The organism is Martelella radicis (genome assembly GCF_014196625.1).
Lineage (GTDB): Bacteria > Pseudomonadota > Alphaproteobacteria > Rhizobiales > Rhizobiaceae > Martelella > Martelella radicis.
Genome location: NZ_JACIDZ010000002.1, coordinates 229,644 through 284,464 on the forward strand (window position 1 = coordinate 229,644; position 54,821 = coordinate 284,464).

The 54,821-nt window shown below is 61.7% G+C and carries 58 protein-coding genes and 1 tRNA gene (2 of these 59 cut by a window edge); 30 read left to right on the top strand and 29 right to left on the bottom strand.

Annotated features, from left to right (window positions below; all coding sequences use genetic code 11):
- Window positions 1–274, bottom strand: the 5' portion of a protein-coding gene (locus GGR30_RS04585; protein WP_183483021.1) for a LytTR family DNA-binding domain-containing protein. 545 nt of this gene lie to the left of the window's left edge; 274 of the gene's 819 nt are visible here — the first part of the coding sequence; its start codon is at window positions 272–274; its stop codon lies off the left edge, out of view.
- A gap of 77 nt (window positions 275–351) precedes the next feature.
- On the opposite strand from GGR30_RS04585, the gene GGR30_RS04590 reads away from it, so the two are divergent.
- The 4 genes from GGR30_RS04590 (at window position 352) to phaR (ending at window position 2,425) form a co-directional block, all read left to right on the top strand.
- A complete protein-coding gene (locus tag GGR30_RS04590; RefSeq protein ID WP_183483023.1) occupies window positions 352–876 on the top strand; it encodes a hypothetical protein in 525 nt (174 codons plus the stop codon).
- Between the two features lie 262 nt (window positions 877–1,138).
- Window positions 1,139–1,294, top strand: a complete 156-nt coding sequence (locus GGR30_RS04595) for a DUF3309 family protein (protein WP_183483025.1) — start codon at window positions 1,139–1,141, stop codon at window positions 1,292–1,294.
- 16 nt (window positions 1,295–1,310) lie between these two features.
- Window positions 1,311–1,499, top strand: a complete 189-nt coding sequence (locus tag GGR30_RS04600; protein ID WP_183483027.1) for a hypothetical protein — start codon at window positions 1,311–1,313, stop codon at window positions 1,497–1,499.
- A gap of 368 nt (window positions 1,500–1,867) precedes the next feature.
- A complete protein-coding gene (phaR, locus tag GGR30_RS04605; RefSeq protein ID WP_183483029.1) occupies window positions 1,868–2,425 on the top strand; it encodes a polyhydroxyalkanoate synthesis repressor PhaR in 558 nt (185 codons plus the stop codon).
- An 87-nt stretch (window positions 2,426–2,512) separates the two neighbouring features.
- Here the strand turns inward: phaR and GGR30_RS04610 are convergent, their stop codons facing one another.
- The 7 genes from GGR30_RS04610 to GGR30_RS04640 form a co-directional block, all read right to left on the bottom strand.
- A complete protein-coding gene (locus tag GGR30_RS04610) occupies window positions 2,513–3,883 on the bottom strand; it encodes a GH1 family beta-glucosidase (protein WP_183483031.1) in 1,371 nt (456 codons plus the stop codon).
- Window positions 3,884–4,176: 293 nt separating this feature from the next.
- Window positions 4,177–5,361, bottom strand: a complete 1,185-nt coding sequence (locus GGR30_RS04615) for a Gfo/Idh/MocA family protein (RefSeq protein WP_183483033.1) — start codon at window positions 5,359–5,361, stop codon at window positions 4,177–4,179.
- Between the two features lie 161 nt (window positions 5,362–5,522).
- Window positions 5,523–6,575 carry a sugar phosphate isomerase/epimerase family protein gene (locus GGR30_RS04620; protein WP_183483035.1) on the bottom strand — a complete coding sequence of 351 codons (1,053 nt, stop codon included), beginning with the start codon at window positions 6,573–6,575 and terminating at the stop codon, window positions 5,523–5,525.
- A 262-nt stretch (window positions 6,576–6,837) separates the two neighbouring features.
- A complete protein-coding gene (locus GGR30_RS04625) occupies window positions 6,838–7,767 on the bottom strand; it encodes a substrate-binding domain-containing protein (RefSeq protein ID WP_246413601.1) in 930 nt (309 codons plus the stop codon).
- Window positions 7,768–7,863: 96 nt separating this feature from the next.
- Window positions 7,864–8,865 (bottom strand): ABC transporter permease, encoded by a 1,002-nt coding sequence (locus tag GGR30_RS04630; RefSeq protein WP_183483040.1) that lies wholly within the window; start codon window positions 8,863–8,865, stop codon window positions 7,864–7,866.
- Complete coding sequence (locus GGR30_RS04635) at window positions 8,862–10,403, bottom strand: sugar ABC transporter ATP-binding protein (RefSeq protein ID WP_183483441.1); 1,542 nt, start codon at window positions 10,401–10,403, stop codon at window positions 8,862–8,864. The genes GGR30_RS04630 and GGR30_RS04635 overlap by 4 nt, the downstream gene beginning before the upstream one ends.
- Window positions 10,404–10,632: 229 nt before the next feature.
- A complete protein-coding gene (locus tag GGR30_RS04640) occupies window positions 10,633–13,599 on the bottom strand; it encodes a diguanylate cyclase (RefSeq protein WP_246413571.1) in 2,967 nt (988 codons plus the stop codon).
- A 353-nt stretch (window positions 13,600–13,952) separates the two neighbouring features.
- Here GGR30_RS04640 and rocF point away from each other — a divergent pair, with 353 nt between their 5' ends.
- Window positions 13,953–14,876, top strand: coding sequence for an arginase (gene rocF, locus GGR30_RS04645; RefSeq protein WP_183483042.1), 924 nt, complete (start codon window positions 13,953–13,955; stop codon window positions 14,874–14,876).
- On the opposite strand, the gene mbfA is transcribed toward rocF, so the two are convergent.
- The 5 genes from mbfA to GGR30_RS04670 all read right to left on the bottom strand — a co-directional run bounded on the left by mbfA (window position 14,877) and on the right by GGR30_RS04670 (window position 19,242).
- Window positions 14,877–15,860, bottom strand: coding sequence for an iron exporter MbfA (mbfA, locus tag GGR30_RS04650; RefSeq protein WP_183483044.1), 984 nt, complete (start codon window positions 15,858–15,860; stop codon window positions 14,877–14,879).
- Between the two features lie 119 nt (window positions 15,861–15,979).
- Entirely contained in the window at window positions 15,980–16,744 is a 765-nt protein-coding gene (locus tag GGR30_RS04655) for a siderophore-interacting protein (protein WP_183483047.1), read from the bottom strand.
- A 123-nt stretch (window positions 16,745–16,867) separates the two neighbouring features.
- Entirely contained in the window at window positions 16,868–17,575 is a 708-nt protein-coding gene (locus GGR30_RS04660; RefSeq protein ID WP_183483048.1) for an NAD-dependent deacylase, read from the bottom strand.
- Window positions 17,576–17,716: 141 nt separating this feature from the next.
- On the bottom strand, window positions 17,717–18,310 hold the full coding sequence (locus GGR30_RS04665; protein ID WP_183483446.1) for a transglutaminase-like cysteine peptidase: 594 nt from the start codon (window positions 18,308–18,310) through the stop codon (window positions 17,717–17,719).
- Between the two features lie 131 nt (window positions 18,311–18,441).
- On the bottom strand, window positions 18,442–19,242 hold the full coding sequence (locus tag GGR30_RS04670; protein WP_183483050.1) for an alpha/beta hydrolase: 801 nt from the start codon (window positions 19,240–19,242) through the stop codon (window positions 18,442–18,444).
- Between the two features lie 190 nt (window positions 19,243–19,432).
- Here GGR30_RS04670 and infC point away from each other — a divergent pair, with 190 nt between their 5' ends.
- The 8 genes from infC (at window position 19,433) to ubiG (ending at window position 26,147) form a co-directional block, all read left to right on the top strand.
- Window positions 19,433–19,969, top strand: a complete 537-nt coding sequence (gene infC, locus GGR30_RS04675; RefSeq protein ID WP_343066472.1) for a translation initiation factor IF-3 — start codon at window positions 19,433–19,435, stop codon at window positions 19,967–19,969.
- Between the two features lie 249 nt (window positions 19,970–20,218).
- Window positions 20,219–20,419 carry a 50S ribosomal protein L35 gene (gene rpmI, locus GGR30_RS04680; RefSeq protein WP_024709981.1) on the top strand — a complete coding sequence of 67 codons (201 nt, stop codon included), beginning with the start codon at window positions 20,219–20,221 and terminating at the stop codon, window positions 20,417–20,419.
- Window positions 20,420–20,469: 50 nt separating this feature from the next.
- Complete coding sequence (gene rplT / locus GGR30_RS04685) at window positions 20,470–20,874, top strand: 50S ribosomal protein L20 (RefSeq protein WP_024709980.1); 405 nt, start codon at window positions 20,470–20,472, stop codon at window positions 20,872–20,874.
- A 149-nt stretch (window positions 20,875–21,023) separates the two neighbouring features.
- On the top strand, window positions 21,024–22,106 hold the full coding sequence (gene pheS / locus GGR30_RS04690; RefSeq protein ID WP_183483052.1) for a phenylalanine--tRNA ligase subunit alpha: 1,083 nt from the start codon (window positions 21,024–21,026) through the stop codon (window positions 22,104–22,106).
- A 7-nt stretch (window positions 22,107–22,113) separates the two neighbouring features.
- Window positions 22,114–22,347, top strand: a complete 234-nt coding sequence (locus tag GGR30_RS04695; RefSeq protein ID WP_183483054.1) for a DUF4160 domain-containing protein — start codon at window positions 22,114–22,116, stop codon at window positions 22,345–22,347.
- Window positions 22,331–22,609, top strand: coding sequence for a DUF2442 domain-containing protein (locus GGR30_RS04700; RefSeq protein WP_183483056.1), 279 nt, complete (start codon window positions 22,331–22,333; stop codon window positions 22,607–22,609). Before GGR30_RS04695 ends, GGR30_RS04700 begins: the two co-directional genes overlap by 17 nt.
- Before the next feature lie 49 nt (window positions 22,610–22,658).
- Window positions 22,659–25,088 carry a phenylalanine--tRNA ligase subunit beta gene (gene pheT / locus GGR30_RS04705; protein ID WP_183483058.1) on the top strand — a complete coding sequence of 810 codons (2,430 nt, stop codon included), beginning with the start codon at window positions 22,659–22,661 and terminating at the stop codon, window positions 25,086–25,088.
- A gap of 309 nt (window positions 25,089–25,397) precedes the next feature.
- The gene (ubiG, locus tag GGR30_RS04710; protein ID WP_183483060.1) at window positions 25,398–26,147 is read left to right on the top strand and encodes a bifunctional 2-polyprenyl-6-hydroxyphenol methylase/3-demethylubiquinol 3-O-methyltransferase UbiG; all 750 of its coding nucleotides are present in this window, start codon (window positions 25,398–25,400) and stop codon (window positions 26,145–26,147) included.
- A gap of 6 nt (window positions 26,148–26,153) precedes the next feature.
- On the opposite strand, the gene GGR30_RS04715 is transcribed toward ubiG, so the two are convergent.
- Entirely contained in the window at window positions 26,154–26,693 is a 540-nt protein-coding gene (locus GGR30_RS04715; RefSeq protein WP_183483062.1) for an SH3 domain-containing protein, read from the bottom strand.
- A 173-nt stretch (window positions 26,694–26,866) separates the two neighbouring features.
- Here GGR30_RS04715 and GGR30_RS04720 point away from each other — a divergent pair, with 173 nt between their 5' ends.
- Window positions 26,867–27,874: a 2-hydroxyacid dehydrogenase gene (locus GGR30_RS04720; RefSeq protein ID WP_183483065.1), complete on the top strand. Its 1,008-nt coding sequence runs from the start codon at window positions 26,867–26,869 to the stop codon at window positions 27,872–27,874.
- 11 nt (window positions 27,875–27,885) lie between these two features.
- Window positions 27,886–28,170 (top strand): excalibur calcium-binding domain-containing protein, encoded by a 285-nt coding sequence (locus GGR30_RS23330; RefSeq protein WP_246413572.1) that lies wholly within the window; start codon window positions 27,886–27,888, stop codon window positions 28,168–28,170.
- A 5-nt stretch (window positions 28,171–28,175) separates the two neighbouring features.
- On the opposite strand, the gene GGR30_RS04730 is transcribed toward GGR30_RS23330, so the two are convergent.
- Together GGR30_RS04730 and GGR30_RS04735 are read right to left on the bottom strand one after the other, a co-directional pair.
- The gene (locus GGR30_RS04730; protein WP_183483067.1) at window positions 28,176–29,006 is read right to left on the bottom strand and encodes a glycerophosphodiester phosphodiesterase; all 831 of its coding nucleotides are present in this window, start codon (window positions 29,004–29,006) and stop codon (window positions 28,176–28,178) included.
- A 2-nt stretch (window positions 29,007–29,008) separates the two neighbouring features.
- Complete coding sequence (locus tag GGR30_RS04735) at window positions 29,009–29,917, bottom strand: polyprenyl synthetase family protein (RefSeq protein ID WP_183483069.1); 909 nt, start codon at window positions 29,915–29,917, stop codon at window positions 29,009–29,011.
- 122 nt (window positions 29,918–30,039) lie between these two features.
- Between GGR30_RS04735 and GGR30_RS04740 the strand changes: the two genes are divergently transcribed.
- The 3 genes from GGR30_RS04740 to rpmF all read left to right on the top strand — a co-directional run bounded on the left by GGR30_RS04740 (window position 30,040) and on the right by rpmF (window position 31,833).
- Window positions 30,040–30,762 (top strand): biosynthetic peptidoglycan transglycosylase, encoded by a 723-nt coding sequence (locus tag GGR30_RS04740; protein WP_183483071.1) that lies wholly within the window; start codon window positions 30,040–30,042, stop codon window positions 30,760–30,762.
- A gap of 80 nt (window positions 30,763–30,842) precedes the next feature.
- Window positions 30,843–31,490 (top strand): glutathione S-transferase family protein, encoded by a 648-nt coding sequence (locus tag GGR30_RS04745; protein ID WP_183483073.1) that lies wholly within the window; start codon window positions 30,843–30,845, stop codon window positions 31,488–31,490.
- A gap of 160 nt (window positions 31,491–31,650) precedes the next feature.
- Window positions 31,651–31,833 (top strand): 50S ribosomal protein L32, encoded by a 183-nt coding sequence (gene rpmF / locus GGR30_RS04750; protein WP_024709968.1) that lies wholly within the window; start codon window positions 31,651–31,653, stop codon window positions 31,831–31,833.
- A gap of 74 nt (window positions 31,834–31,907) precedes the next feature.
- On the opposite strand, the gene GGR30_RS04755 is transcribed toward rpmF, so the two are convergent.
- From GGR30_RS04755 to GGR30_RS04765, 3 genes are all read right to left on the bottom strand, one after another.
- Window positions 31,908–32,519, bottom strand: a complete 612-nt coding sequence (locus GGR30_RS04755; protein WP_183483075.1) for a type II toxin-antitoxin system VapC family toxin — start codon at window positions 32,517–32,519, stop codon at window positions 31,908–31,910.
- Window positions 32,497–33,336, bottom strand: a complete 840-nt coding sequence (locus GGR30_RS04760) for a hypothetical protein (RefSeq protein WP_183483077.1) — start codon at window positions 33,334–33,336, stop codon at window positions 32,497–32,499. Before GGR30_RS04760 ends, GGR30_RS04755 begins: the two co-directional genes overlap by 23 nt.
- Before the next feature lie 205 nt (window positions 33,337–33,541).
- Window positions 33,542–35,986 carry a glycoside hydrolase family 94 protein gene (locus tag GGR30_RS04765; protein ID WP_183483079.1) on the bottom strand — a complete coding sequence of 815 codons (2,445 nt, stop codon included), beginning with the start codon at window positions 35,984–35,986 and terminating at the stop codon, window positions 33,542–33,544.
- A gap of 512 nt (window positions 35,987–36,498) precedes the next feature.
- On the opposite strand from GGR30_RS04765, the gene GGR30_RS04770 reads away from it, so the two are divergent.
- From GGR30_RS04770 to GGR30_RS04780, 3 genes are read left to right on the top strand one after another with little or no spacing between them, the layout of a single operon-like run.
- The gene (locus GGR30_RS04770) at window positions 36,499–37,515 is read left to right on the top strand and encodes a TRAP transporter substrate-binding protein (RefSeq protein WP_183483081.1); all 1,017 of its coding nucleotides are present in this window, start codon (window positions 36,499–36,501) and stop codon (window positions 37,513–37,515) included.
- Entirely contained in the window at window positions 37,512–38,027 is a 516-nt protein-coding gene (locus GGR30_RS04775) for a TRAP transporter small permease (protein ID WP_183483082.1), read from the top strand. The genes GGR30_RS04770 and GGR30_RS04775 overlap by 4 nt, the downstream gene beginning before the upstream one ends.
- Window positions 38,024–39,313 (top strand): TRAP transporter large permease, encoded by a 1,290-nt coding sequence (locus tag GGR30_RS04780; RefSeq protein WP_183483083.1) that lies wholly within the window; start codon window positions 38,024–38,026, stop codon window positions 39,311–39,313. Before GGR30_RS04775 ends, GGR30_RS04780 begins: the two co-directional genes overlap by 4 nt.
- Window positions 39,314–39,463: 150 nt before the next feature.
- Here GGR30_RS04780 and socB read toward each other — a convergent pair whose 3' ends face one another.
- From socB to folE, 4 genes are all read right to left on the bottom strand, one after another.
- Complete coding sequence (gene socB, locus GGR30_RS04785) at window positions 39,464–40,186, bottom strand: type VI toxin-antitoxin system SocB family DNA replication inhibitor toxin (RefSeq protein WP_183483085.1); 723 nt, start codon at window positions 40,184–40,186, stop codon at window positions 39,464–39,466.
- Window positions 40,164–40,715: a type VI toxin-antitoxin system SocA family antitoxin gene (socA, locus tag GGR30_RS04790; RefSeq protein ID WP_183483087.1), complete on the bottom strand. Its 552-nt coding sequence runs from the start codon at window positions 40,713–40,715 to the stop codon at window positions 40,164–40,166. Before socA ends, socB begins: the two co-directional genes overlap by 23 nt.
- A 40-nt stretch (window positions 40,716–40,755) precedes the next feature.
- A tRNA-Thr gene (locus tag GGR30_RS04795) sits at window positions 40,756–40,831 on the bottom strand.
- 248 nt (window positions 40,832–41,079) lie between these two features.
- Window positions 41,080–41,691 (bottom strand): GTP cyclohydrolase I FolE, encoded by a 612-nt coding sequence (folE, locus tag GGR30_RS04800; RefSeq protein ID WP_246413574.1) that lies wholly within the window; start codon window positions 41,689–41,691, stop codon window positions 41,080–41,082.
- Window positions 41,692–41,895: 204 nt separating this feature from the next.
- On the opposite strand from folE, the gene GGR30_RS04805 reads away from it, so the two are divergent.
- Window positions 41,896–42,522: a hypothetical protein gene (locus GGR30_RS04805; protein WP_183483089.1), complete on the top strand. Its 627-nt coding sequence runs from the start codon at window positions 41,896–41,898 to the stop codon at window positions 42,520–42,522.
- Here GGR30_RS04805 and GGR30_RS04810 read toward each other — a convergent pair.
- The gene (locus GGR30_RS04810; protein ID WP_183483091.1) at window positions 42,503–43,399 is read right to left on the bottom strand and encodes a DMT family transporter; all 897 of its coding nucleotides are present in this window, start codon (window positions 43,397–43,399) and stop codon (window positions 42,503–42,505) included. The genes GGR30_RS04805 and GGR30_RS04810 overlap by 20 nt on opposite strands.
- 191 nt (window positions 43,400–43,590) lie before the next feature.
- Here GGR30_RS04810 and GGR30_RS04815 point away from each other — a divergent pair, with 191 nt between their 5' ends.
- Window positions 43,591–43,986 (top strand): VOC family protein, encoded by a 396-nt coding sequence (locus tag GGR30_RS04815; RefSeq protein ID WP_183483093.1) that lies wholly within the window; start codon window positions 43,591–43,593, stop codon window positions 43,984–43,986.
- On the opposite strand, the gene GGR30_RS04820 is transcribed toward GGR30_RS04815, so the two are convergent.
- Both GGR30_RS04820 and GGR30_RS04825 read right to left on the bottom strand, forming a co-directional pair.
- Complete coding sequence (locus GGR30_RS04820) at window positions 43,980–44,513, bottom strand: AAA family ATPase (RefSeq protein WP_183483451.1); 534 nt, start codon at window positions 44,511–44,513, stop codon at window positions 43,980–43,982. The genes GGR30_RS04815 and GGR30_RS04820 overlap by 7 nt on opposite strands.
- Window positions 44,514–44,520: 7 nt before the next feature.
- The gene (locus GGR30_RS04825) at window positions 44,521–44,883 is read right to left on the bottom strand and encodes an MliC family protein (RefSeq protein ID WP_183483095.1); all 363 of its coding nucleotides are present in this window, start codon (window positions 44,881–44,883) and stop codon (window positions 44,521–44,523) included.
- Window positions 44,884–45,278: 395 nt separating this feature from the next.
- On the opposite strand from GGR30_RS04825, the gene GGR30_RS04830 reads away from it, so the two are divergent.
- Together GGR30_RS04830 and GGR30_RS04835 are read left to right on the top strand one after the other, a co-directional pair.
- Window positions 45,279–46,232, top strand: a complete 954-nt coding sequence (locus GGR30_RS04830; RefSeq protein WP_183483097.1) for a bifunctional enoyl-CoA hydratase/phosphate acetyltransferase — start codon at window positions 45,279–45,281, stop codon at window positions 46,230–46,232.
- Window positions 46,233–46,369: 137 nt separating this feature from the next.
- The gene (locus tag GGR30_RS04835; RefSeq protein WP_183483099.1) at window positions 46,370–47,662 is read left to right on the top strand and encodes an Hsp70 family protein; all 1,293 of its coding nucleotides are present in this window, start codon (window positions 46,370–46,372) and stop codon (window positions 47,660–47,662) included.
- Between the two features lie 84 nt (window positions 47,663–47,746).
- On the opposite strand, the gene secB is transcribed toward GGR30_RS04835, so the two are convergent.
- Window positions 47,747–48,229, bottom strand: coding sequence for a protein-export chaperone SecB (gene secB, locus GGR30_RS04840; protein WP_183483101.1), 483 nt, complete (start codon window positions 48,227–48,229; stop codon window positions 47,747–47,749).
- Between the two features lie 126 nt (window positions 48,230–48,355).
- Window positions 48,356–48,916 (bottom strand): FxsA family protein, encoded by a 561-nt coding sequence (locus GGR30_RS04845; RefSeq protein WP_183483103.1) that lies wholly within the window; start codon window positions 48,914–48,916, stop codon window positions 48,356–48,358.
- A gap of 141 nt (window positions 48,917–49,057) precedes the next feature.
- Between GGR30_RS04845 and GGR30_RS04850 the strand changes: the two genes are divergently transcribed.
- From GGR30_RS04850 to gyrB, 5 genes are all read left to right on the top strand, one after another.
- A complete protein-coding gene (locus GGR30_RS04850; protein WP_183483105.1) occupies window positions 49,058–49,759 on the top strand; it encodes a Tim44/TimA family putative adaptor protein in 702 nt (233 codons plus the stop codon).
- A gap of 67 nt (window positions 49,760–49,826) precedes the next feature.
- Window positions 49,827–50,420, top strand: coding sequence for a Smr/MutS family protein (locus GGR30_RS04855; RefSeq protein WP_183483107.1), 594 nt, complete (start codon window positions 49,827–49,829; stop codon window positions 50,418–50,420).
- Window positions 50,392–50,754 carry a helix-turn-helix domain-containing protein gene (locus GGR30_RS04860; protein ID WP_183483109.1) on the top strand — a complete coding sequence of 121 codons (363 nt, stop codon included), beginning with the start codon at window positions 50,392–50,394 and terminating at the stop codon, window positions 50,752–50,754. Before GGR30_RS04855 ends, GGR30_RS04860 begins: the two co-directional genes overlap by 29 nt.
- 218 nt (window positions 50,755–50,972) lie before the next feature.
- Window positions 50,973–51,179 (top strand): hypothetical protein, encoded by a 207-nt coding sequence (locus tag GGR30_RS04865; protein WP_183483111.1) that lies wholly within the window; start codon window positions 50,973–50,975, stop codon window positions 51,177–51,179.
- A 277-nt stretch (window positions 51,180–51,456) separates the two neighbouring features.
- Complete coding sequence (gyrB, locus tag GGR30_RS04870; protein WP_183483113.1) at window positions 51,457–53,892, top strand: DNA topoisomerase (ATP-hydrolyzing) subunit B; 2,436 nt, start codon at window positions 51,457–51,459, stop codon at window positions 53,890–53,892.
- Between the two features lie 402 nt (window positions 53,893–54,294).
- Here the strand turns inward: gyrB and GGR30_RS04875 are convergent, their stop codons facing one another.
- A protein-coding gene (locus tag GGR30_RS04875; protein ID WP_183483115.1) for a thiourocanate hydratase crosses the window boundary here: on the bottom strand, window positions 54,295–54,821 show its final stretch. 1,138 nt of this gene lie beyond the right edge of the window; only the last 527 of its 1,665 coding nucleotides appear in the window; its start codon lies beyond the right edge, outside the window; the stop codon is at window positions 54,295–54,297.

A 54,821-nucleotide genomic window follows, 5' to 3' on the forward strand; every position in this document is an offset into this window, starting at 1 on the left:
GACGCGGCAGTTTGCGGGCACGCAAATGAAATCCTGTGAAAAGGGCAGCGGTGTGAGCCGCACTATAGGCAGGAAGGATTGTCGCCGCCCAGTAGCAAATCCTGGGAACGATGGCAAAGTCCCGCGACGTTCCGAACGGCCCCGACCATCCGAGCACAAGAACGGCGATCGCCAGCACTGCGTAGGTGCGCCAGTTGGCGAAATCCCTGCGCAATTCACGAAGCGTGTAATGCGCGGCAGTGTCTTCCGCGAAGTTTTCCCGCTCTTCATTCATATCCGCTTTGACGATGGCCCGACCGCGATAGAAGCCAATCAGGTTAACTCGCCTAAAGGTTGAAAGGAAGATCGATCATGGAAATACTGCACAGCGCGCTCGCAGCAACGCCGTTTTATGTCTGGGTTCTGTTCGTAATTCTGGTCCTCGCCGCGTCCACCCGACTTGACCGCCGGGAGAGACACATTCGCGCCCTTCTCATCGTTCCGCTGGCCTTCCTGGCCATCGCCATCCAGCGCGCGGTCACGCTTGATACTTCTGCTGGCGCGGCGGCAATGGCGGCGGGCGCGGCTGCGGGATTTACGCTTGTCCTCGCTCTCAGGCCGGAACGTAAGGTCGTGGCGATCGACAATAACCGCGTGACCATCGATGGAGAGTGGTACAGCCTCTTAGTCGTCGTCTTCCTGTTTGCCGCACTTTATGCAGGAAATGTCATCGCTGCCGTCGATCCCGCATTTGCACGAACCGCCATGGTGCAAATCCCGGTCAACTTCGTCATCGGCATGGCCGTCGGGTTTTCCGTCTGCCGGTCGGCTGCCTATGTTGTCAGGGCATTGTCGCTGCGCTGCCACGAAGGCGGAATTACACTCGGAGAAGACTGATTTCACTGCCTTGTTAACTTTCGGGCCAAAGCCGGAACGAATCGGCGACGAATCGCTGACAGCCACGTCTTCCTGTTTTGTTCACCGCTAGATATGGTGTATTCATGAATACTTAACCATATTTTTCAAGGATTTGCAGGCCGAAAGACCAGGCCGCGTTAACCAGTTCCGCGCCGATCCCTATGTGCTCCCTCTCAGTGCGGGGGAACAAACCTCGTCGTGCCGGCGTTCTTGCTCCAACCGATTATCCCGGAGAGAGACCATGCTCGGCACAATCCTGCTTATCATCATCATTCTGCTTCTGATCGGCGCGCTTCCGCGCTGGGGCTATTCACGGACATGGGGCTACGGACCGTCTGGCGGTCTCGGTCTCGTCCTGTTAATCGTCATCATCCTGCTCCTTGCAGGCTATGTATAACCTGGAGACCAAGACCATGAAGAAAGCCGTTCTCGCCCTTGCATTCATTCTTCCGCTCGCCGCCTGCACCACGCAGGAGCGCAATGCCACAATCGGCGCCGGCGTTGGCACTGCCGCTGGCGCAGCGATTACCGGAGACGCAACCGGCGCGATTGCCGGCGGCCTGATCGGCGGCGGCGTCGGCGCGGCAACCGCCAACCGGTAAAGAAAGCGGCGTGCGCCGAAAGGCTGTCGCGTCAAGACCGGCTTGTAGCTTTGCTCGCCGGTCCGGGCGTCGCCATAACGGGCGACGCCTTTTTTCATGCCGCACGTCGACCGACCGGCGGTTTGCAGGTGCGATAACGGAAACGGCCCGGCCATATCAAAAAACCGGCCGAAAGCGTCTATCACGCAAAAGTGTGCGCCGGATCGGCCAGTGTCACGGGGCTCGCGATACGACAATTCGGCCGCGATCGGGCGACCGCGACCCGGTTTCGTGTCGCTGCGCTGCGATAAAACGATTGTAACCCGGTGTTTTTTGAGGTTACATCCAAGACGGGAAGAGGAAACGACAACGCGGGGAGGAGACACAACATGCCCGTAAAAGACGGACCGACGGCTATCAAGAAATATGCCAATCGCCGGCTCTACAATACCGGCACCAGCAGCTATGTGACGCTCGAGGATCTGGCGGATATGGTGAAGCAGGGAGAGGAATTCACCGTCCAGGACGCCAAGTCCGGCGAGGATATCACCCACACCGTGCTGACGCAGATCATCTTCGAACAGGAAGCAAAATCCGGCCAGGGCATTCTGCCGGTCTCGTTCCTGCGCGAAATCATCGGCTATTACGGCGACCAGATGCAGGCGATGCTGCCCGGCTTTCTCGACAACGCCATGAAGGCGTTTTCCGAACAGCAGGCCCATATGCGCGAGCAGATGGACAAGGCGCTCTACGAAAATCCGCTCAAGCGCGAGTATTACCGCAAGGAAGAAGCGGCCCGCCGCGTGCCCGTCGGCGCCAGCGGCAGCTACCGCGCTCAAAACGATGACAGTGAGGAACCGGCAACGGCCGTCCACGCCGTGAGCGGCGATCTCGACGACCTGCGCCGCCAGCTGCGCGTTCTCCAGGACCGGATCGACAACCTTTAGGTCTCAGACCGATCCTTGTCGCCTTGCACCGCCCGGCGAAAGATCCGGGCGGCTTCTGGCGGCCGGTGGCGGCTGCGGCCTGAAATCTCAGCGCTCTTCGCCCCTTTCGAGAAACTCCTCGGCGAGCGCCTTGTACCATTTGCCGGAATTCTTCAGCGTGCGTTCCTGCGTCTCGTAATCGACATGGATCAGGCCGAAGCGCATTTCATAGCCTTCCGCCCACTCGAAATTGTCCATCAGGCTCCAGGCGTAATAGCCCTTCAGCGGAATGCCGGCCTCCACCAGGTCGGCGGCAATGGCGATATGGTCGGAGAGATATTCCGTGCGCGGCGCGTCATCGACGATGCCGTTGACGGGGGCCATATTGTAGCAGGCGCCGTTCTCGGTGATGTACATGTCCGGCAGGTCGTAGCGCTGGTAGACCTGCTCGGTCAGCATCTTCATTGCCGGCGCGTGGGTTTCCCAGCCGATATCGGTGATGACGTTATGGACCGGCGCGCCGACACTGATGGCCGGAAACTCGGCGCCCGAGGCGCTGTCATCGGCCACGCGCTCGGGCTTGTAGTAGTTGAGACCCCACCAGTCGAGCTTGCCGCTGATCAGATCGAGATCGCCGTCCTCGATCGCCGGCATCCGCGCGCCGAGCGCGGCCATGAAACCGTCCGGATAGGCGCCCTTGAACAGCGGATCGAGGAAGACGCCATTGTTGAACTGGAAACTGCGCTCCGCCGCGTCCCGGTCGGCATCGGTGTCGTTGACCGGGTAGATCGCCTGCAGATTGAGGACGATGCCCGCCTTGACCTCCGGCGCTTCCTGGCGGATCGCCTCGAGACCGAGCCCATGCGCGAGGTTGACCGTGTGCAGCGCCGCAAGGGCGGCATCCATGGACGTCTCGCCCGGCGCGTGAATGCCGTAGAGATGGCTAAGCCAGACGACGCACCAGGGCTCGTTAAAGGTGGAAACCAGATCCAGCCGGTCGCCGAACCGCTTCATCACGGTCTGCACATAGCGCTGATAGGCATAGGCCGTGGAGCGCGCCGTCCAGCCGCCCTCGCCCGAAAGCGTCAGCGGCAGATCCCAGTGGTAGAGCGTCGCATTGGTCTTCAGCCCGCGCGCCTTGCAGCCGTCGATCAGCCGGTCGTAGAAATCGAGCCCCGCCTCGTTCACCGGTCCGCGTCCGTCCGGAATGATGCGCGGCCAGGCGATCGAGAACCGGTAGGTCTCGACGCCAAGGTCCTTCATCATGTCGAGGTCCGCTTCCAGCCGATGATAGTGGTCGCAGGCGACATCGCCGGTGTCTCGGTTATGCACGCGGCCGGGCATATGGGAAAAGGCATCCCAGATGGAGGGCTTGCGCCCGTCCTCGCGCGCCGCGCCCTCGATCTGGTAGGAGGCAGTGGCAACGCCGAAAATGAAATCGTCCGGAAAGCGGCGGGCGAGCTGTTTCGGATCAATCATGGTCGGTCATCCTTCACGTATCATCCCGGCGAAAAGCGGTCTGCCGCCGGGCCACGTCATTGTCGTCTCGGCGGCGCTTCGGCGGATTTCATCCTACGTCCCGATGGCGTGCCGGTTATTCGAAGCGTGATCTAGAGGAGTTCGGCGGCTTTGTACATCAACGCAAAGGCGAATCTGAAACGTTGCAGAAGTTCGATGTCCGGCGTTGCCGATTTGCGTCATCGCCTGACCACGATCAAGAAAACGCCCCGCCCGGAAGGTCGTCCGGCGGGGCGCGGGAATGTCTTGCCGGATCAGACGTCGAGCCTGACCCATTTGCCGTCGGCCTTCGAGGAGGCGACGCAGGCCTCGATGAAGGCAAGGCCGATGACGCCGTCCTCGATGGTCGGATAGATCACATCATCCGCCGTCTTGCCGTCGCGGAACGCCTTGATGGCCCGGGCGGCCTCGGTATAGATATTGGCAAAGCCTTCCAGATAGCCTTCCGGATGGCCGGCGGGAATGCGGGATACGCGGGTGGACGCGTCAAGCGCGCCCGGGCCGTTGCGCGACAGCAGGCGCTTTGGCTCGCCGAAGGGCGTGTACCACAGATAGTTCGGGTTTTCCTGCGCCCACTGGATGCCGCCCTTGGTGCCGCAGATCTTGATCTGCAGCCCGTTTTCGAAGCCTGGCGCCACCTGGCTTGCCCACAGCATGCCCTTCGGCGTCACCCCGTTCTTTTCCTTGAAGCGCAGCATGATATGGGCGTTGTCATCAAGCTGGCGACCCTCGACGAAGCTGTCGAGATCGGCCGCAAGGCTTTCCAGTTCCGCGCCGGAAACGAAGAGCGCCAGATTGAGCGCATGGGTGCCGATATCGCCGATCGCGCCGCCTGCGCCGGAGCGCTTCGGATCGGTGCGCCACTCGGCCTGTTTGGAGCCGGAGCGTTCGGCCGGCTCCGTCAGCCAGTCCTGCGGATATTCGGCGTGGATCAGGCGGATATCGCCGAGATCGCCGTTTTCGATCATGGCGCGGGCCTGCCGGATCATCGGATAGCCGGTGTAATTGTGGGTGAGGATGAACAGCGCATCGGCCTTGTCGGCGATCGCCTTCAGCGCCTTGGCTTCCTCAAGGCTGGACGTCACCGGCTTGTCGCAGATGACATGGATGCCTTTTTCGAGGAAGGCCTTGGCCGGGCCGAAATGCATGTGGTTGGGCGTGACGATCGCCACCGCCTCGATGCCGTCCTCGCGCGCGGCTTCCTTCTCGGCCATTTCCTCGTAGGAGCCATAGGTGCGCTCGGGATCGAGACCGAGCTCCTTGCCCGAAGCGAGCGCCTTTTCCGGCGTCGACGACAGCGCGCCGGCGACGAATGTGTAGTGATCGTCAAGACGCGACACCATGCGGTGCACGCCGCCGATAAAGGCGCCGGACCCGCCGCCGACCATGCCGAGCCGGATGCGGCCAGAATAGATGTCGTCTTTGCCTTCGATTGCCATTGGAATATCTCCTGAATTGTCTTTGGTTTGGGGTATACCCCTCATCCGGCTGCCGCCACCTTTTCCCTGGCGGGGAGAAGGGACCGTGTCGCTTTTGCGGTGCCTATCACCCCGACCAGCATGCCCCCTCGCCCCTCAGGGGAGAGGGGTGAGGGGTGAACTTAAAGCCCCAGCATGCGCTTGTTGGCCGCCTCGTCCGTTCCGCCGCCGGCGAAGTCGTCGAAGGCTTTCTCGGTCACGCGGATGATATGGTCCTTGACGAACTCAGCGCCTTCGCGCGCGCCGTCTTCCGGGTGTTTCAGGCAGCATTCCCATTCGACCACGGCCCAGCCGTCGAAGTCGTTGGCCGCCATCTTCGAAAAGATCGCCTTGAAGTCCACCTGGCCGTCGCCCAATGAACGGAAACGTCCGGCGCGGTCGACCCAGCCCTGATAGCCGGAATAGACGCCCTGACGACCGGTCGGGTTGAACTCCGCATCCTTGACGTGGAACATCTTGATGCGGTCCTTGTAGATGTCGATATTGTCGAGATAGTCGAGGCACTGCAGCACGTAATGCGACGGATCGTAGAGCATGTTGGCGCGCGGATGCTGGTCAAGCCGGTCGAGGAACATCTCGAAGGTCACGCCGTCATGCAGGTCCTCGCCGGGGTGGATTTCGTAGCAGATATCGACGCCGTTCTCGTCGGCATGGTCGAGAATCGGCTTCCAGCGACGGGCAAGCTCCTCGAAGGCGGTCTCGATCAGGCCCGCCGGGCGCTGCGGCCAGGGATAAAGGAAGGGCCAGGCCAGCGCGCCGGAAAAGGTCGCATGCGCGCCGATGCCCATGTTCCTCGAGGCGGAGATCGCCATCATCACCTGATTGACGGCCCATTCCTGCCGCGCCTTCGGATTGCCGCGCACTTCCGGCGCCGCAAAACCGTCAAAGGCCTCGTCATAAGCCGGATGCACGGCGACAAGCTGGCCCTGGAGGTGGGTTGAAAGCTCGGTGACCTCGACGCCGTTTTCGCGGGCCTGGCCCTTGAAGTCATCGCAGTAATCTTTCGATTCCGCCGCCTTCTTCAGGTCGAAAAGCTGACCGGCCCATGTCGGCACCTGCACGCCCTTGTAGCCGCAATCGGCCGCCCATTTCGTGATCGCGTCCCAGCTGTTGAACGGCGCCTCGTCGCCTGCGAACTGGCCGAGGAAAAGGCCCGGCCCCTTAATCGTTTTCATGGTGCTTTCTCCCGGAAAGACTGGATAGCTGATTGTGCCGCAAACCCGGGCGACGTCCGCCCGGAACGGCCTTACGAAATGGCCGGCGAAACGGCCCCACGCGCTTCGCGGGGGCCGAGACGGTCCGCCGGTCGAAAACCGCCCCGCCTCAGATGAATGTGCGGCCGGCTTTCACATTTTCAAGCGATCCCGGAAAAGACCTCTCCGGGATCGCCGATCCCTGCAGGCCCGGCGGGAAGCCGGGCCGGCTGCTTTCCCGGCCTCAGTAGGGCGAATCCGGGAAGTAGTAGTTCTCTGCGTTTTCCGGCGTCACCAGCGTGGCGTCGAGGATATAGCTGCCGGCAACCGGCACCTGGTCCATCATGCCCGCAACGGTCAGTTCCATCGCCGTGCCGATCATCGCCGGCGGATAGAGAACGTCGACCGGGATCATCGGATCGCCGTCCATGACCTTCTTGATCATGTCCTTCGAGCCGGCCCCGCCGATGACATACTGGATGTCGTCGCGGCCGGCCTGCTGGATCGCCTGCAGCACGCCCACGACCATGTCGTCATCCTGCGCCCAGATCACGTCGATATCCGGATATTTGGTCAGGTAGTCCTGCGTCACCCGGAAGGCGTCGTCGCGGTTCCAATTGCCGAACTGCTTTTCCATGACATCGACATTGGTGCCTTCAAGGGCGGCATCGAAGCCGTCCTGGCGCTGCTGGTCGATCGGGATCGGCAGGCCGCGAATGACGACGACCTTGGCATCCGGCGTGGTCTCGGCGATGTATTCGCCCGCCACCGCGCCGAGCGCCGGGTTGTTGCCGGCGACATAAAGGTCACGCACGGAATTGTCGTTGTTGGACGGCGCGCGGTCGACCAGCGTGACGAACGTGCCCTCCATCTTGACCTGCATGATGGCGTTGACCAGCGGATCCGGGTCGGTCGGCAGGATGACGAGCGCATCAATGCCCTGCACGGCCAGATCCTGCACGGCATTCGCCTGGCTTGCCGGATCGGGCGAGGTTTTGACGATCACGTTGAGGTCGTCATATTCCTCCATCAGTTTCTCCGCCACGCGTTCGGCATGGTAGACGATGCCGGCCGTCCAGCCGTGGTCGGCTGCCGGAATGGATACGCCGACCGTCAGCGCCTGAGCCTGGGTGACGCCGGCAAGCGAGGTCGCCGCCAGCAGTGTTGCGCCCATAACCAGATTTTTCATACTCATTCCTCCCAAAATGGCGAACCGTTCAAGCCGTAAAGCGAGACGCGCGGGCGGTCCGCAATGCCCGCGATCGCTTTTCTATTGCCGGCGGAGCAGCGAACGCTGCACCAGCATGGCAATGATGATGATCGCGCCCTGGATGGCGGCGATCAGATATTCGCTGATGAAGTTCGACAAGAGCATGATGTTGCCGACGATCTCCAGAATGAAGGCGCCGCAGATCGTACCCCAGATGCGCCCGACGCCGCCGCGAAGCGCCGTGCCGCCGACGACGACGGCCGTGATCGCCTGCAGTTCCCACAACATGCCGGTGGTCGCCGAGGTGGAGCCGAGGCGCGGCACGTAGAACAAGACGGCAACAGCGACGCAGAGCCCCTGGATCAGATAGGTGATGATGCGCACATTGCGCACCGAGATGCCGGAATAGCGCGCCACTTCCTCGTTGGATCCGACGGCGATCACATGCCGGCCATAGCGCGTGCGGTAAAGCACGAAGGCGCCGATCAGCGCGGTCGCGATGATGGCGATCACCGGCACCGGCACGCCGAGCACATTGCCGAAATAGGCCGGGCGGTAGATCTGCTGCACCTCGAAATCGCGCACGGTGATCGCGCCGCCCTGCGACAGCCAGGTCGTCAGCCCGCGATAGATGCCCATCGTGCCAAGGGTGACGATGAAGGGCTCGATCCGCCCGACCGTGGTGATCACGCCGTTCAAAAGCCCGCAGGCCATGCCGATCAGGATCGCCAGAATCATTGCCGCGACCAGCAAGAGGTAAGGGTTGGCGATCGCCGCCGAGTTGATGAACATGATCATCAGGCTGGCGACAAAGGCGACCATGGCGCCCACCGATAGGTCAAGCCCGCCCGCCGAGATGACAAAGGTGGCGCCGACCGCGATGATGGCGATGAAGGCCGAACGGGTGGCGACATTCATCAGATTGTTGACGGTCAGGAAGTTCGGGTTGGAAAAAGTGCCGAGCACCAGAAGCAGCGCCAGCGCCAGAAACGGCGCCATCACGCGCAGATCGATCTTGTTCATGAAGCCGGAGCCGGCCTCTGCTTTCACGCTGTCATTCATGTTGCTTCTGCCATTTCATGCCTGTCACCGGAGACCCCGGTCGCCAGAACCACGATTTCATTCTCGTTCATGCGCTCGCCAGTCACCTCGCCGGCGATCTCGCCGGAACGCATCACCACGATCCGGTCGCAAAGACCAATCAGTTCCGGCATTTCCGAGGAGATGACGATGATCGAGTGGCCGGCCTTGGAAAGCTCGGCGATGAACTTGTAGATCTGCTCCTTGTTGCCGATGTCGATGCCGCGCGTCGGCTCGTCGATGATGACGATCTCCGGGTCGAGCAGCATCATCTTGGCGAGAAGCAGTTTTTGCTGATTGCCCCCGGAAAGCTCACCGGCGGCCAGTTCCTTTGAGCCGGTCCTGATGTCGAAATCGCGGATCGCATCATCGAGCGCCTGGTCCTCGGCGGCGCGATCGACCGTCAGCGCCCGCGTGAAGCGGTCAAGCGCTGCGAGCGTCAAGTTCGTCCTCAGGTCCTTCGTCAGGAGCAGGCCCTTGCCCTTGCGATCCTCGCTCAGATAAACGATGCCGGCCCTAAGCGCCGCAATCGGCGCGTTGAAATTGACCTTCTCCCCCTTGAGCCGGACAATGCCGCGTCCCGGCTTCAGGCCCAGAATGCCTTCCATCAACTCCGTGCGCCCGGCGCCCACAAGGCCGGCAAAGCCCAGGATTTCGCCCTTGCGCAGCCTGAAGGACGCGTTCTTCGCAAAGCCGGGGACGGAAAAGCCCTCGATTTCCAGCACAGCCTCGCCGGTCTCATCCTGGCTGCGGTCGGGATAAAGCTTGGAGACATCGCGGCCAACCATCAGGCGGGCCATGTCGGAGGGTTGAAGCTCGGCCGCATCATGGGTCGCCACCTTGTGGCCGTCGCGCAGCACCGTCACGGTATCGGCGATCTCCTTGACCTCGTTCAGCCGGTGGGAGATGAACAGAACGGCCACGCCCCGGTCCCGGATAGCGCGCATGACCTTCAACAGCGCGTCAGTCTCCACCGGCGTCAGCGAGGCGGTCGGCTCGTCGAAGATCACCACCCTGTGAGGCGAGAGCAGCACCCGGGCGATCTGCACGAGCTGGCGCTTGGCGATCGACAGCCTTGAGACCGGGGTATCGGGGTCGATATCGGCGCCGAGTTCACCGACGGCCTTAGCCGCCTCGGCATTCATCACCTTGTCATTGACGGCAAGGCCGCGGCTCAACTCCCGCCCGAGGAAGATATTCTGGGCGACGGTAAGATCGGGGGCCAGCAGGATTTCCTGGTGCACCAGCACGATGCCCTTTTCCTCGGCCTCCGTCGGATTGGAAAAGGCGACAGGTTTGCCGTCGATCCTGATATCGCCGCCCGACGGCTTGAGATTGCCGGCCAGAAGCCGCATCAGCGTGGACTTGCCGGCGCCGTTCTCGCCGATGACCGCGTGGATTTCGCCGGTGCGCACGGCGAGATCGATGCCGTGCAGCACCTCGATCGGCCCGAAGGATTTCGTCAGCCCGGCGGTTTCGAGAATAATGTCGTTCCCGCCGCTTGCATTCTCGTCGCGCATGGCCTCCCCCGCTCCGCCGGAAATGCGCTTCACCCGGCGTCGTCTTTCCTCCCGGACGCGCTCCACCACGTCCACCGGGTCTCACACTGCGGCATCTTACCCGCCGCGACAAGCGCCTACCCGTTGGTAACGACGTTAGCCGTGATCCTGATGTACGTAAACCATATTCTTGCGCGCGACGCCGCCTTGCGACATTTTTTCCGCCGGCGCTGCCGCAAGGCTGACGGGCTCAGAGATTGCCGTTGACGCGGTTTCGTCCGCTTCGCTTGGCCGCGTAGAGATAGGAATCCGCCCTGTCGATGAATTGTTCGAGCGTATCAGTGGAGCCGGGGACGGCAGAATAAAAACCGATGCTGACCGTCAGGCTCAGGATCACCTCGTTGACCTCGGCAGGGCTTGCCGCCACGCGCTCGCGCAGCCTTTCCAGAAAGGCCCGGACCTGGTCGGCCTCGCCGGACAGCGTATAGGCCACGAATTCCTCGCCGCCATAACGGGCGACAAGATCGCCCGCACGCTGGAAATGGGCGTTGAGAATGTCGGCGAGGTGCTTGAGGCAGGCATCGCCGAAGACATGGCCCATCCGATCGTTGATAGGCTTGAAATGGTCGACGTCGAGCATGGCGACGGTAAAGCGCAGCCCGCGCTGACGCGACAGTTCGAACTCGGCCTCGCCACGTTCAACGAAATAGCTGCGATTATAGAGCCCGGTCATGCCGTCGGTGATGCTGACCTCATGGAGCTTGCTATTGGCCTTGTTGAGGGCGACGTTCAGCGATCTGAGCTTGCGCACCCAGTAAAGCGAAAGCACCAGCACGACGAGGCCGACGGCGGCAATGCCGAGCAGAAGACGGTAATCGATCGTGCGCTTGAAGGGCGCGAGTTTCTGCCGGCTGATGATCCGTTCGACGGAGTCGGGATCGAGATTGACGACCAGCTTGCCGAAGATGCGGCCGAGATGGGGTTCGTCCGGCACCGTGGCGACGACCGCCTGCAGCCCCTCTGGGATGCGGCCGGAAATCTTCACATCATTGCTGTCCATGCCGGCGATCAGATAGACGAGGCTGTCGAGCGGGCCGACGACGGCATCGAGATCTCCGTCCTCTACGGCCTCAAGCCCTTCGCTCTCGCTGTCGATCTCGACCAGTTCGACATCCGGATAGCGGCTCTTGAGCAGATCCGCCGGCACATGGGTGGGAACGATGCCGACGCGCTGGCCGGAAAGCTCCCGCAGACTGCTGACAAAGGGGGCCTGAAGCGGCGCCGCGACCGCGAGCGCGATATCGAGATAAGGGGGCGCAAGGTCGAAACTGCTGTCGCGCATGTTCTCCCTCGCAACGAAGGGCAGCACGTCGCAATCGGCCGAGAGCGCGCTGTCGCTGTCGGCCGAAGGCAGCGAGACCGGCTTTATCTGGCGGTCGAACCTGCCGCGCTCGCTCATCAGGCCGAGGATCTCGGCGATCGCCCCGCCCAGCGACCCATCATCCTCGATCGTCGTATAGGGCGGCGAACGCGGTTCGACGCAGACCCTGATCGCGCCCTTTTCGGCCAGATACTGCCGTTCGTCGCCGGTCAGAAGATCATGGCCGGTCTCCATCCCGGCGATCGGCGCGCCAAGCCAGCGCCTCTCCATCTCCTCCCAGCGCGACAAAGGGATCGATTCCAGCGCATGATCGATGATGCTCTTGAGATAGGGATAGCGCGGCGAGACGCCGAAACGCAGATCCTCGCGCTCGACGCCTTCCATCAGGAATTCGCCGCCGATCTGGATGTTGATCAGCCCGAGCTGACGGATGATCGCATTGCCATTGCTCAGCGCGGTGATGGCCACGTCGATGTCCCCGGCCGAAAGCGCCTGCATCAGTTCCGCCTGGCTGTCGAAGCCGCGCACGTCGGAGAAGCGGGCATTGAGATCCTCGGCATAGTAGATGTCGCGGGGGATGCCGATCGTCTTTCCCTCAAGGCCTTGCAGACCGAGATAGGGACCCGCGCCCGAGCGCATGAAGACCGCGTTCGGAACCCGATGATAGAGATCGGAAAACAGCGTGTATTCGGCGCGATCGTCGGTGTAGGAGATGTTGGTGATGAGATCGAGCTCGCCACTGCGGAAACGCTCAAGCAATTCCGGCCAATTGTCGTAGACCCGGTCGAAGGCGAGCCCCGTGGATGAGGCGACATACTGGGCAATGTCTTCCGCCAACCCCTTGCCGCGCCCGTTGTCGAGATAGCTGAAGGGCTCGTAGTCGACCATGAAGCCGATCTTCAGCGTCGGCGCGTCCTTGACGAAGGCTTGTTCCTCCGGCAGCAGGCGCAATGGCCCCGTGCTCATCGACCGCTCGGTGCGATAGGAAAGCCAGCGGGTGGTGATGGCGTCCAGCGTTTCGGCAGGAATGGCCGCCACCGCCTTGTCGAGGATGCCGGCGAGCATCGCCGCGTCCTCATCGCCGTCCCGGGTCAGGACGCCAAGGCGGAAATCCTCAAGCGCCACCGCCGTCAAAGGCGGGGTTCCGGCATTGGCGACATTGGTGAAGCCGTTTTCGCGTACGAAATAGTTTCCGGTCATCTCCGCCGCCAGCGCGCCATCCACCCAACCGAAGGCAACCGCAGCCATCAGGTCGCGATAGGTGGCGTAGGTGACCGGCGTGACCCCGATCTCGCGCAGCGCGTCGGCATAGTAGATGTCCTCGATGACGCCGATGCGCTTCCGCTTGAGCTGTTCGAGTCCGAGGGGCCTGTCGAAGGGGTGATCGACATTCTCGTAAAGCACTGTCCGCCGCAAATGATAGGGGACGGTGAAGGTGATGAAACGGCTGCGTTCCTCGGTCTCGGAAATGTCGGCGATGACATCGAGCCCGCCTTCGAGGAACTGACCGTAGACATCCGACCAGGCACCCATGCGCAGATTTAGGTCGAGCCCGGTCATGGTGCTGATCACGCCGATTAAATCGACCGTCCAGCCCATGATGTTGCCGTTGCGGTAGAAGGAATAGGGATCATTGTCGGCGACCACCCCGACGCTGAGCGGACCGCGCGCGGCGATGAAGGCGCGCTCGGCCGCGCTCAGTTCCAGGTCGGCCGCACGCGCCGACGCCACGGCTGAGCAAAGCATGGCGAGCAAAACCGCCAACGCTGCCAGGCGAGACGATATCCGGGCAATGGCGGCGCGGAACGGCCGCGCCGTTTCAACCTCTTCCATCATGCGCGTCTCATGCACACATCCGAACCGTCATTGGCAACAGCGGCACAGAGGGTAAGCGGCACGCGGGCATTCTCACAGAACTGGATATCTGCCGGCTTCCTCCGCATCAAACCTCCAGGCGTCTTGGCAAACCAATAGCAAGGCATAGCACAATTTCCCTCAAGTCAAACGCCTCTTGCGCGAAATTGAAACGCCAAATGGCAGCGCTACCCTGCGCGTATGTTTCTCGGCAACACTCTTCAAACCGGCGGCAACAAGCGCCTATATTGTTTCCCGGAGGACAGACGGCGCATTTGCGCGCGGTTCTGACTGTCCTCTCCTGCGGAAGGCGACTACCGAAAACGGAGTTTTTCATGCATTGCACATTGCTCGGCGTTCCCGTCCAGTCCGGCTCGGGCCGGAAAGGCTGCAACATGGGGCCGAACGGGTTGAGAGCCGCCGGCCTTGGCGAAGCACTTGCCGGACTGGGTCACGACGTGGTCGATCTCGGCGACCTCGCGCCGGCGCCCCGGCGCGCGGTTTCCCACCCCAACGCCAAGCTCAAGGCGCTTGGCGAGACCGTTTCCTGGCTCGATGCGCTATATGACAAGGCGTTCGAGATTTCCGGGAACGGCCTGCCGATCTTCATGGGCGGCGACCATGTGATGGCGGCGGCGAGCGTTGCCGGCGTTTCCCGGCGGGCAAAACAGCAGGGCCGGCCGCTCTTTGTCCTCTGGCTGGACGCCCATACCGATTTTCACACGCTGGAGAGCACAGAAAGCGGCAATCTCCACGGCACGCCGGCGGCCTATTTCACCGGCAGGCCGGGATTTGACGGCATTTTTCCGCCGCTTGATGCGCCGGTTGACCCGAAAAATGTCTGCATGCTCGGTATCCGCAGCGTCGATCCGCCCGAGCGCGCGGCGCTGAAGGAAAGCGGCGTCACCGTTCACGACATGCGCGCCATCGACGAAAGCGGCATCGCCGCCCTCCTGTCATCGTTTCTTGAGACGGTCGCCGCCGAGGACGGCATGCTGCATGTCAGCTTCGACGTCGATTTTCTCGATCCCGCCGTCGCGCCGGGCGTCGGCACCACGGTTCCGGGCGGCGCGACCTTCCGCGAGGCGCATCTGGTGATGGAGATGCTGCATGACAGCGAACTCGTCACCTCGCTCGACCTTGTGGAACTCAATCCGTTTCTCGATGAGCGCGGCAAGGCGGCCATCCTTCTGACGGACCTGACGGCCAGCCTGTTCGGAAGGCGGGTGATGGACCGGCCGACGCGCAGTTACGGCTGATCAGCCGCTGCCGATCAGCATGCCGTCGGCCAGCACCAGACCGCCGCCGAGCACGACCTGGAAGGCGGCCCGCATGAACGGCGTCTCCATATATTTGTTCTGGATGAAGGCGATCGCCCAGAGTTCGAAGAACACGACGATGATGGCAACGATCGTCGCCGTCCAGAATTCCGGGATCAGATAGGGCAGCGCATGGCCGAGACCGCCGACCATGGTCATGACGCCGGAGGCAATGCCGCGCTTGATCGGCGAACCCCGCCCGGAAAGCTTGCCGTCATCATGAGCGGCCTCGGTGAAGCCCATGGAAATGCCGGCGCCGACGGCCGCCGAAAGGCCGATCAGGAAGGTCTGCTTGGTATCCTGCGTGGCAAAGGCGGCGGCAAAGATCGGCGCAAGCGTGGACACCGAACCGTCCATCAGCCCGGCCAGCCCCGGCTGCACCCAGGTCAGCACGAACTGGCGGCGCTCCTTCAGGCTTTCCTCGTCCCGGACATCCTCCGGCGCATGTTTCTCGCCGAGCGCGACGGCGGTTTCCTCATGCGCCTCCTCCGCCATGGCAAGATCGCCGAGCAGCTTGCGGGTGTCGGCATCGCTGACCTGGGCGGCGGCGGCGCGGTAGAACCGGCATGCCTGTTCTTCCATCGTCACCGTCTGGTCGCGGATCTTGTCGAGCGGCAGGCTCTTCATCAGCCAGTCCGGACGCCGTTCGTAGAAACCGCGCACATGTTCGCGCCGGATGAGCGGGATGACATCGCCGAAGCGGCGCTTGTGCATGTCGATCAGCATGCGCCGGTGGCTGTCCTCGACCATCGCCATGTCATCGAAGATCTTCGCGGAATCCGGATAGTCGGGACGCAGATGCTCCGCATAGGATTTGTAGATGCGCGCATCATCCTCTTCCGAGGAGATGGCGAGCGCCAGGACTTCCTGCTCGGAAAGCGAGGAGAAGGCGCGGCGCGGCCTTGAGAACAGATTGAATGCCATGATCATCATCCCGATATGAATTTAGAATTTTTCTAAACTAACATTGGGAGAAGGTCAAATCCCGCTTGTCCGTCGCGATGATCGCAGGCTTTTGCTGCAATCATGCGACAGGCGACACACTACATGTTCTTTTCGCTGGTGCCCGCCTGATTGGCGACCCAGTAACCGGAGGCGTTCATCCAGGTCAGCGGATGGCCGCGCTCTTCTACCAGAAAAGTGCGGACCGCGCGCGCCACGCGGGCCTCGGCGCCGATCCAGGCAAAGGTCTGCTGCGGCAGCGCGACGGCCTTGAGCGCCTCGAGGAACGGCGCGGGATCGGTCGCATCGGCCCCGGCCCGGTCGATCCAGCCAAGGTCCACATCGGCCTCTGCCTTGAATGTCTGGCGGTCATCGGACGCCGGCACGGCGATGATGGCAGTGATCCGCGTTCCGGCTTCCGCTTCCTCGATCCGCCGGCCGATTGCCGGAAGCGCGGTCTCGTCGCCGATCAGGAGCCAGTGGGCGACCGGGCCTTTTACCACCGCGGAACCGCGCGGCCCGCCGATCTCAAGCGTATCGCCGGGCTTTGCCGCAACCGCCCAGACCGTTGCCGGGCCGGCATCGTGGATGGCGAAATCGATGGTGAGCGACCGCCCGGCATTGTCGTAGCGGCGCGGCGTATAGTCGCGCATCGCCGGCTTCTCTTCGCCCGTGTCGAAGAACAGCTTGATATGATCGTCGGGCGCCGCGCTGATGAAATCGGCAAGTTCGGGGCATTCGAAGGTGATGCGCCGCATGGCGGGGGTGATATAGTCCGCCGCCGCCACCGTCAGCGTCCGGCGCTTCAGTTCGTGGCGGACGCGTTCGATTTCCGGCGGGGCGATATCATTGACCTGTTCAGACATGAGAAAACTCCGATAGGCCGCGCGGCGACCAGTCAGCCGGCGGCGTCAAAAAATATGATTTCTTTTGTCATGAATAAGTGACGATGGTCAAATGACCGTTCGTCGCAGGGTCGCGTAAGCGCGTTACCGGCCCGCCAGCAGAGCCTCCACGAAGGCTGGAACCGTGGTCGCGGCCGGCCCCTCGTAACAGTCTTCGAACAGGGGATTGCCGGTCGCCTGAAGATTGACCTCGACGGTCCGGGCGCCGTTGCCGGCTGCCTCCATGACGAAGCCTGCGGCCGGATAGACCGTGCCGGACGTGCCGATGGACACGAAAAGCTCGGCCCCGCCGAGCGCCTCCTCGATCCGCTCCATGTCATAGGGCATCTCGCCGAACCAGACGATATCGGGCCGGAGGGCGGCCCGCGCGCAGCTTGTGCAGACCTCGCCGTCATCAAGATCGCCGTCCCATTGCTGGTGGCTGCCGCACTCGTAGCAGAGCGCTGAATTCAGCTTGCCGTGCATGTGGAGCACATTCTTCGAGCCGGCCTTTTCGTGCAGACTGTCGACATTCTGGGTAATCAGCAGGAACGGGCCGTCCCAGGCGTTTTCCAGCCTCGCCAGCGCGTTGTGGGCCGCGTTCGGGCTGGCCTTTGCCGCCTCGCGACGACGCATGTTGTAGAAATCGAAGACGAGGTCCGGATTGCGGTGAAAACCCTCGGGCGTGGCAACATCGCGGATATCGTGATCGGCCCACAGACCGCCATTGTCGCGAAAGGTGGCGAGGCCGCTCTCGGCGGAAATGCCCGCCCCGGTCAGAACGACGATCGATGCCTTCGGTGGAATATGCATGAAAACCGTCCGAGCCTCCCTTTCAGGCTCTTCCGGCCTGCTCCGGTTCCTTGGTACAGCATTTGCGGGAAGAAAGGACCACCCGAAGTGCCGCACCTTGCTTTTATCTTTCAGCCGGGCTTTGCGCCCGCCTCAAGCCGTTTACCGCAGTGAGGCGACGGGCAGGTCCGTGCCGGTTTCGACCTTGACCCAGCGGCCGGCGTCGAAGGAGGCCTGGCGCTTCAGGAAGGTGTAGGGCGTCTCGGCCCAGGGCAGGATCTCGTCGCTCAGATTGTCGAGGACGAAATCGCCCTTGCTGGAGCGCAGCGTCAGAACCGCATGGCCCTCGCCATTGGGCTTGCGCACGACGGTGATCAACAGGTCGGAAGCGGAGAAGCCGGCCTTCATCAGGCGCCGACGCTTCTCAAGCACAAAGTCCTCGCAATCGCCCGCGCCGCTTTTCGGATAGGCCCAGACTTCCTCGCGGCCGTAAAGCTCCTCGTCCGTCATCGGCTCGATCCCGGCATTGACGGCAAGGTTGATCGCCTCGACGGACTGCCAGCCGAAAGACGTCAGCCGGGCCGGGCCCGTGGGGCCGGAATGGGGCTCGCAATCGCGACGGTGCTGCTGGCAGAACTCGAAATGGCCGATGGGCTGGGATGTGATGCCGCCAATTGGCATGGCGGGCATTCCGGCGGAAAGCGCCGGCGCAAGCAGACCGGCCGAGAACATGGCCGCGATCGCACCGAAAACCATATAAGCCAGTTGATTGAAACGAGGCACGCTATACCCATCCGCCTGTTGAATTCTTAACAAAGAGTTAAGGAGATAAGGCGGACGGAGTCAATCAGTCACGGCTGTGCCGGCAGCAGGATCTTAAGGAATGGTTAACTTCCGCTGGCTCCGGAAACGAGATCGCCGACGGCCTTCAGCATGCGCTCGATATCCTCGGGCCGTGACAGGCGGTGGTCGCCGTCCTGCACCAGGGTGAGAACCACGTCGTCGGCCGGCAGATGCGACATCAGCTTCAGCGCGTGTGCATAGGGAACGTCCGCATCCTGCTTGCCCTGGATGATATGCACCGGGCATTCGGTCTCGATGATGCCGTTCAGCACGCGGTTGCGCCGGCCGTCATCAAGCAGCTTCGCGGTATAGATGGTGGGCTCGGGGCCATAGGGCGAGACTTCCTCGAAATAGCCCTGCTCGGCCAGCGCCTTGCATTCGGCATCCTTCAGGTCCGGCTCGATCAGCTCGCTGGTGAAATCCGGCGCGGGGGCGAGCAGAAGAAGCCCGTCGATCTTCGGTCCTTCTGCGCGCTTCTTCAGTTCCTGCACGGCGCGAAGCGCCAGCCAGCCGCCCATGGACGAGCCGATGATGATGATCCGCTCGGGGGACGCCTGCTCGATGGCCTTGAGCGCGTCTGCAAGCCAGCGCGAGATCGTGCCGTCCTTGAACGCGCCCTCGCTCTCGCCGTGACCGGTATAGTCGAAGCGAACCATGGCGAGCCTTTCTTCACCCGCATAGGCATCGAGCGCCTCGGCCTTGGTGCCGAGCATGTCGGAGCCGTAACCGGAAAACCAGACCAGCGCCGGCTTCTCGCCCGATCCGGGACGAAGGCGCATGGCGATCTTCAGCGGTCCCTCGCCGTGATCGATTTCCGTGTAGCTCAGGGCAACGTCCTGCTGCATGATAGTCTCCGCCGGTTTCGCTCCAAAAGCCCGCATTCGCGCCGATTTCGCGATGAAGAGGTGATTTTCTTTTTGGGCTGTGTTATTGACATTGGACGGGCTTAACAACCATTTGTGTCCGATAAGTGCTTCAGGTCACATGACTTGGCACTTCAAAACCCGATTTTCAATCATTGAGGAGATCACGACCATTCGCAGACCCCATAGAGCCGCTCCCCCGACCAAGGAAGGTCCCCGCGCCAATCGCGACATTCGCATCCGCGAAGTGCAGTTGATTGATGCCGAAGGGGAGAACCAGGGCGTCGTTCTGACTGAAGAAGCGTTGAGAATGGCTGAGGAAGCCGGGCTTGATCTTGTTGAGATCGCCCCCAACTCGACGCCGCCCGTTTGCAAGATTCTTGACCTCGGCAAGCTGAAATACGCGAACCAGAAGCGCGCCGCCGAGGCCCGCAAGAAGCAGAAAGTCGTCGAAGTCAAAGAAATCAAGATGCGTCCCAACATCGACACCCATGACTATCAGGTGAAGATGAAGGCGATGAACAAGTTCTTCGAGGAAGGCGACAAGGTCAAGGTGACGCTTCGTTTCCGCGGCCGCGAGATGGCCCACCAGGAACTGGGCATGAAGCTTCTGTCCCAGGTCAAGGAAGACACCGCCGAAATCGCGAAGGTGGAGGCCGAGCCGAAGCTCGAAGGCCGCCAGATGCTGATGGTGCTTGCGCCGAGATAAGCCTTCGGGCTCACGCTTTTGACGCGCCGTCCGGTCAGGAAAACTGGCTGTGGCGGCGAATTGCGTGTGTGGCAAGACAAGCGGTTGCGCTTTTCAGACAAACCGCGTATAAGCGCGCCGTTCTGACGGATCGCCTTCGGGCGGACCGCCCTGGAGCAGGCCGGCAGGGCATGCCGTGTCTGCTCGAAAATGCAAATGAGGCCCGGGTTCGTCGCCCTGCGCCCCAATCAACAACAACGGAGTAGCAAAATGCCCAAGATGAAGACGAAATCGTCGGTCAAGAAGCGTTTCAAGCTGACCGCGAGCGGCAAGGTCAAGGTCGCGGCTGCAGGCAAGCAGCACGGCATGATCAAGCGTTCCAACAAGTTTATCCGTGATGCACGCGGCACGATGGTCCTGTCCGATCAGGACGCCAAGATCGTCAAGCAGTTCATGCCCTACGGCAAGTAACGCCCGCACTTTATCCCAACGCATTCCGATAGATTTCAAGGAGAACCGATATGGCTCGCGTAAAACGTGGCGTGACTGCACACGCAAAGCACAAGAAAGTCATCAAGCAGGCCAAGGGCTTCTACGGCCGCCGCAAGAACACCATCCGCACGGCCAAGGCTGCTGTCGACAAGTCGAAGCAGTACGCCTACCGCGACCGCAAGGTCAACAAGCGCAATTTCCGCGCTCTGTGGGTCCAGCGCATCAACGCTGCCGTGCGTGAACACGGCTTGACCTATGGCCGCTTCATCGACGGCCTGAACAAGGCCGGCATCGAAGTTGACCGCAAGGTCCTGTCCGACATGGCCATCCATGAGCCGGAAGCATTCGCAAGCCTGGTTGCCGCTGCGAAGAAGGGCCTTGAGTACCTCAAGAAAGAGGGCACGGCCAACGAGTTTGAAAGCGCGGTTGCATAAGCCAGCGCTTCCCAAGCTCTTTAGAAATTTTACCTTTTGGGAAACCCGCGCTGGCAGGACCAGTGCGGGTTTTTCATTTTGAAATCATATAATGCCTGTATCTGACCGGTGGGGGAGCGGCGAAACGCTCCGGCAAGGAAGAGATGAAGATGTCTGATCTTGAGGATCTGAAGTCCAAATTGATGGCCGAAATCGAAGCGGCAGGCGATGAGGCGGCGATCGAGGCCGTTCGCGTTGCAGCCATCGGCAAGAAGGGCTCGGTCTCCGAGCTCCTGAAAACGCTCGGCAAGATGGATCCGGAAGAGCGCAAGACGCGCGGCGCGGCCATCAACGCGTTGCGCAACGACGTCGGCGAGGCGATTGCCGCCCGCAAGGCCGAGCTGAAGGATGCCGCGATCGCAGCCCGGCTTGCCGCCGAGACGGTCGATGTGACGCTGCCAGTGCGCCCCTCGCCCTCGCTTTCCGGCCGCATTCACCCTGTCAGCCAGGTGATCGACGAGATCTCCGCCATTTTCGGCGATATGGGCTTCGCGATTGCCGAAGGCCCGGAAATCGAGACGGACTATTACAATTTCACGGCGCTGAACTTCCCCGAAGGCCATCCCGCGCGCGAAATGCACGACACCTTCTTCTTCAATCCGGATGAGAACGGCGAGCGCAAGGTTCTCAGAACCCACACCTCGCCGGTGCAGATCCGCACGATGGAAACGCAGGCGCCGCCGATCCGCGTCGTCATTCCCGGCAAGACCTATCGCCAGGACAGCGACGCGACCCATTCGCCGATGTTCCATCAGCTCGAAGGCCTTGTCATCGACAAGACCACCCATGTCGGTCATCTGCGCTGGACGCTGGAGGAATTCTGCAAGGCGTTCTTCGAGGTCGACAGCGTGACCATGCGCTTCCGCCCATCCTTCTTCCCCTTCACTGAGCCCTCCTTCGAGGTCGACATCCAGTGCGACCGCTCCGGCGAGCAGGTGAAGTTCGGCACAGGCTCGGACTGGATGGAAATCCTCGGCTGCGGCATGGTGCACCCGAATGTGCTGCGCCATTGCGGCCTCGACCCGGACGTCTACCAGGGCTTTGCCTGGGGCATGGGCCTCGACCGCATTGCCATGCTGAAATACGGCATGCCGGACCTGCGCGACTTCTTCGCCGCAGACGAACGCTGGACAAGCCATTACGGGTTCAGGCCGCTGGATATTCCGACGTTGTTCGGGGGGTTGAGCTCGTGAGGGGCTGATGCCGACGGTTCTTCGCAAATACGGCTTCCGTTTTCACTTCTATTCCGGCGACAGATTTGAGCCGCCGCATATTCATGTCGAGGGAAATGGCGGAGAAGCCAAAGTATGGCTGACCGAAGTGATGCTGGCAGAGGCGGGGGGCTTTAGCCAAAGGGACTTGGCTCGTATATTGGAAGTGGTCCAGGAGCACAGACAGCAGATGCTGGAGGCATGGCATGACTATTTCGCATGAATCCTACCCGGAAGCAGAACGCCCGATCGAGGCGTGGTGCGATCTGCACGATGTCCATGTTCGCCTTTCCGATGGACGGCGTGTTTCGACACCCCTGTGGTGGTATCCGAGGCTTTTGAAAGCCACCCCTGCAGAGCGCAACAATGTGCATCTCATGCTGGCCGGCGTTCACTGGCCGGACATCGATGAGGACTTGTCCATTCGCGGCATGCTGGCCGGTTGGAAGGCGCCGGGAGCCAAAGAGCCAGAGAAGGCTGCCTAGAGCATAGAGCCTGGTGATGGTCCGGGCGCAATAACAGGAAAAGACGACAATGAAATTCACACTGTCTTGGTTGAAGGACCATCTGGAAACCGATGCTTCTCTGGAAGAGATCTGCGAGCGGCTGACGACGATCGGGCTTGAGGTCGAGGACGTCGACGACAAGGCGGCCTACAAGCCCTTCACCATCGCTAAAGTGATCGATGCCAAACAGCATCCGGATGCCGACCGGCTGAAGGTGCTGACGGTGGATGCAGGCGACGGCAAGCCGCTGCAGATTGTTTGCGGCGCGCCGAACGCCCGCGCCGGCCTCGTCGGGGCCTTGGCGCGGCCGGGCACCTATGTGCCGGGCATCGACGTGACGCTGGCCGTCGGCAAGATCCGCGGCGTCGAAAGCCACGGCATGATGTGCTCGGAAAAAGAGCTCGACATGTCCGACAATCACGACGGCATCATCGATCTGCCGGAGGATGCGCCGGTCGGCACGAGCTTTGCCGAATATGCGGGGCTTGACGATCCGGTCATCGAGATCAACCTGACGCCGAACCGGCCGGACTGCACCAGCATTTTCGGCATCGCCCGCGATCTGGCGGCGTCGGGCCTCGGCACGCTGAAGACGAAGCAAGCGCCCTCTTTCAAGGTCGAGGGCGATCTGCCGGTTTCGCTGACGCTCGATTTCGCCGATGAGGACAGGCATCTCTGCCCCGGTTTCGCCCTGCGGCTGGTGCGCGGCGTGAAGAACGGGCCGAGCCCGAAATGGATGCAGCAGCGGCTTCTCGCGATCGGCCTGCGCCCCATCAACGCGCTGGTCGACATCACCAATTACATGACCTTCGATCAGGGCCGGCCGATGCATGTCTTCGACGCCGCAAAGGTCGCGGGCGGACTGACGGTGCGTCGCGCAAAGGCCGGCGAGAAGATCCTGGCGCTTGATGAGCGCGAATATGAATTGAATCATGACAATGTCGTCATCGCTGATGACAATGGCGTCGAGTCCATCGGCGGCATCATGGGCGGCGAGCATTCCGGCTGTGACGAGACCACCACCGACGTGCTGATCGAATCGGCGCTGTGGGACCCGATGAACATTGCCCGCACGGGCCGCACGCTCGGCATCATCACCGATGCGCGCTATCGCTTCGAGCGCGGTGTTGACCCGGAATACATGGTGCCCGGACTTGAGCGGACGACCGAACTGGTGCTGGAACTCTGCGGTGGCGTGGCCAGCGAAAAAACGGTCACCGGCTATGAGGGCCACACGCCGAAGACAATCGAATACCCGTTCTCGGAAGTGAAGCGGCTGACCGGGCTTGCGGTTTCGCCCGAGGAAAGCCGCGATATCCTCACCCGGCTCGGCTTTACGGTCGAAGGCAGCGGCGAGGCGGTATCCGTCTCCGTCCCTTCCTGGCGGCCAGATGTGGAAGGCAAGGCCGATCTCGTCGAAGAGGTCATGCGCATATTCGGCGTCGACAAGATCAGCCCGGAAGCGCTTCCGTCCGCCGGTGCGGTCAATGAGAAGATCCTCACCACGCTGCAGATCCGCTCGCGCTCGGCGCGGCGTGAACTGGCGGCCCGTGGCATGATGGAGGCCGTTACCTGGTCGTTCATTCCGGAAGAAGCGGCAAAGCTCTTCGGCGGCGGCGATCCCGCGCTGAAGCTCTCGAACCCGATTGCCGCCGATATGTCGGACATGCGTCCCTCGCTTCTGCCGGGCCTTCTGGCGGCGGCAAAGCGCAATGCCGCGATCGGCCACGGCGACGTCGCCCTGTTCGAAGTTGCCGCGACCTATGAGAACGACAGGCCGGAAGGCCAGCGCCGCGTTGCCGGCGGCGTTCGGCGCGGCACCGCCACGCTTTCGGGCGCCGGCCGCATGTGGTCGAACGGCGAGACCGGAGCCGGCCGTGGCGTCGGCGTCTTCGATGCCAAGGCCGATGCGCTGGCCGTGATCGAGGCCTGCGGCGTGCCGATGAGCAATGTCCAAATCGTGGCCGGCGGGCCGGACTGGTACCACCCCGGCCGTTCCGGCACCATAAAGATGGGCCCGAAGATCGTGCTCGGTCATTTCGGCGAGTTTCATCCCAAGGTTCTGGAAGCGCTCGACGTTTCCGGCAAGCTGGCGGGCTTCGAGATCTTCGTTGATGCCATGCCGGAGCCGAAGAAGAAGGCGACCCGCACCAAGCCGGCGCTCACGCTGTCGCCGTTCCAGGCGGTCACCCGCGACTTCGCCTTCGTCGTCGACCGCGATGTCGAGGCTGCGGCCATCGAGCGCGCGGCGGCCACCGCCGACCGCAAGCTGATCACCGGCGTCACCGTCTTTGATGTGTTCGCCGGCGCCTCGCTGGGCGAGGGCAAGAAGTCGATCGCCGTCGAAGTGTCGATCCAGCCGAGCGATCGCACGCTGACGGATGAGGATTTCGAGGCGCTGACGAAGAAGATCGTCGCCAATGTCGAAAAGACGACCGGCGGCGTCATCCGCGCCTGATCGCGCTCGCCATCCGAACCAGAACCCTGTCAACGGCCCGGCCTCGCCCGGGCCGTTTTCGCATTCGGGCGCGGCCTCGGCGCGGTCTTGGAAATCCGGCTATCCGCCTTACATCTCAAGAATACGGGTCGTGCGCCCGGAGGAAGCGTGCAGAAAGCGCCGGACTTGCTTGCCGCTCGCCCCGCCCGCTTCTATAAGCGGATGGCAGCGACAGGCGATTTGAGATCGGACATCCATCCGGGCTTGCATGCGCAGCAACACATGAATGAGCGGCCCTGTATGCCGCTCGCCACGCCGGAGATGAGGCCAATGAGCAACGCCGAAAAGACGACGATCGACGACAGCCAGGTCGAGTGGTTCACGAAGATGGCGGCCGAATGGTGGGATCCGACCGGCAATTTCAAACCGCTGCACAAGTTCAATCCGGTGCGCATCTCCTATATCCGCGAAAAGGCTTGCGGCCATTTCGCCCGCGACGAGAAATCGGCGCGCCCGCTCACCGGCCTTCGCATCCTCGATGTCGGCTGCGGCGGCGGGCTTCTGGCAGAACCGCTGACGCGCATGGGCGCAAGCGTGACCGGCATCGACCCGGCGGAAAAGAATATCGGCATCGCCTCCACCCATGCCGCCGAATCCGGGCTGGAGATCGACTACCGGGCGACGACGGCGGAAGCCCTGGCGGAAGCTGGCGAGACCTTCGACATCGTCCTCAACATGGAAGTGGTGGAGCATGTCTCCGACGTCGATTTCTTCCTGACCACCTGCGCCTCGCTCGTTCGCCCCGGCGGCATGATGTTCGTCGCCACGATCAACCGCACGCTGAAGGCGCGGGCTCTGGCGATCTTTGCCGCCGAACAGGTGTTGCGCTGGCTGCCGCCCGGCACGCATCAATATGAGAAGCTGGTGCGACCCGAAGAAATCGAGAAACCGCTGAAGGCCGCAGGCATGGAGATCGTCGAGCGCCAGGGCGTGTTCTACAACGTCTTGACCGACAGCTGGAACCGCTCGAGGGACACCGACGTCAACTACATGGTGCTGACCACCAAACCCGAGGCCTGAGACGGTCTATCTGAAGACCTCGTTGGGGTAGACGCCCCAGAGATCGTTCTGGTGCATGTAGCCGGAAACGCCCTTGACCTCGAGCTCGCACCAGGAGCCGTCGCATTCCGACAGGTGAACGATCACGCCGGGCTCGAGCTTGGCGACATCGCGGGCGGAATCATTGTCGCTGGCCTTCACGTCGAGATAGGTGTCCTCGGCGCTGTTGCCGCGCAGCCAGGGCGCGACCATGGCATTGCGCACGGACGACAGCACCGAGACATGCATCCAGCCTTCCGTGCCGTCCGCGTCGCGCACCTGACGCCATACGGCATATTCCTCGATGATCTCCACCGGCAGGCCGGGTCGCTTGTAGATCCATTTGGTGGCGTAGTTGAAGCCGGGGCCGACGCGCATGCGGGCGCGATCCGGCTTGATGATGGCAAAGCGTGGCAAAGGCGCGCCGGAGGCTCCGCGCCGTTCGCTTTGCGCCTGAACCGGAGAAACCGGCATGACGACGGCGAGGACGAAAAGCACACTGAGGACCAGACTGACGATGCGACGCATGGCATTCCCTTGAAATTCCGCCCTTTCTCAGGGCTTTGCACGGCCTTGATCGGCCACCCGGACGGCGGTCTTTGGGCCGCAACGCCGATTTCGGCCCCCTGCCCTCCGCTTCAGGTGGAAAAAAGCCTGCAATATGTGCATTATCGCCGGACATGTTTAATGAGCTGTAAACGATGACCCACCCGAAGAAACCCGATGTCTTTGTCACGCGGAAACTGCCCGCGCCCGTCGAGGCGCGCATGCAGGAACTGTTCTCGGTCACGCTGAACCGCGACGACCGGCCGCTTTCGCGCGATGAACTGGCGGACGCCATGGCGCGGGCCGATGTTCTGGTGCCGACGCTGACGGACCGGATCGACAAGGACCTGATCGAGAAGGCAGGCCCCCGGCTGAAGCTGATCGCGAGCTTTTCCAACGGCGTCGACAATGTCGACGTCAATGCCGCCGCCAGGAAGGGCATCACCGTCACCAACACGCCGAACGTGCTGACCGAGGACACCGCCGACATGACCATGGCGCTGGTGCTCGCCGTGCCGCGCCGACTGGCGGAAGGCGCGCGTTTTCTCTCGCGCGCCGAACCCGGCGAGTGGCAGGGCTGGAGCCCCACCTGGATGCTGGGGCGGCGCATCTGGGGCAAGCGCATCGGCATTGTCGGCATGGGCCGCATCGGCACGGCGGTCGGCCGGCGCGCCAAGGCCTTCGGCCTATCGGTGAACTATCACAATCGCGGCCGCATCAGCCCGGAAACGGAGGCCGAACTCGAGGCGACCTATTGGGACAGTCTCGACCAGATGCTCGCCCGCGTCGATATCGTGTCCGTCAACTGCCCCTCGACGCCCGCCACCTACCACCTGATCTCGGCCCGCCGCCTGCAGCTCATGCGGCCGGAGGCCTATATCGTCAACACGTCGCGCGGCGACGTGATCGATGAAGAGGCGTTGATCAAGTGCCTTGAGGAAGACCGGATCGCCGGCGCCGGACTGGACGTGTTCGAGAACGAGCCGGACGTCAATCCGCGCCTTCTGGAACTGGCGAAGAAGGGCAAGGCCGTGCTTCTGCCGCACATGGGCTCGGCCACGCTCGAAAGCCGGATCGACATGGGCGACAAGGTGATCATCAACATCCGCACCTTCTTCGACGGCCACCGCCCGCCGAACCGGGTGCTGCCGGGGCGGGATTGAGGCTCAGATCCATGAAAGGCCTGCACAACCTTCTCCTGTTCGGTGTTTTGGCCTTTGCCGTCACGCCGGTCAGCGTGGCTTCAAGCACGCCAGTGCCGATGACGCCTGCGGCTCTGCCGACGATCTCCCAGGCGGCCGGATGGACCTGCAGTCAGGCATCAAGCTGCGCCGAGGCTGTCAGGCAATGGTGCAACGGCTATCGCCGCGCTGACGGCGATAGCGACGTCATTCCGTGTGAGAATGTTTGCCGGTCACTCGCCGAAGTCAGGCGCATCCGCAGCCAGATCGGCTGCTGAGCGCTTCACAACGCCGCAAAAAGCCCGTCGGCATCGTCGGTGGTGATCTGGTCGGCCTTCAGCGCCAGAAGCCGTTCGGCCAGGGCGAGGCTTTCCGAGTCGCTGCCCGTGATGGTCCAGGCGTCGACCGTCTTTCCGGCCGCATGGAAGGCGGCGATCATGTCGAAACCGGCGTCCGCCGCCGCGAGAACTAGTTCGTAGTGCAGGTAGAGCATCCGCGCTTCAGGCGCGGTCTGAAGCGCTTCGGCGACGAACTCGGCATAACGCCCGTTTGCCATCACCCGCTCCATCGCCCCGTCAAGGCAGGGATCATAGCCGGTGGCAAGCCCGGGCACGGCATCGGAAAGGCGCTTCACCGCAGCCGCATCGCCGCCCGACAGGATCATGTGGCGCGCGACCGGGCGGGCGGTTTCGGCAAAGCGGGCAATGCTGTCCGGTGAAAAGGCGGAAAGACTTTCCTTGAGATCGAGCTGCAGGACCGCCGCCTCATCCGCCCCGGCCTCGCGCACCAGCCGCGCCAGGTCCTCGAACAGCATCACGCTTTCACCGGTATCGCGCCCGTCCGGGTCAAGAAGGCAGGCGGCGCGGACCTGATCGGCGGTCGCCCTTGCGACCGGGCCGACCCCGGTCGTCGACTGTTCCAGCAATTCGTCATGCAGAACCGCAAGCGCGCCGTCGGCGGTCAGTAGCAGGTCGATCTCGCTGCTGGCGCCGGCCTTCAGGCCCTCGGCGATGCGCGCGCGCGAAAATGCGGTGTCCTGAGGAAAGCGCCGGCCGCGATGCCACTTCAGGGCCGTGCGGTGACCGTTGCGGATGATGGCGACGGGTGCGGTCATGCTCAGTTCTTCCGTCTGGCGACAAAATGAGCCGCCTCCACCAGCGTCTCGGCCTTTGCGCCGAAAGGAGACAGCAAGCTCTCGGCCTCTGCCACCAGTTCGCCGAGCCGCCTTTCCGCCCATTCCGGCCCGTGAAGCGCCACCAGCGTACCTTTGCCGCGCCCGGCATCCTTGCCGGTCGCCTTGCCCATCGTCTCGGCGTCCGCCGTCAGGTCCAGAAGGTCATCGGCAAGCTGGAAGGCAAGGCCGATCACCGCGCCATAGTGGTGAAGCCTCCTGCGCTCGTCCTCGCCCGCGCCGGCGATCACCGCGCCCGCTTCCGCGCCGAAGCGGATCAGCGCGCCGGTCTTCATCGCCTGCAGCGTGATGATGCCGTCCTCGTCGGGCGGTGATTTCTCCGCCGCCAGATCCAGCGCCTGACCGCCCGCCATGCCGCCGATGCCGGCCGCACGCGAAAGCGCGGCAACGAGCCTCAGCCGGGCCTCGGGGGAAAGCGCGGTCTCATCGTCGGCAATGATATCGAAGGCGAGCGTCAGCAGGCTGTCGCCGGCGAGGATCGCGCTTGCCTCGTCATAGGCCTTGTGCACGGTCGGTCGACCGCGCCTCAGATCATCATCGTCCATGGCCGGCAGGTCGTCATGGATCAGCGAATAGCAATGGATGCATTCCAACGCCGCGCCGACCCTGAGCGCGGCCTCTTCCGGACCATCGAAGAGCCGCGTGCTTTCGATCACCAGAAACGGGCGGAAGCGCTTGCCGCCGTTCAGCACGCCGTGGCGGATCGCCGCCATCAGCGTCGGCGGTCGCGCGGTTTCCCCTGCACGCGGATCGGGGCCGAGAAGCGCTTCGAGGCAGGCTTCGACGCGGGCGCGCGCATCATCAAGACGGTCGGTGAAAAACGGTGCGGTCATGCGCTTGTCTTGGCATGCCGCCCGGCGCCATTCAAGCCGCAATGATCAAGCCGCTGCCTTCTTTTCAAGCCAGCCGTTTTCGCGCTATGGAGAGAGGAGCATTCATGAGGACTGGTTGATATATGGGCGAGAGGCCGGAGTTTGACGACGAAGAGGAGGCACCGCGAAAGGGCCTTTTCCGCCGGTGGCTCCGTATCGCGCTCCTTGCGCTCGCGGTTTTCGTGCTGCTGCCCTATCTGTTCCTGCCGCTTTACCGCCCGGCCTTCGTCCACCCGGTGTCGACGCTGATGATGACGCGGACACTGACCGGCTATGACCGGCAATGGGTCGCCTTCGACGACATCGCGCCGGTTCTGGTGCAATCGGTGCTGATGTCGGAGGACGGGCAGTTCTGCAATCACTACGGCATCGACTGGCGCGAGTACAAGGCCGTGATCGAGGATGCGCTTTCCGGCGAGAAGACGCGCGGTGCCAGCACCATTCCCATGCAGACGGTGAAGAACCTGTTCCTCTGGAACGGCCGCTCCTATGTGCGCAAGGTCCTGGAACTGCCGCTCGCCGTTGCCGCCGATGCCTTCTGGTCGAAGGAGCGGATGATGGAGATCTATCTCAACATCGCCCAGTGGGGCCCGGAAACCTTCGGCATCGAGGCGGCCGCGCGCGAGCAGTTCGGCGTCCCCGCCTCCGACCTTTCGCGCCGTCAGGCGGCGCTCCTTGCCGTATCCCTGCCGAACCCCACGGGCAGGCAGGCGGCAGCCCCGAGCGCCCACATGAACCGGCTCGCCGACCGGGTGGAGCGTCTGGCCGCCCGCTCCGGCGCCTATATAAACTGCCTTTATGACTGATATCCGAGAAATCCATTGGCGTATTGCGCACGTTTAGGGTTAACTCCCGCAGCGGTTTAGTATCGAGAAGGATACCCTTGATGAGCGATCTGACGCTTTATATCGGAAACAAGCGCTATTCGTCCTGGTCGCTGAGGCCATGGCTCGCCATGGAGGCCTCGGGCATTCCCTTCAAGGAAGTGCTGATCCCGTTCGATTTTCCCGCCGGCAATCCGCGCTTCCGGGAGCTTTCGCCCGTCGGCATGGTGCCGGTTTTGCATCACGGCAAGGTGAGGATCTGGGAATCGCTCGCCATCATCGAATATGTCGCCGAGCTATATCCGGAGGCGCAACTGTGGCCGGAAGACCGGATCGAACGCGCCGCCGCCCGCGCGCTGTCCGCCGAAATGCATGCCGGCTTCCGCGCGCTCCGCGGCGCCTGCCCGATGAATTTCGGCCGCAAACCGGCTCCGCTTGCCGTCGATGACGCCGTAAAGGCCGACGTTGCGCGGATCGAGACCATGTGGCGCGACGCGCTGGAGACGTCAGGCGGGCCCTTCCTGTTCGGCCATTTCACCGCCGCCGACGCCATGTATGCGCCGGTCGTCAACCGCTTCGAGATCTATGAACTGGCCGATTCGACGCCGACGCTTGCCTATATGAACGCGGTGAAAAGCCTGCCCGCCTTCCAGCGCTGGCGCGACGGGGCGCTGGCCGAAAGCTGGGTTGTTCCCGAAGACGAGGTGTGAGAAGAAGGCTTCCTGCCGCATGAGTCAAAAAAATGCCGCAGGGACTGGTCAAACGGGCGCAAGACCTGTATAAGCGCGCCAAATTTCATGAATTTCGAGGCTGAAATCGCGGTGGTTAACCCCGCCGGTGACCGAGCCTTGCCGAAACTGGAGTAGTCCAATGGCTGTACCGAAAAGAAAAACGACCCCGTCCAAGCGCGGTATGCGCCGTGCTGCAGACGCTCTGAAGAACCCGACCTATGTCGAGGACAAGAATTCCGGCGAACTGCGCCGCCCGCACCATATCGATCTGAAGACCGGCATGTATCGCGGCCGCCAGGTTCTGACGCCGAAGGAAGCCTGATCGGTTTCTTGCAGACCTTATGAAAAAGCCGCCCCTCGGGGCGGCTTTTTTTGTTTTTCCTGGAAAGGAGGCGTCTATCTACTAAAATCAATTGGTGTTTGCCGTAATATCGGCCTCGCCCGATGAAGATTCACGAGCGCGACGACATCAGGGTCATTTCTTTGTCTGTCAGCATATCGCTCCAAATCCAAGATGGGTAAAGACTTTTCGTCAACATCTGTCTCGAAACTAGTTTCGGATTTATTGTCGAATGTTAGAAACTCCAGATCAGGCACCTTGTGCGCCTCTTTTACCCAAAGCGCCGAAGCAAGGTGAATGGCGTCCCCAAGGGTGAGACGACGGTTTTTCTCGTTGGGCATGGCGTTAGATCGACGCCATGCAATGTCGCGCATACGCGCCACGCGCAACATTACGTTGGGGTCTGGCGTTACTACGGTTCCTATGCCACGCACATAGCGAACAAATTCATCAAAATCTCCGAATCTTACCGGACGAAAACAACTCGGCCGTAGCTCGCCAAAAAGAACATGACTAATCCAAATCTTTCTCCGGGGAGTGGCTCCGGTCGCGTCCTCAAGAATCTGAGCTATATCCGCAGAGGACTCGCCAGAGTCATCATTCGCGAATCTGAGCAAAACATTGGTATCAATAAAATGATTGGTGCTATTGGAGATTCTTGTAGCCAATGTCCCAGCCGCTCATATATTTTTTGCCCGAAAGCGAACCACGTAGATCGACAGATTTCTCTATAATAGGGATCTCCTCGATATGCGTTACCTCAATTCGCTCTGGCAGTTGGCTGTCGCCAGTGTAGATAGCTGTGCCGGTTACCGATACGCGCTTATTGCCGAACGGGTTGAATGCATTTTCACCTTTTGTGTGATCGAATACACACTCTATCTGGACTCCACCGCCGGGAAGAACAAGGAAGCCTTTCCAAGCAGCGCCTCGATAGTCGATGCTACCCAGCCGACCATCGAATGAGCCAATTGCGCTTCCGGCAAAAAAAGGAGTCTGGAGACCACCATCTTCTATCACAGGTCGAAGACGCTCTGCCTGCTTAGCAAAAAAAGCGTCTAGAGGAATGGTATCACTTTCGGATCCAAAGTATGCGATGGCTGGATACTTGGGATTGATCGCTTTACCTACGGCCATGATGGCTTTCGCCAGCCTCTTTCGTTCTACCGCCCGAACCCAGTCACTATGATAAACAGAACTCATGACGCCCTTAACTTCAGCTATCGTTGGGGCAGAACTGTCTGCAAGCGTTCTTCTTTGCTCAACCACTCCAACTTCATTTGAGCCCATCGCTAGATGCGAAATGAAGAATTCACTTCTCTGCTTCTTGCTGTGCAGCTCCCTATTAGTCACATCAAGCGTATTGAATATAGCATTGAAAGTCTTCTGAAAAATGCGAGCAGGGATTGGTCGTGCAGAATTTGCCGACTCATCTTCGGGCCGAATTACTATCCTGAGTTCGTCCACTCGCATCGACTTGTCCATCATTGCCTCCGTTCTTGAGACTATCATTTGCCCCAAGACAGTAAATAAACAATTTGTCGGAATCAGGAAAAAATACCTATGATTCATACAAACAAAAAAGCCCGCACACCGGACGAACCAGAATGCGGGCCAAATGAATGCGACGCACAAGGCGCGCGCATCGTAACGCGGGGCCGTGCGCCGATGCCGGCCCCTCGTATTCCTGTCAGCCGATCACGGCCTCGACCTTAACGGCGGTGACGCCCGCAGCCGGCGGGGCGATCAGATTGCCCTCGACCGGCGCACCGTCGATGGTCAGAGCCACGTCGTTGCCGGGACCCTTGCGGGTAACGGTGATGTCGTAGGTGACGCCGCGCCAGGTGCGCTTCACTGAAAAGCCGGTCCAGCGTTCCGGGATCACGGGCGCGACGCGCAGGCCCTCATATTCCGGGCGAACGCCGAGGATGAACTGGGTGGCCGCATAGTAGTTCCAGGCCGCCGTCCCCGTCAGCCAGGAGTTCTTGGCCTCGCCGTGGCGGGTCGCATCACGGCCAGCGATCATCTGGGCGTAGACATAGGGCTCCAGCCGGTGCGTATCGGAAATGCCCTCGCGCGCTGAAGGATTGATGCGGGTGTAATAGTCAAACGCCGCATCGCCATTGCCAAGCACGGTCTCGCCGATCACCACCCAGGGATTGTTGTGGCAGAAGATGCCGGCATTTTCCTTGTAGCCCGGCGGATAGGTCGAGATCTCGCCGTATTCGATATAGTATTTGGTATAGGCAGGCTGCAGCACGACGATGCCATGCGGCGTCGCCAGATGTTTCGCCACCGAATCGAGCGCCTTGCGCGCCTTGCCGTCTTCCACGCCGACGCCTGCGAGCGTGCAGAAACCCTGGCTCTCGATATAGATCTTGCCTTCCGCGTTCTCCTTCGAGCCGATCGGCCGGCCGAAATCGTCATAGGCGCGGATGAACCACTCGCCGTCCCAGCCATGTTCGCGGATCGTCGCATCCATGTCCTTCGACACCTTGGCGTAGAAGTCGGCGTCCTCGGCCTTGCCGGTCTCCTTCGCGATATCGGAAAGTTCCTTCGCCGAAAGCACCATCAGGCCGGCAATGAACACGCTTTCGGCAACCTTGCCATCCTTGCTGGTGGTCGTTTGAAAACTTTCGCCGGGCGTGTCGGAGAAGCAGTTGAGGTTGAGGCAGTCGTTCCAGTCGGCGCGCCCGATCAACGGCAGGCCGTGCGGGCCGATCCGATCCAGCGCATATTGCATGGAGCGCTGCAGATGAACATAAAGCGGCTCTTCCGTGTCGGGCTTGTTGTCGAACACGACCGGCTCCTCAAGGATCGAGAAATCGCCGGTTTCCTTGAGATAGGCGGCAACGCCAATAATCAGCCAGTGCGGATCATCGTTGAAGTCGCCGCCAATGTCGTTGTTGCCCTTTTTCGTCAGCGGCTGGTACTGGTGATAGGCGCCGCCGGAGGACAACTGCGTTGCGGCGATATCGAGAATGCGTTCGCGGGCGCGCGCCGGCACCATATGGACGAAGCCAAGCAGGTCCTGGTTGGAATCGCGGAAGCCGAGGCCCCGGCCGATGCCGCTTTCAAACGAGGACGCCGAGCGCGACATGTTGAACGTCGCCATGCACTGATAGGCGTTCCAGATATTGACCATGCGGTCGGTATGGATATCGGGCGTTTCGGCCTGATAGACCCCGAGCAGGTCGTCCCAGTGCTTGGCAAGCGCCGCAAAGGCCGCCTCCACGTTTTCGACGTCGAGATATTTGTCGATGACGGGTTTTACGGTCTTCTTGTTGATCGTCTGCGAACCGGGCGGATCGAATTTATCGTCCTTGTCGTTCTCGTGATAGCCGAGGACGAAGATCACCTGCCGGGTCTCGCCGGGCTGCAGCGTCATCTTGACGTGATGCGAACCCATCGGCGACCAGCCATGGGCAACCGAATTGCGCGACTTGCCTTCGGCAACGGCAATTGGCTTGTCCCAGCCGCGCCACGGGCCGAGGAAGTCCTCGCGGGCGGTATCAAAGCCGGCGAGTTCCTCCGAGCAGGCGAAATAGGCAAAGTGATTGCGGCGCTCGCGATATTCGGTCTTGTGGTAGATGACCTCGTCTTCCACCTCGACCTGACCGGTCGACAGGTTGCGCTGGAAATTGCTCTGGTCGTCCAGCGCATCCCACAGGCAGAACTCAACCGAGGAAAACAGCGAGATATCGGCGGGCACGAGGCGCTCATTGGTGACGGTGAGCTGCCAGATTTCCAGCGTCTCGCCCAACGGCACGAAATAGCGGTTGGAGACGCGTATGCCGTTGCGCTTGGATCCGATCGTCGAATAGCCCATGCCGTGGCGGCAGGCAAAATCCTCGACCTCCGACTGGGTCGGCATCCAGGTCGGCGACCAGAAATCGCCATCCTCATTGTCGCGGACATAGACGTAACGGCCGCCATTGTCATAAGGCACATTGTTGTAGCGGCCGCGGGTAAGGCGGCGCAGGCGCGCATCGCGATAATAGGAATAGCCGCCGGCGGTGCCCGACAGGATGCCGAAATAGCCCTCGCAGCCGATATAGTTGATCCACGGATAGGGCGTATCGGGGCGTGTGATCACATATTCGCGCGCGGCGTCGTCGAAAAAACCGTACTTCATTTTTGAAATCCCATCCTTGGTAAAGGCGCCCCGTATCGTTTCAGGTCAGGCTACCCTCATTCCTCCAGCGCAGATGTCCTAGCACAGAAAATCGAACTCCAAAAGCCGGATACTGCGATTCATGGCATTTTTTGGCACTCCAAAGCGCTTTAAACGAGCGATATCTGTTTATTTGGCTATATCTTGCCGTCGCATGTAGGGGCGAATTTCCTGCCCAAAGCGGCACCAATCGGGATAAGATCGAGCGAATTTCCGCAACAATCTGTAACGTTACAGCCTTGATGTTGACAGCAATCTCTCGTGATTTCCGGGAACCCGCCGCATGGGACGAGCCATGATCGCTCCCGCCGCCGCCCTTATCGGCAGCGCACCCTGTTGCAAAACCTCTCCTGACCTTTGCCAAAGCGCAGGTCCGGAGGCGTCTCGGGGCGCTTTCCTGATTGACAATCGAAGCCGGCTTGGTCCAGCTTCTTCGCAACCGCAAAGTCCTGAAAAACCATGAGTGGGGAAACATGAAGACCATGCTGAAATCGGCGACCGTGCTCGCGGGCGCGCTGTTCATGAGCCAGGCGGCAAGCGCCGAAACGCTGACGGTGGCCAACTGGCTGCCGCCGTCGCACCCGCTGGTTGCCGATGTGATCGCGCCGTTCGCCGCTTCGATTTCCGAGGCAACCGACGGCCGGGTGACTGCCAATATCCTGCCGGCGCCGCTCGGCCCACCGCCGGCCCAGTATGACCTCGCCGTCAACAGCGTCGCCGACATCACCTTCGGCGTGCAGGGCTACAATCCGGGTCGTTTCCGCACCACGAACATCGCCGAAATCCCGTTCTGGGGCGACACGGCGGAGGAAACCTCGGTCGCCTACTGGCGCACCTGGGACAGCCTGCTGAAGGAAGCCGGCGAATATGACGACGTGCATGTGCTCGCCGTCTTCACCCACGGCCCCGGCCAGGTCTTCATGAAGGGCGGAGATCTTTCCGAACTTTCGACGATCGACGGCGCCAAGATCCGCGTCGGCGGCGGCATTGTCCACGAACTGGTGAGCGCGCTCGGCGGCGTGCCGGTCGAAGGCCCCTCCTCGCAGACCTACGAACTGCTGTCGCAGGGCGTCGCCGACGGCATCACCTTTCCCTACGAATCCGTCAACTTCTTCGGGCTGACGGATCTGGTCGACCAGGCGATGGTGATCCCCGGCGGGCTCTACAACACCTCCTTCTTCGTGGTGATGAACAAGGACACCTGGGAAGGGCTCTCGGCCGAAGACCAGGCCGCGATCGACAGCGTCTCCGGCGAGGCGCTGGCGCGGCTTGCGGGCAAGGCCTGGGACGCGGCTGACGCGGCTGGTTTCGAGGCCATGCAGGGCAAGGTGACCTTCCACGACGCAACGCCCGAACAGGTTGACGAGATCAGCCAGAAGGTCGCGCCCGTGGTCGAAGCCAAGCTCGCCGAGGTCGATGCCGCCGGCATTCCCTCCGACAAGGCCGTTGCGATGATGAAGGAAAACATCGAAGCATTGCAGACTGAATGAGCGACGCAGACTTAATTGCCGAACACACAAGCGCCGCGAGCCCCCTGGCTCGCGGCCTTCGCATTGTTCTGAGCATAACCGCCGGCGCGCTGCTGATGGCATTGATGGGGCTCACCGTCATCGATGTGATCGGCCGCTATGTCCTTAATGCCCCGGTCAGGGGCGCCGCGGAGCTCTCCGAACTGCTGCTGGTTTCCCTCGTCTATCTCGGCCTGCCGGCCGTCTGCGTTGACGGCGGCCATGTCACGGTCGACCTGGTCACCAAATCGCTGCCGCGCTGGAGCGAGCGGGCACGCCTGTTCGTCACCGGCCTCGTCTCTTCCGGCGTCCTCGGCATCATCGCCTGGCGGCTTTATGCCTATGGCGCGCAGGTCGGCGGCTACAATCTCGTCACCAATTCGCTGCGCCTGCCGGTCGCCCCCGTCGTCTGGTTCTGCGCCGTCCTTGCCGGCATCTCGGCGCTCGTGACGTTTGCCATCGCGCTTGCCGCGCTATTCAAGAGAATGAAATGATCGAATGGCCCATCGGAATTGCGGTGCTGATCGCGCTGCTCCTCGTCGGCATGCCGATCGCCTTTTCGCTGACGCTGATCGGCGTCGTCGGCACGGCCTCGATCATCGGGATGAAGCCGTCCTTCGCGCTGCTCGGCGCCACCTTCTTCGACAATGGCCGTTCCTACACGCTGACGGTGATGCCGCTCTTCCTGCTGATGGGCAATTTCGTCGTCCAGTCCGGCATTGCCCGCGAGCTTTATGACAGCGCCCATGCATGGCTGAGGCACCGCAAGGGCGGGCTGGCGCTGGCAACGGTTGCCGCCTGCGGCGGATTTTCCTCCGTGTGCGGTTCGTCGCTGGCAACGGCTGCCACCATGTCGAAGATCGCCCTGCCCTCCATGCGCCGCTTCGGCTATCCAGACAGCCTCGCCACCGCCTCGATTGCCGCCGGCGGCACGCTCGGCATCCTGATCCCGCCCTCCGTCATTCTGGTGTTCTACGGCATCATGACGCAGCAGAATATCGGCAAATTGTTCATGGCCGGCATCCTGCCGGGCGTGATCGGCATTCTCGGCTATTCGATCGCGGTGATGATTTCCGTGCGGCTCCTGAAGCAGGACCTGCCGGCCGAGCCGAAGCTTTCCTTGAGGGCGCGGTTCCTCGCGCTGAAGGGTACGGCCGGCGCACTGCTTCTCTTCATCTTCGTCATGGGCGGCATCTATCTCGGCATCTTCACCCCGACGGAAAGCGCGGGCATGGGCGCCTTCGGGGCCTTTCTGCTGGCGCTTTTCTCCGGCCGGCTGAAACTTGCCGACCTTGGAGACATTCTCTATTCGACCGCCAAGACCACGGCGATGATGTTCTTCATCCTGTTCGGGGCGCTGACCTTCACCAACTACGTCAATCTTTCGGGCATGACGGCCGATATCCAGTCGGCCCTGTCGATGTTCGGCGACGGGCCTTACGCCACCATCATCGCCATCCTGATCGTCTATCTCCTGCTCGGTTGCGTGCTGGAAGGGCTTTCGATGATCACGCTCACCGTGCCGATCTTCTACCCGATCGTCGCCGCCCAAGGCTTCGATCTGATCTGGTTCGGCATCTTCGTCGTCGTCATCACCGAAGTGAGCTACATCACCCCGCCCGTGGGCATGAACGCCTTCGTGCTCAACACGGTGGTGCGCGATGTCAGCCTTCGAACCATCTTTTCCGGCCTCCTGCCCTTCGTCGCCATGGACATCCTCCGCGTTGCCCTGCTGATCGCCTTTCCGGCAATCGCGCTGTTTATCCCGTCGATGATGTGAGTGTGGGTCGATCGGATCGCCGATCCCACAGAGGCTGCTCTGCAGCGACAGCAAGACGCGTGGTATCGAAGCGACGGTGCGGCGCAGACATATTGGCGGCGCGTGCGGAAGGCCATCAAACGGCGACTGGTAAGGCAGTGAAGGGCGGCATCAGTCGAACAGCGGGCCGTGACCGCCACCAGCAGCTTTGCGTCGGACGTCTGCCTCGCGTTCCTCGCTAACCTCGCGCCAGATGGCATATGTTTCGCTCACCATCTGATCGAGTTGCTCGAACCCATAAAGATCGATTCCCTGATCGGTCCACATCTTCACCGGGCGCTGGTCTTCGACCGCATTGCCAAACTGAATGATGCCGAGACGTGAGGTGCCAAAGTCCGGGTCTGAGACACGAATATGCTCATGCATCATGGAAAATACGAAACGTCGGGCCTCCTGCGTCAATTGCTTTGACCGCCGAGGATCGACGAAAAGAACCAGAGGGGAACCCTCGAATGCCGTCACCATCGGCAGCCAGTATTCAACTTTCTCGCCAACACTAAGTGCCAACGGAAAGAAGACTTGGGTTCGACTGCGCAACGCATTGTCCTGTGCGAACAGATGCAAACCTTTGGCCACAAATAGGTTCGCAATGCGCTCATCGTCGGAGGTCGCCTTCGATCTTATCAGGCGTTCCAGCACTGTCCATTCGATGGCATCAGCTGCGGAGAACATATCCGGCTGAACATTGAATATATCGGCAAACCGCATACGGACAGGCTTGTAGGTGATCGTAGGATGCCCAAGCTTGAAGTGCTCAAGGGCACGACGCTTTTGATCGGTCGGCAGATGCGCGATCCGTGCCAAGTCTATTTCAGGTAAGCGGCGTATCTTCATCCGGTTCTCCCGCGACGGTGCTCTCGCCAACCGAAATCTTATGAAATTTGAATCGGTTAACGATCACATCATCGGGGATTCGAAGCCCCAGCGCAACAGATGTTCTACCTTTGTCCGCAATAAAGTGCCACGGGGCACCCTTGGCGTGGGAGATATCAACAAGGCGACCGGGGGAAAGCTGCCCATAGGATGACATTATTCGCGCGATATGGCGACGAACTGGTAGCGCGTCCGGTACTTCGAGAGCCGAACGCTCGCCGGTCAAGATATCTTGACTGGTGGCCCTGAAGTCGATCGGTGAACTCCCTGCCATCTTGAATGCCGAATAGGCAGCGGGATGAACTGGACCGTAACGCCAAGCCTCGAAATAACCGCTGACGAGTGGTCGCTTAGTTTCGACAAGAAAAATCGCGTGGGCAAAATAAAGGAGTTTTTGAAGCGCAAGATTGGTAACCGATATTCCCGAGCGATCTGCCTCCTCAAGCATGAGGTTCGCGATTGCTCTTGGATCATATGGGCCATCGGTCATAGCTGCACTTCTGGCACTTCCTCTATCGATGTCTTGGAAGTGGTGCCGCTTACGTGACTCGAACACGTGACCCCATCATTACGAATGATGTGCTCTACCAACTGAGCTAAAGCGGCATTCCAAGCGCAGGGCCGGCCTACTATGGCCCTACTATTTTATTCTGTCACCCACCAACCCACTGGCTTCGAACGTCATTCTCGGGCGGACCCGGTAATTACGAATGACGTGCTCTACCAACTGAGCTACAGCGGCCCGAACGCGGCGGGCGCGTTGCGATGCATGGGGCTGTTACAGGCTCTTGGCGGGTTTTTCAAGCGTCTTTGCTCCGGCCGGGGCAAAAAATGATGTCGCCCCGGCATCCGCCCTAGTCGGCGCCGCGCAGAAGGGCGAGCGTTTCGGCGCGCTTTGCCGCATCCGTGTCGAAGACACCGCGCGAAACCAGCGTGACCGTCTTGGCGCCATGGGCCTTGATGCCGCGCATTTCCATGCACATGTGGCGGGCTTCCGCCAGAACCATCACGCCTCTGGGTCTGAGCACGGTTTCGATCGCATCGGCGATCTGGCCGGTCAGCCGTTCCTGAAGCTGCGGGCGGCGGGCGAGCGTCTCGACCACGCGGGCAAGCTTGGAAAGGCCCGTCAGCCGTCCGCCATCGGGCAGATAGGCGATATGCGCCTTGCCGAAGAACGGCAGGAGGTGATGTTCGCACATGGTATGGAAGGCGATGTCCCTGACGATGACGATCTCGTCATGCCCGTCTTCGGTGAACACGGTCTTCAGATGCTCCGAAGCATCCTCCTGAAGGCCGGAAAACACGTCCGTATACATTTTCGCCACCCGCGACGGCGTATCCCTGAGGCCCTCGCGCTCCGGATCCTCGCCGAGCGCGACCAGAATGTCGGTCACGGCCTTCATGATCGTCTCGCGCCGCTCATCCGTGGTGCTGACGTGAAGTCTGTCGTTCGGGATATCGTCCAAAAGGTCACCTGCCCTTTCCGCAGCGGAAGATTTGAGCTCCGCCTCATTCGGCAATTGCCTACTTGTTAAAGTCTTGGCGGGAGGTCAAGCCCTGTTGGCCCACAACCCGAAATATGTTTAGGTGTCAGCCATTTACATGCCTTTATTTCGGATCCTGCCCGATATCATGGGGCACGATCTTTTCCGGCAGAAGAAAGAGATACCATGTCAGAAATATCGCCCGTGCACCGAATGAAGCTCTTCATGCTTGCCTCGATCCTGCTTTTGGTTTCGGTCGCCACGGTTTCGGCCGCCTGCCCCGTTGCAGCCGACCTTGAACGCGGCATCGCGCTGACCCGAACCGAGGACGGGTTCACCACGGTCTACCGGAAGCGGGCGGGCGTCCTCTCCAGTCGGTATGAATATACCCGCGGAACCGGACCGGCCGACAATGTCACGGCAACCTACGTCCATGGCCTCCTCTCCAAGAAGCGCAGCGGTGGCAGCGGGGGTGTCGAGTTATCGTACGACAGCGCAGCCGACGCGCTGGACGCAAGTCTGAAACGCGGCAGAGACTGGCAAAGCGGAGTAACCTTGCTGAGAGGCAGCAAGGCAGTGTCGAGAGGCACATTCACCGTGGATTTCATTCGGAAGGGGCGGCTTTCACTTGGCCGATGCAGTTATCCCGTATGGATTGTGAAAACATCGCTCGCGCTCCCTCAGTCAGACCCGATCCGCTTCCGCTACGCCTACGCCCCGTCACTTGGCATTCCTATGGAGTCTATTCGCATCGACGCCCGGGGCAAGCCGATCCATGGCGTGCAGTATGACTCTATCCGTCTGGCCGAATGAGATCGCCCGCGCCGCGTGAGGTGCCCGCCGAGATCACACAGGCCGCCACGATCAGCGCGCCGCCGACAAGCGTCGGCCAGGTGGGGATTTCGTCAAAGAAGACAAAGCCGTAGAAGCCCGCCCATACCAGCGAGGAATAGTCGACAACGGCATAGAGCGAGGCCGGCATGCGGCGAAGCCCTTCCACCAGGAAGACAAAACCGAGCGCACCGCAAAGCCCGATCAGCCCGATCTGCCAGGAAAGCGCGGGCTCCGGCGCTTCCCACAGCACAAACGCAAGCGGTGCGGAAAACAGAGCGGCGAATGCCGTCTGCATCAGGCTCAGCGTGATCGGGTGGTCATTGGCCGACGAGCGCTTCATCGCGATCGCCGTGAAGGCATAGGCGAGCGGCGCGGCAAGGCCGGCGGCGATGGCGGCAAGCGAAACCGGCGGACCGGCAAGCCCCGTTCCCCGCGCGGCGACGATGAGCGCAGAGCCCGACACCGCGAGGACAAGCGCAAGATAGGTTCCCCTGCCGGGCCTTTCGCCGAAGACAAGCGCGCCGAGCAGGGCCATGTAGATCGGCGCCGTCATCGCCAGCGCCAGCGCCATGACCAGCGGCATGCCGGCAATGCCGTAGAAGAACAGGCTTGCCGTTGCCGCCGCCAGAAAGCCCTTCAGCGCATGATCCTTCATGAAGCCGGGCTTTGGCCTCCGGCGCACGAAGACGGCGACGAACAGGGTGAGAAACAAGGCCGAGACCGTGTAGCGCAGAAAGGCGACCTGGAAGCTCGACATCTCCGCGCCGAGACTTTTCGCCAGCGCATCCACGCCCGAAAGCGTGGCCACGGCCGCCACGGCGAAGCCGACGCCCGATGTTCGGTTCAGTGATTCCATGCCTGGATCCTCCCGTCCCGGAAAAAACCCGGCACCGCTCCAAGACTGTCGGCGATAGACCCGACCCCTGAGGCGGTCAAGCCGTCGAGGGGGCCGAACGGTTCGCTCGCGCAAGACCGTTCAAGGCTTTCCCGGGGGCGGCAAATGGCCTAGAGGCATTCGGGAAAGACAGAACAAAGGGAGCCGCCGCCATGGCCAAGATGATCCACTCGATGATCCGCGTGCTGGATGAAGCCCGCTCGATCGATTTCTACAACCTTCTCTTCGGCCTTGAGGTGGTGGACCGCTACCCCTTTGACGGCTTCACGCTCATCTATCTCGCCGATGCCGAAACCGGCTTCGAACTGGAGCTGACCGTGAATGCTGGCCAGAGCGAAGCCTATGATCTTGGTAACGGTTATGGCCATCTCGCCGTCAGCGTCGAAGATATCGCCGCCGAGCATCAGCGCCTGAGCGAACTTGGCATTCCCGTCGGCAAGCTGGTGTCCATGGAGCGCGAGGGCGCGCCCTTCGCCCGCTTCTTCTTCGTCACCGACCCCGACGGTTACAAGATCGAGGTGCTTCAGCGCGGCGGCCGTTTTCAGTAGGCGCCGACCCGCTGCAGGATGAAGCGAATGCGGGTCTCGATATCGGCCTTCGGCAGCACGACCGGCCGATAGCCGAGCTTCGGGTAGAACGCCATCAGTCGCTCATATTCGGCCATTCCCTCGTCCAACCCGTGGCGACGTTCGTCGTCATTGACATAGATTTCCGGCCATGGCGGGGTCATGAAAACGGTTTGACCATAGCGGACACGCCGGGAGATATCGGGAATTGCAGTCGCACCGGTTAGATGGTCGAGGCCCGCCAGAGCATCGACTAGGCCGCGGTCAAAGAAGATCGGGCCTTTGACTTGAAGCATCGCTTCGTGATCGGCTGTCGCCATTTCGATTGCGCGGCGGGCAAAGGCCTCCAAGTCGACCCATGGCAGCGCCCTGCCGTCGCCCGCAAGCTCCTCCGCCACAATCCGGCGGCCGGGCTCGCGAACCACGGCGAAGCCGCGCACGGCAAGCGCTTCGATCAGGCTCGACTTGCCGCCGCCGGAGCAGCCGGAGATGACGAAGAACCGCTCCATCCGTCCGTCAGGACGCGGTTTCGCAGGCAATGCCCGGATCGTTCTCGCCGTCCATCACATTGTAAAGCGTCGCGCCGTTGCCCTTCGTCCACCAGACCCAGGGGCCGGCGGCATAGCGCGCGCCGGAAGCCGAGATCACCTGCGCGGCGACGGTCAGATGCTCCGGCCATTCGAGCCGCGCCAGCGAAATCTCGCCGCTGGTCACGTAGCGCGCCTTCAGCGTAAAGTCGCCGCAATCATAAACGGCTTCGTTATCGATCGCGTCCGGTCCGCCCGGCACCTTGATCGAAAGCGCGGTCTCCGCATAGGCGGATCCGATAGCAGCCGCGGTGAAAATGACGGATATCAGGACTGTGCTTTTCCTCAACATCAACCTTCCCTATCATTGCCTGTGTTCGAAGCGCACCATCCGGTGGGGATGCAGTTTTGGATGGGATGTGGCAGACTAATATGCCAGATTGATCTTGCTCAAGGCCGGCGCCGAAACTTAGCCTTAAGTCGTAGGCGTCTTGCGGCGGCACGCGGGCGAAACGCCTATTAACCGGCGGCTTCGCCGAAGTCCACAGCGCCGACATGCGCATGACGGGAAATGGATAAGACCGATATGGCAGAAGAACCGGACCAAAGCCTCGCCCTCCCGAAGGCCTCGCTCTCCGCCGTGCCCCGCGCCAGCGCGGAAGCGCGAAAGCAAGACAGGTCCGCCCCATTGGCCCAGTCACCGACAGCCTCCCAAGCATAACCCGATCACCCAAGGAGTATTCCACGATGGCCGACAAATTCGATGTCGCAGGCTTCAACAAGAATTTCATCGAGCGCGCAGCGCAGAAGCCCGCAATCGCCACCGCCGTTGTGCATCCCTGCAGCCGTGATGCGCTTCTGGGCGCCGTCGAGGCCGCCCATGAAAACCTGATCGAGCCGATTCTCGTCGGCCCGGAAAGCAAGATCAAGGCTGTTGCCGACGAGAACGAGATCGACATTTCCGGCTACAGGATCATCGACACGCCGCACAGCCATGCCTCCGCGGCACAGGCTGTTGCCCTTGCCAGCAAGGGCGAGGCCGAGGCGCTGATGAAGGGCAGCCTGCACACGGACGAATATATGGGCGCCGTGATCAAGAAGGATGCCGGCCTTCGCACCGGCCGCCGCATCTCCCACGTCTTCGCCATGGTCGACCCGGAATATCCCAAGCCCTTCTTCATCACTGACGCGGCGATGAACATCAAGCCGGATCTCGCCGCCAAGGTCGACATCGCCCAGAACGCCATCGACCTGATGATCGCGATCTCCGATGTCGAGATCACGCCGAAGGTCGCCGTGCTTTCGGCCGTTGAAACCGTCAATCCCGCGATCCAGTCGACCATCGACGCAGCCTGCCTGTCGAAGATGGCCGACCGCGGACAGATCACCAATGCCATCGTCGACGGACCTCTGGCCTTCGACAACGCGATCAGCCTCGAGGCCGCCAAGATCAAGGGCATCTCCTCGGCCGTCTCCGGCGATGCCGATATCCTGCTGACGCCCGACCTGGAATCCGGCAACATGCTGGCCAAGCAGCTGGTGCTTCTCGGCGGCGCCACCTCCTCGGGCATCATCCTCGGCGCCCGCATTCCGATCATCCTGACGAGCCGCGCCGATGGCGCGCAGGCCCGTATCGGCTCCTGCGCGATTGCGGCCCTGATGGCGGATGCCCGCCGCAACGGCCGGTTCCCGGCGCTCTGAGCAGCGACGAACCGAGCCCCAAGCCGTCGCGGCGAAAGCCGCGGCGGCTTTTTCATGTCCGCGTCTTGCCATGACGCCCCAAAGGCGTATAACCGCCGCCCTTCGCAAGACATTCCCTCAGATCAAAGGACGGCGTCATGACCGCGCTCGGCTTGGACTTCGGCACGACCAATACCGTGATCGCGCTTCCCGCGGATGGTGAGAACGAAACCCGCTCGCTGACATTCGAGAGCCTGGCGGGAACGACCGACACGATGCGCACCTGCCTTTCCTTCATGAAGGACCGGCAGGCGGCCGTCGGCGCGCCGCTTGTCACGGAAGCGGGCGCAGCGGCGATCCGCACGCTGATCGACCATCCCGGCGAATGCCGTTTTCTCCAGTCAATCAAGACCTATGCGGCAAGCCCGCTGTTTTCGGAGACGGCCGTGCTCGGTCGCCGCCACTCATTTGCCGACCTGATGGCGGTATTCCTGGAAAAGCTGATGGCCTATGCGGGCGATGGCTGGCCGAGCGATGTTGCCCGTGTCGTTGCCGGCCGCCCTGTACGCTTTGCCGGCATCGGCGCCGACGAGACGCTGGCGCTGGAGCGCTACAATGACGCGCTCTCACGCTTCGGTTTCCCGGAAATCCGCTTCGTGCTGGAGCCGGTGGCGGCCGCCTGGTATTTCGCCAGCCGGCTTGAGAGCGACGCCAATGTCCTGGTCGCCGATTTCGGCGGCGGCACCACCGACTATTCGATCATCCGCTTTTCGAAAAGCGCTGGGCGGCTTTCCGCCGAACCGCTGTCGCATTCCGGCGTCGGCGTGGCCGGCGACATGTTCGACTATCGCATCATCGACAATGTGGTGAGCCCGATGCTCGGCAAGGGCACGACCTACAGGAGCTTCGGCAAGAAACTCGACGTGCCCTCGAACTATTACGCCAGTTTCGGCCGCTGGAGCCAGCTGTCGATCTTCAAGACCACGCGCGACTTTGCCGACCTGAAGAGCCTGGTGCGGGACGCAAGCGACCCGGAGGCGTTGGAGCTCTTCATCGAGCTTATCGAAAACGACGAAGGCTATCCGCTTTATGAAGCGGTCTCGGCCACCAAGAGGGCGCTTTCGGCCAAGGACGAGGCGGAATTCTTCTTCGCGCCGCTCGGCCGCGACAGCCGCCGCACCGTGCGCCGCACAGATTTCGAAGGCTGGATATCCGCCGAACTTCGGCAGATGGAAGAGGCGCTCGATGAGGCAATCGCGGGGGCAGGCATCTCCGCAACCGAGATCGACAAGGTGTTCCTGACCGGCGGTTCGTCCTTCGTGCCGGCCGTTCGCAACATCTTCGAAAACCGCTTCGACGCCTCCCGCATCGAAACCGGCGGCGAGCTTCTCTCGATCGCGCACGGCCTGGCGCTGATCGGTGCGGAAGAGAATTTTCCGCACGAAGCCTGAGCGCTTCGCGCCACAGACGAAACGAACCTTACAAAAAAACCCGGCGCGAAGGCCGGGTCTTTCCTGAAGCTCTTGTCAGTCCGCTCAGTTGGCGGGCTGCTGGACCTTGGCGCGGGCCTGTTCCTCGGCCATGCGCTTCTGGAACATCTGCGCGAAGTCGATCGGGTCGACCAGAAGCGGCGGGTAGCCGCCATTGCGCGTGGCGTCCGCCACGATCTGGCGGGCAAACGGGAAGAGCAGGCGCGGGCATTCGATGAACAGCATCGGCAGCACGTGCTCCTTGGGGAAGTTCGCCACCCGGAAGACGCCGCCATAGACCAGCTCGCACAGGAACAGCGTCTTGTCGTTGGACTTGGCCTCGGCCTTCAGCGAAAGCAGAATGTCGTAATTGTCCTCGCCAAGCGGATTGGCGTTGACATTGACACTGATGTTGATGTTCGGCTGGCCGTCACGCTTCTGCAGCGAAGCCGGGGCGCCGGGATTTTCGAAGGAAAGATCCTTGATGTACTGCGTCAGAATGCTGAGCGACGGGCTCTGCTTCTTTTCAGCGCCGTTTTCCTCTGCCATTTCGCGTCCTTTCGAGTGGTCAATTTGGATTGCCAGTTAGCATTTGGGGGACGAGCGCACAACCCTTGGAGCCCTGAAAGGCCCGCAGCGCAAGGCGCGTGACCGATCGCCCCGGCTTTTCGCCCTCTAGCGGTCCCTGTCGTTTTTACTGTCGTCGTCGGAGCGATCGTCATCGAGCCTGTCGCGTTCGGCCCAGGGGGAGTTCGGATCGGATGAGCCGGAGGAAAAATCCTCGGCATCGAGATCGACCACGGTCGGCCCCTTGCCGCCCGGCTTGCGCGGCCCGCCTGGACCGCCCGGTCCCGGCCCGGCGCGAAAGAAGCCGGAGCCTTGCGAGACCACGACCATGTTCCTGCTGATCCGTCGCCAGACGAAATCCCTGAATGGCGGAACGAACAGAAGAAAACCGATAATATCCGTGACGAAGCCGGGAATGAGCAGCAGAATACCGGCAAGCACGATCATCGCCCCGTGCACCATTTCGCGGCCCGGATCGCCGCCGTCGCGCACATCCGTCTGCAGCCGCTGCAGCACGCCGAAGCCCTGCACGCGCAGAAGAATGGCACCGATCACGGCGGTCAGGACGATCAGGCCCAGCGTCGGAAACAGGCCGATGGCCCGCCCGACAATGATGAACCCGGCGATTTCCACGAAGGGGAAGAGAATGATGACAATCAGAAGCGGCAAATCGGTTTCCTGTTCGGTCCGTCTTCGTTTATGATCATGACGAAATGAACGCCTTTCTACGAAGTGTTACATTTGAATCATGGCCCTGTGAAGTCTATATGGGGAGTGGAAACAACAGGGAAAACGGCGGTTAACACCAAAATGGGCACAAGCGATCTCGTAACACTCTTCTTCCTGATTGCTGCGGTGGTGATTTTTTTCCAGCTCCGCAATGTTCTGGGCCGCCGCACCGGCAATGAGAAACCGCGCTACGAGCAGAACCCCGTGCGTTCGCGGGCCGATGCGCGCGAAGCCGCGCAACAGGAAGGCAATGTGATCACGCTGCCCGGCGCCGAGAAGGACGACAAGGCCGCCCGCATGGCCGCCGTCGACAAGATCGCGCCGACGGGCACCGAGATCAACAAGGGCCTGAAGGCAATTGTCGAGGCCGATCCGCAATTCGAGCCTGATTCCTTCATGAAGGGCGCGAGCGCCGCCTACGAGATGATCGTCATGGCCTTTGCGGACGGTGACCGGCGCACGCTGAAGAACCTCTTGTCCAAGGAAGTCTACGAGGGCTTCAACGCCGCCATCAGCGAGCGCGAGGCGAGCGGTGAATCCGTCAAGGCGAGCTTCGTCGGCATAGAGAAGGCCGAGATCACCGAGGCGGAGGTCGACAAGACCGAGGCCCGGATCACGCTCAGGATTGTCAGCCAGATGATTTCCGCCACCTATGGCAAGGACGGCGAGATCGTTGACGGCGATGCCGAACAGATTGCCGAAATTCGCGATCTGTGGACCTTCGCGCGCGACACGCGGGCGCGCGACCCGAACTGGAAGCTGATCGCCACCGCCTCCGAATAGGCCTTGCCACCGTTTGCTGAGAGCGGCGTTTCGACGCCGCTTCTTTTTGCCGGGAGTTTCTTTCAAGATGAGCCGCCGGAAGCTCTCGTCAGAAGAGCGGGAATTGTGGAACAAGGTTGCACGCACCGCGCGGCCCATGCCCGGCAGAAAGCTGGAAAAGCCGGCATCCGGCCCGGAAAGTTTTCCCGACCTGATGAATGGCATTGCCGCAGACGGCAAAAAGGCCGACACAGGAAAGACCAGCGTTTCGCCGCTCGCGCTTCCGAAAAAAACCGCAGAGGACAAGGCCCGCAGGCACCATCCGCTGGAACGGCCGGTCAAGCGCAAGCTGGCAAGCGGACGAATTTCGATCGACGCCAGGATCGATTTGCACGGCCTGTTTCAGGACGAGGCGCATGCGTTGCTTCTGGCCTTTCTGCATCGCTCGCACGACAGGGGCCACCGGCATATTCTGGTGATTACCGGCAAGGGCGGATCGATCGGCAGCGACGGCGCGTTGAAACGGGCGGTTCCGATCTGGTTCTCGCTTCCGGATTTTCGGCCGCTGATCTCCTCCTACGAGACGGCGGCCCGCCAGCATGGCGGCGAAGGCGCGCTCTATGTGCGCCTTGCCCGAAGAAGGGGACGTGAACATGACACCGTTCGGAGAGGCGGTTCGTGAATTGAGAGCCGAGCGCGGTGTGTCGCAGAAACAGATGGCGGAGGCCATCGGCGTTTCGGCGGCCTATCTCTCCGCGCTCGAGCACGGACGGCGCGGAAAGCCGAGCTTCGAGTTCCTCCAGCGCGTCGCCGGTTATTTCAATATCATCTGGGACGATGCCGAGGCGCTGTTTGCCATTGCAGACCAGTCCGATCCGCGCGTTGTGGTCGACACCGCCGGCCTTTCGGCCGCACATACAGCCTTCGCCAACCGCCTTTCGCGGATGATCGGCCAGCTCGATGAGGAGGCAATCGACGAATTCGACCTTCTGCTCGATCGGAAACTGGCAAGGTAACGCCAGAAAAGTGACGATCTTCACGAAATTTGAGGGAGATCAAAGAAGAGCCGGCCCGGTTTTACTACGGTGAAACTGCATTCGGGGCCTCGATACAGTTTCTGGCCAAGAGGTTCTCTGCATCCGGCCCTGCAAGTCTTGTATGGGGCCTCGAATGCGAAGACGTTTCCCGCCGGTAAGCGCCTCCCGAACATTGCAAGCATCCCATGGAGAAGGTCATGGCCCCGACGGCCGCCCAGTCCAATCGTGTAAGCAGTACTGCTGCCAAAATTCCCTCGACCAACCAGATCATTCGCGACAGCTATCTCTACCTTCACTGGAACGGCATCCTGACCCATGACAGGGCCGAGCACGAGATGGCGACCTTCGCCGATGCGGCGTTGATCGAGCCCAATGAACGCTGGACCCGCCGCAAGGCAGGCTGAAAGCCTCCGATCGCGCGACAAGGTCGATCCTGAATTTCAAGGCGGCGCCCCGGCCGGGGCGCCGCCTCTTTTGTCGAACGTCGACAGGACGCCTTTTCGCCCGGCCCGGCCCTGCCATTGAAACGGTCTAGGTTTATCCCCAATTTGACTGTAAAAGGGGCCGCGGCGATTTGAGCGGAAACGGCTTTTCCCCTAAGCTTGGCGCTTGAAAAAGCAGTGATTCGGCGGCGTTTTGCGGGACCCGCCCGACCCCTGACACATTCGGAAAGACCTGTTGATGAGCGAAACTCCAGAAACAGCCGTCGGCCTTCCGGCCGAATACGGCGCCGATTCGATCAAGGTTCTCAAGGGCCTCGACGCCGTGCGCAAGCGCCCGGGCATGTATATCGGCGATACCGACGACGGTTCGGGTCTGCATCACATGGTCTATGAGGTGGTGGACAACGCCATCGACGAGGCGCTCGGCGGCTATGCCGACCTCGTCACCGTGACGCTGAACGCCGACGGCTCCGTTTCCGTGACCGACAACGGACGCGGCATTCCGACGGACATCCATACCGGCGAGGGCATTTCGGCGGCTGAAGTGATCATGACCCAGCTGCATGCCGGCGGCAAGTTCGACCAGAATTCCTACAAGGTCTCCGGCGGCCTGCACGGCGTCGGCGTTTCGGTGGTGAATGCGCTCTCGGTCTGGCTGAAGCTGAAGATCAAGCGCAATGGCAAGCTGCACGAGATTTCCTTCACGCATGGCGTCGCCGACAAACCGCTGGAAGTGATCGGCGATGCAGGCGGCGAGACCGGCACCGAACTGACCTTCATGCCCAGTTCCGAAACCTTCACCATGGTCGATTTCGACTATGACACGCTGGAAAAGCGCCTGCACGAACTGGCCTTCCTGAATTCCGGCGTGCGCATTCTCTTAACCGACAATCGCCATGCCGAGCCGGTTTCCAAGGAAATGCATTATGACGGCGGACTTGCCGCCTTCGTCGCCTATCTCGACCGTTCGAAGAAGCCGCTGGTCTCCGAACCGATCGCCATTTCCACCGAGAAGGACGGTATCACCGTCGAGGTGGCGATGTGGTGGAACGACAGCTACCACGAGAACGTGCTTTGCTTCACCAACAACATTCCCCAGCGCGACGGCGGCACGCATATGGCGGGCTTCCGCGGCGCGCTGACCCGGCAGATGGTGAACTACGCCGACACGTCCGGCATCCTGAAGCGCGAAAAGGTGACGCTGACCGGCGATGACTGCCGCGAAGGCCTCACGGCCGTGCTTTCGGTCAAGGTTCCGGACCCGAAATTCTCCTCGCAGACCAAGGACAAGCTGGTCTCCTCCGAGGTGCGCCCCGTTGTCGAAAGCTGCGTCAACGACGCGCTCGGCCAGTGGCTGGAAGAGCACCCCAATGAAGCCCGCATTCTCGTTACCAAGATCGCCGAGGCCGCATCCGCCCGCGAAGCCGCGCGGCGCGCGCGCGAGCTGACGCGGCGCAAGGGCGCGCTCGATATCGCCTCGCTCCCCGGCAAGCTTGCCGACTGCTCCAACCGCGATCCGGCAAAATCGGAACTCGTCCTCGTGGAGGGCGATTCCGCCGGTGGCTCCGCAAAGCAGGGCCGTTCACGCGAGACGCAGGCAATCCTGCCGCTCCGGGGCAAGATCCTGAACGTCGAGCGCGCGCGCTTCGACAAGATGCTGTCGAGCCAGGAAATCGGCACGATGATCACCGCGCTCGGCACGGGCATCGGCAAGGACGAGTACAATCCGGACAAGCTGCGGTACCACAAGATCATCATCATGACGGATGCTGACGTGGACGGCGCGCATATCCGCACCCTGCTTCTGACCTTCTTCTTCCGGCAGATGCCGGAACTGATCGAGCGCGGCCATCTCTATATCGCCCAGCCGCCGCTCTACAAGGTGACGCGCGGGAAATCGACGCAGTATCTGAAGAACGAGCAGGCGCTCGAGGATTACCTGATCGACCAGGGCCTTGAGGATGCATCCCTGCATCTGGCTTCCGGCGAAGTGCGCGCCGGCGCGGACCTGCGCCAGGTGATCGTCGATGCGATCCGCATGCGCAACCTGATGGAAGGCATTCATTCGCGCTACGACCGCGCCGTGGTCGAGCAGGCCGCGATTGCCGGCGCGCTGAACGCCGAACGGGTGACGGATCAGGCGGAGGCCGAGCGCCTCGCCGCCGATATCGCCGCCCGTCTCGACGTGATCGCCGAGGAAACCGAACGCGGCTGGGAAGGCTACGTGCGCGACGATGGCGGGCTTCGTTTCGAGCGCACCGTTCGCGGCGTCAAGGAAGTCGCCTCGCTCGACATGGGCCTGATTGGTTCGACCGATGCGCGCTATATGGACCAGTTGCAGAAGCGTCTGTTCGAGATCTACGAGAAACCGCCTCTTTTAAGCCGCAAGAATGGCGACCTCACCATTTACGGCCCGCGCGCCATGCTGGAAGCCGTGTTCGAGGCCGGTCGCCGGGGTCTGACCACACAGCGCTACAAAGGCCTTGGCGAGATGAATGCCGAGCAGCTCTGGGAAACGACGATGGATCCCAATGTCCGCTCGCTGCTGCAGGTCAAGGTCTCCGACGCCACCAGCGCCGACGGCCTGTTCTCGCGCCTGATGGGCGACGAGGTGGAACCCCGCCGCGACTTCATCCAGGACAACGCGCTTTCGGTTGCCAATCTGGATATTTGATGGGGATGGCGCGAAGCGCTTCAATTTGTTGAACACCTATCCCCCTACTCTGCGTCATCCTCGGGCTTGACCCGAGGATCCAGGGGTCTTGTCCGCGCACGTATTGGCACCGGGCGCAAGAATCGCCTGCGCTTCTCGCGACAGCCGGGTTTGGACCCTCGGGTCAAGCCCGAGGGTGACGCGTGTGGAGAGTAGGCTCGCAAGTCGAGAGCCCGCGCTTGCCGCTATCGCGACAGAGGGGGGTAGCAGACCTCCCTTCTTGCGCTGTGCTTCGTTGTCGCTGCTTCACCCCCCCCTCTACCCCTGTCGGGGCATCTCCCCCTCAAGGGGGGAGATCGGTTTTCGGCAGAGCCTTCTCACAAGTCGAGCAGGGTCTTCTCACACGGCGGAGCGGCGGCGGCGTCACCCCTCCAGCGGCAGATAGCCGACACTCCCGCGCTGGGCTGCTTCTTCGGCAATCTCGTAGCCCGCATCCGCATAGCGGATGATGCCAAGCGACGTATCGTTGGTCAGCGCATGCTCCAGCCGTTCGGCCCCTTCCGGCGTGCCATCAGCGATGATGGTGACGCCCGCGCTGGTCATGTAGCCGGCATAGCCGCCGCCACCGGAATGGATGACGACGAGGTCGGCCATCGAGGCGCACATGGTCATCGCATTGATCAGCGGCCAGTCGGCAATCGCGTCGGACCCGTCCTTCATGTTTTCCGTCATGATGTTCGGATGCGCCATGGCACCGGCATCGAGATGATCGCGCGAGAACGCCACCGGTCCCTTCAACTCACCCTTCGCCACCAGATCATTGACCGCGACGGCAAGCCGCGTGCGCTCGCCATGGCCGAGCCAGGCGATGCGGGCGGGAAGGCCCTCGAAGGGCACGTTTTCGCGCGCCAACCGGATCCAGTTGGTGACGATGAAATTGTCGGGAAACA

Excerpts from the sequence above, each read along its gene's own strand:
- GGR30_RS04765 (WP_183483079.1), bottom strand. The coding sequence starts at position 35,986 with ATGAAGTACGGTTTTTTCGACGACGCCGCGCGCGAATATGTGATCACA.
- GGR30_RS04660 (WP_183483048.1), bottom strand. The coding sequence starts at position 17,575 with ATGCATATTCCACCGAAGGCATCGATCGTCGTTCTGACCGGGGCGGGC.
- GGR30_RS04665 (WP_183483446.1), bottom strand. The coding sequence starts at position 18,310 with ATGGTTTTCGGTGCGATCGCGGCCATGTTCTCGGCCGGTCTGCTTGCG.
- GGR30_RS04865 (WP_183483111.1), top strand. The coding sequence starts at position 50,973 with ATGGCCCCGACGGCCGCCCAGTCCAATCGTGTAAGCAGTACTGCTGCC.
- GGR30_RS04670 (WP_183483050.1), bottom strand. The coding sequence starts at position 19,242 with ATGCAGCAGGACGTTGCCCTGAGCTACACGGAAATCGATCACGGCGAG.
- rpmI (WP_024709981.1), top strand. The coding sequence starts at position 20,219 with ATGCCCAAGATGAAGACGAAATCGTCGGTCAAGAAGCGTTTCAAGCTG.
- mbfA (WP_183483044.1), bottom strand. The coding sequence starts at position 15,860 with ATGGCATTCAATCTGTTCTCAAGGCCGCGCCGCGCCTTCTCCTCGCTT.
- ubiG (WP_183483060.1), top strand. The coding sequence starts at position 25,398 with ATGAGCAACGCCGAAAAGACGACGATCGACGACAGCCAGGTCGAGTGG.
- GGR30_RS04730 (WP_183483067.1), bottom strand. The coding sequence starts at position 29,006 with ATGACCGCACCCGTCGCCATCATCCGCAACGGTCACCGCACGGCCCTG.
- GGR30_RS04735 (WP_183483069.1), bottom strand. The coding sequence starts at position 29,917 with ATGACCGCACCGTTTTTCACCGACCGTCTTGATGATGCGCGCGCCCGC.
- GGR30_RS04600 (WP_183483027.1), top strand. The coding sequence starts at position 1,311 with ATGAAGAAAGCCGTTCTCGCCCTTGCATTCATTCTTCCGCTCGCCGCC.
- GGR30_RS04635 (WP_183483441.1), bottom strand. The coding sequence starts at position 10,403 with ATGCGCGACGAGAATGCAAGCGGCGGGAACGACATTATTCTCGAAACC.
- GGR30_RS04625 (WP_246413601.1), bottom strand. The coding sequence starts at position 7,767 with ATGGGCGCAACACTGCTGGCGGCGACCTCGCTTGCCGGCGTCACCCAG.
- GGR30_RS04780 (WP_183483083.1), top strand. The coding sequence starts at position 38,024 with ATGATCGAATGGCCCATCGGAATTGCGGTGCTGATCGCGCTGCTCCTC.
- GGR30_RS04745 (WP_183483073.1), top strand. The coding sequence starts at position 30,843 with ATGAGCGATCTGACGCTTTATATCGGAAACAAGCGCTATTCGTCCTGG.
- GGR30_RS04850 (WP_183483105.1), top strand. The coding sequence starts at position 49,058 with ATGGGCACAAGCGATCTCGTAACACTCTTCTTCCTGATTGCTGCGGTG.
- GGR30_RS04590 (WP_183483023.1), top strand. The coding sequence starts at position 352 with ATGGAAATACTGCACAGCGCGCTCGCAGCAACGCCGTTTTATGTCTGG.
- GGR30_RS04815 (WP_183483093.1), top strand. The coding sequence starts at position 43,591 with ATGGCCAAGATGATCCACTCGATGATCCGCGTGCTGGATGAAGCCCGC.
- GGR30_RS04595 (WP_183483025.1), top strand. The coding sequence starts at position 1,139 with ATGCTCGGCACAATCCTGCTTATCATCATCATTCTGCTTCTGATCGGC.
- GGR30_RS04820 (WP_183483451.1), bottom strand. The coding sequence starts at position 44,513 with ATGGAGCGGTTCTTCGTCATCTCCGGCTGCTCCGGCGGCGGCAAGTCG.
- GGR30_RS04740 (WP_183483071.1), top strand. The coding sequence starts at position 30,040 with ATGGGCGAGAGGCCGGAGTTTGACGACGAAGAGGAGGCACCGCGAAAG.
- pheT (WP_183483058.1), top strand. The coding sequence starts at position 22,659 with ATGAAATTCACACTGTCTTGGTTGAAGGACCATCTGGAAACCGATGCT.
- socB (WP_183483085.1), bottom strand. The coding sequence starts at position 40,186 with ATGAAGATACGCCGCTTACCTGAAATAGACTTGGCACGGATCGCGCAT.
- rpmF (WP_024709968.1), top strand. The coding sequence starts at position 31,651 with ATGGCTGTACCGAAAAGAAAAACGACCCCGTCCAAGCGCGGTATGCGC.
- GGR30_RS04695 (WP_183483054.1), top strand. The coding sequence starts at position 22,114 with ATGCCGACGGTTCTTCGCAAATACGGCTTCCGTTTTCACTTCTATTCC.
- secB (WP_183483101.1), bottom strand. The coding sequence starts at position 48,229 with ATGGCAGAGGAAAACGGCGCTGAAAAGAAGCAGAGCCCGTCGCTCAGC.
- socA (WP_183483087.1), bottom strand. The coding sequence starts at position 40,715 with ATGACCGATGGCCCATATGATCCAAGAGCAATCGCGAACCTCATGCTT.
- gyrB (WP_183483113.1), top strand. The coding sequence starts at position 51,457 with ATGAGCGAAACTCCAGAAACAGCCGTCGGCCTTCCGGCCGAATACGGC.
- GGR30_RS04770 (WP_183483081.1), top strand. The coding sequence starts at position 36,499 with ATGAAGACCATGCTGAAATCGGCGACCGTGCTCGCGGGCGCGCTGTTC.
- pheS (WP_183483052.1), top strand. The coding sequence starts at position 21,024 with ATGTCTGATCTTGAGGATCTGAAGTCCAAATTGATGGCCGAAATCGAA.
- GGR30_RS04825 (WP_183483095.1), bottom strand. The coding sequence starts at position 44,883 with ATGTTGAGGAAAAGCACAGTCCTGATATCCGTCATTTTCACCGCGGCT.
- GGR30_RS04615 (WP_183483033.1), bottom strand. The coding sequence starts at position 5,361 with ATGGCAATCGAAGGCAAAGACGACATCTATTCTGGCCGCATCCGGCTC.
- GGR30_RS04630 (WP_183483040.1), bottom strand. The coding sequence starts at position 8,865 with ATGAATGACAGCGTGAAAGCAGAGGCCGGCTCCGGCTTCATGAACAAG.
- GGR30_RS04720 (WP_183483065.1), top strand. The coding sequence starts at position 26,867 with ATGACCCACCCGAAGAAACCCGATGTCTTTGTCACGCGGAAACTGCCC.
- GGR30_RS04805 (WP_183483089.1), top strand. The coding sequence starts at position 41,896 with ATGTCAGAAATATCGCCCGTGCACCGAATGAAGCTCTTCATGCTTGCC.
- GGR30_RS23330 (WP_246413572.1), top strand. The coding sequence starts at position 27,886 with ATGAAAGGCCTGCACAACCTTCTCCTGTTCGGTGTTTTGGCCTTTGCC.
- GGR30_RS04610 (WP_183483031.1), bottom strand. The coding sequence starts at position 3,883 with ATGATTGATCCGAAACAGCTCGCCCGCCGCTTTCCGGACGATTTCATT.
- GGR30_RS04640 (WP_246413571.1), bottom strand. The coding sequence starts at position 13,599 with ATGATGGAAGAGGTTGAAACGGCGCGGCCGTTCCGCGCCGCCATTGCC.
- GGR30_RS04830 (WP_183483097.1), top strand. The coding sequence starts at position 45,279 with ATGGCCGACAAATTCGATGTCGCAGGCTTCAACAAGAATTTCATCGAG.
- GGR30_RS04835 (WP_183483099.1), top strand. The coding sequence starts at position 46,370 with ATGACCGCGCTCGGCTTGGACTTCGGCACGACCAATACCGTGATCGCG.
- GGR30_RS04855 (WP_183483107.1), top strand. The coding sequence starts at position 49,827 with ATGAGCCGCCGGAAGCTCTCGTCAGAAGAGCGGGAATTGTGGAACAAG.
- GGR30_RS04620 (WP_183483035.1), bottom strand. The coding sequence starts at position 6,575 with ATGAAAACGATTAAGGGGCCGGGCCTTTTCCTCGGCCAGTTCGCAGGC.
- GGR30_RS04860 (WP_183483109.1), top strand. The coding sequence starts at position 50,392 with ATGACACCGTTCGGAGAGGCGGTTCGTGAATTGAGAGCCGAGCGCGGT.
- rocF (WP_183483042.1), top strand. The coding sequence starts at position 13,953 with ATGCATTGCACATTGCTCGGCGTTCCCGTCCAGTCCGGCTCGGGCCGG.
- GGR30_RS04715 (WP_183483062.1), bottom strand. The coding sequence starts at position 26,693 with ATGCGTCGCATCGTCAGTCTGGTCCTCAGTGTGCTTTTCGTCCTCGCC.
- rplT (WP_024709980.1), top strand. The coding sequence starts at position 20,470 with ATGGCTCGCGTAAAACGTGGCGTGACTGCACACGCAAAGCACAAGAAA.
- GGR30_RS04775 (WP_183483082.1), top strand. The coding sequence starts at position 37,512 with ATGAGCGACGCAGACTTAATTGCCGAACACACAAGCGCCGCGAGCCCC.
- GGR30_RS04810 (WP_183483091.1), bottom strand. The coding sequence starts at position 43,399 with ATGGAATCACTGAACCGAACATCGGGCGTCGGCTTCGCCGTGGCGGCC.
- GGR30_RS04760 (WP_183483077.1), bottom strand. The coding sequence starts at position 33,336 with ATGGACAAGTCGATGCGAGTGGACGAACTCAGGATAGTAATTCGGCCC.
- phaR (WP_183483029.1), top strand. The coding sequence starts at position 1,868 with ATGCCCGTAAAAGACGGACCGACGGCTATCAAGAAATATGCCAATCGC.
- GGR30_RS04655 (WP_183483047.1), bottom strand. The coding sequence starts at position 16,744 with ATGTCTGAACAGGTCAATGATATCGCCCCGCCGGAAATCGAACGCGTC.
- GGR30_RS04700 (WP_183483056.1), top strand. The coding sequence starts at position 22,331 with ATGACTATTTCGCATGAATCCTACCCGGAAGCAGAACGCCCGATCGAG.